The sequence below is a fragment of the Xanthomonas sp. NCPPB 1754 genome (assembly GCF_041475725.2).
Taxonomy (GTDB): domain Bacteria; phylum Pseudomonadota; class Gammaproteobacteria; order Xanthomonadales; family Xanthomonadaceae; genus Xanthomonas; species Xanthomonas euvesicatoria.
The window spans coordinates 2125860-2183530 of the sequence record NZ_CM192982.1 but is presented as its reverse complement, the minus strand read 5'-3'; the positions used below and the strand labels follow the sequence as shown (position 1 = coordinate 2183530).

Here is a 57671-nt window from a genome sequence, read left to right as displayed (position 1 = left end):
AATACTTCGTCGATGGCCGCGCCGGCCACTTCCGACAGCGTCTTCACGTCGTCCGGGTCGTTCGGGCAGGCCACGATCGGCTCATGGATATCGGCCAGGTCGATCTCGATGACCGCCGCGTATTCGGCGTCGGCATCGGGCTGCAGCAGCTGCGGGTCAGCCAGCCAGTCTTCCATCTTCTTGATGCGGCGGCCCAGGGTGCGCGCATCGGCATAGCCCTCGGCAATCATCCAGCGCAGCAGGGTGATGTTGCTGGTCAGGTATTCGATGATCGGCGCCTTATCCAGGTGCACGGTACAGCCGGCTGCCGAACGCTCGGCCGAGGCGTCGGAGAGTTCGAACGCCTGCTCCACCTTCAGGTTCGGCAAGCCTTCGATTTCCAGGATGCGACCGGAGAAAATGTTCTTCTTGCCCTGCTTGGCCACGGTCAGCAGGCCCTGCTTGATCGCGTACAGCGGGATCGCGTTGACCAGGTCACGCAAGGTCACGCCCGGCTGCATCTGCCCCTTGAAGCGCACCAGCACGCTCTCGGGCATGTCCAGCGGCATCACCCCGGTGGCGGCGGCGAAGGCCACCAGGCCGGAGCCGGCCGGGAACGAAATGCCGATCGGGAAGCGGGTGTGCGAGTCGCCGCCGGTGCCCACGGTGTCGGGCAGCAGCATGCGATTGAGCCAGCTGTGGATCACGCCGTCGCCCGGACGCAGCGAGACGCCGCCGCGGGTGGAGATGAACTCGGGCAAGGTGTGGTGGGTCTTGACGTCCACCGGCTTCGGATAGGCGGCGGTGTGGCAGAACGACTGCATCACCAGGTCGGCCGAGAAGCCCAGGCAGGCCAGGTCCTTCAGCTCGTCGCGGGTCATCGGGCCGGTGGTGTCCTGCGAACCCACCGAGGTCATCTTCGGCTCGCAATAGGTGCCCGGGCGCATGCCCTGGCCTTCCGGCAGCCCGCAGGCGCGGCCGACCATCTTCTGCGCCAGCGAGAAGCCCTTGCCGGTGTCCGGCGGGTCCATCGGCAGGCGGAACAGGTCCGACGCCGGCAGGCCCAGGAATTCGCGCGCCTTGGCGGTGAGGCCACGGCCGACGATCAGCGGAATGCGGCCGCCGGCGCGCACTTCGTCGAACAGCACGTCCGACTTCATTGCGAACTCGGCGATCACCTGCCCGTCCTTCAGCGCCTTGCCGTCGTACGGACGCAGCTCGACCACATCGCCGTGCTCCATCTGCGACACGTCCAGCTCGATCGGCAAGGCGCCGGCGTCTTCCATGGTGTTGTAGAAGATCGGGGCGATCTTGCTGCCCAGGCACACGCCGCCGAAGCGCTTGTTGGGGATGTACGGAATGTCCTCGCCGGTCCACCACAGCACCGAGTTGGTCGCCGACTTGCGCGAGGAACCGGTACCGACCACGTCGCCCACGTAGGCCACCAGATGGCCCTTGGCCTTGAGGTCGGCAATGGCCTGGATCGGGCCGCGCTTGCCGTCTTCTTCCGGCTCGAACGCCGCGCCGTCGCGCTTGTTCTTCAACATGGCCAGCGCATGCAGCGGGATGTCCGGACGGGTGGTCGCATCCGGCGCCGGCGACAGGTCGTCGGTATTGGTTTCGCCCGGCACCTTGAACACGGTCACGGTCAGGCTCTGCGGCACTTCCGGCTTGCTGGTGAACCACTCGGCATCGGCCCAGCTCTGCAGCACGGCCTTGGCGTGGGCGTTGCCGGCTTGCGCCTTTTCCTGCACGTCGTGGAACGCATCGAACACCAGCAAGGTGTGCTTGAGCGCCTCGGCAGCGGTGGCGCCCAGCTCGGCGTTGTCCAGCAGGTCGATCAGCGGCTGGATGTTGTAGCCGCCCAGCATGGTGCCGAGCAGCTCGGTGGCGCGGGTGGGGCTGATCAGCGCGGTGGTCTCGGTGCCGAAGGCAACCGCGGCCAGGTACGAGGCCTTGACCTTGGCAGCGTCGTCGACGCCGGCCGGCACGCGCTGGCTGAGCAGCTCGACCAGGAATTCTTCCTCGCCAGCCGGCGGAGCCTTCAACAGCTCGATGACCTCGGCGGTCTGCTGCGCGGTCAGCGGCAGCGGCGGGATACCGAGCGCGGCGCGCTCTGCAACGTGGTGGCGATAGGCTTCCAACATGCGGGTTCTCCAAAAAAGCAGCGGTGAAGGTGGTAAAGCGCGAACGTGGATCAGGGTGCGGGTTTGGGAACGATGATCTTCAAACCCTTGAAGTAATCGCGGAAGAAGCCCTCGTCGCGGGTGATCAACCCGTCGCACTGGAGCATGGCGTGGGCGCCGATCAGGAAGTCGGCCACCACCCGCTCACGCTTGCCGCCGCGCGCGCGAAAGCGCTTGTTCATATGGCCGGCGCGCACTGCCGCCGCTTCCTGGGTGGCCTCGTAGCGCACGCCGATCGAGGCCAGGGTTTCCATCAGGTCGACCTGGGTGTCGAGCATGGCCAGCACCTCGGCCACCACCGCGTCGCAGACCACCACTTCGTCGCGCGCCAGCGCGTCGCCGATGCAGACCTCCGACACTTCGCCATAGACCGGGTCGCCGATCAGGATGTCCAGCAGGACCGAGGAATCCAGGGCGATCATGGGTCGAACGGATCCCCGGGGGCGCGGCCACGGATCACGCGCATGGCCGCATCGGTGCTGGTCAGGCCGTCGACCAGCTTGAACTTGCCGCGCACCTTGCGCAGCGCCTCGCTGACGTCCTTGCGCAGGATGATGCGCCCGCCGTCGAGCTCGATCTTCAACGTGGTGCCCTTGGTCAGGCCCAGGGCATCGCGCACGGCCTTTGGCAGCGTGATCTGTCCGCGTTCGGCAACGGTGGCTTCCATGAGCATGCTCCAGAAAGTATGCACGCATGATACGTACTTGCACCGCCCTACTCAAGTTGGCAGATCGGTCTGGACACACCGTACGTACACACTAAATCGCTCAGAATGGGCACCTACCTAAAGCCTTCGATGCCATAGGAGTGATGCATGAGCGATTCCTTTTCCACTCGCACCTCACTTGAGGTCCACGGCAAGCGCTACGCGTACTACAGCCTGCCGAAGCTGGGCGAACGCTTCGATATCGGCCACCTGCCCTATTCGATGAAGATCCTGCTGGAGAACCTGCTACGCCATGAAGACGGCGGCGTGACCGTCGGCAAGGACCACATCGAAGCGGTTGCCAAGTGGGACCCCGCCGCCGAGCCCGATATCGAAATCGCCTTCATGCCGGCGCGCGTGGTACTGCAGGACTTCACCGGCGTGCCCTGCGTGGTGGACCTGGCCGCCATGCGCGATGCGGTGGTCAAGCTCGGCGGCAATGCCGACCAGATCAACCCGCAGATTCCCTCCGAACTGGTGATCGACCACTCCGTGCAGGTCGATGTATTCGGCAAGCCGGACGCGCTCGACCTCAACGGCAAGATCGAATTCCAGCGCAACCAGGAACGCTACGGCTTCCTGCGCTGGGGCCAGAAGGCGTTCGAGAACTTCAAGGTGGTGCCGCCCAACACCGGCATCGTGCACCAGGTGAACCTGGAAAACCTGGCGCGCGTGGTGATGAGCGCCGAGAAGGACGGCACGCTGGTCGCCTACCCCGACACCGTGTTCGGTACCGACAGCCACACCACCATGATCAACGGCATCGGCGTGCTGGGCTGGGGCGTGGGCGGCATCGAGGCGGAAGCGGCCATGCTGGGGCAGCCGTCGTCGATGCTGATCCCGCAGGTCGTGGGCTTCAAGCTCACCGGCAAGTTGCCCGAGGGCGCCACTGCCACCGACCTGGTGCTGACGGTCACCCAGATGCTGCGCAAGCTCGGGGTGGTGGGCAAGTTCGTCGAGTTCTATGGTGACGGCCTGCAGCACCTGCCGCTGGCCGACCGCGCCACCATCGGCAACATGGCGCCCGAATACGGCGCCACCTGCGGCATCTTCCCGGTCGATGAGGAGTCGCTGACCTACCTGCGCCTGTCCGGCCGTAGCGAGGAGCAGATTGCATTGGTCGAGGCCTATGCCAAGGCGCAGGGCCTGTGGCACGACGCCACTACCCCGCCCGCCCGGTACAGCGCCACGCTGGAACTGGACATGGGCCAGGTCAAGCCGTCGCTGGCCGGCCCCAAGCGCCCGCAGGACCGCGTGCTGCTGGAAGACATGCAGTCCAACTACCGCGAAAGCCTCAAGCCGTTCGCCGACGCGCGCAGCAAGAAGCTGGCCGATCTCAAGCAGGAAGACCGCCTCAAGAACGAAGGTGGCGGCGGCACCGCCGTCGGTGCGAAGGCGTCGCAGGCAGAAAGCGCCGGCGCCAGCGGTGCGGGTTGGCAGCTGCGCGATGGCTCGGTGGTCATCGCCGCGATCACCTCCTGCACCAACACCTCCAACCCCGCGGTGATGCTGGGCGCCGGCCTGCTCGCGCGTAACGCGGCGGCCAAGGGCCTGAAGGCGCAGCCGTGGGTCAAGACCTCGCTCGGGCCAGGTTCGCGCGTGGTCACCGACTATCTTGAAAAGGCCGGCGTGCTCACCGACCTGGAAAAGCTTGGCTTCTACGTGGTGGGCTACGGCTGCACCACCTGCATCGGCAACTCCGGCCCGCTGCCGGAAGACGTGTCTGCGGCCATTGCCAAGGACGATCTGGTGGTGACCTCGGTGCTGTCGGGCAACCGCAACTTCGAAGGCCGCGTACACCCCGAGGTCAAGATGAATTATCTGGCCTCGCCGCCGCTGGTGGTGGCCTATGCCATCGCCGGCACCACCGACATCGACCTCACCACCGAGCCGCTGGGCACCGGCAGCGATGGGCAGCCGGTGTATCTGCGCGACATCTGGCCGAGCAACAAGGAAATCGGCGACACCATCGCCGCCACCGTCGGCCCGGAGATGTTCAAGCAGAACTATGCCGACGTGTTCAAGGGCGACACGCGCTGGAACACCATCGCCTCGCCCGATGGCGCGCTCTACGCGTGGGACGAAGCCTCGACCTACATCAAGAACCCACCCTACTTCGACGGCATGACCATGCAGGTGGGCAACGTGGACGACGTGCACGGCGCACGCATCATGGGCCTGTTCGGCGATTCGATCACCACCGACCACATTTCGCCGGCCGGCAACATCAAGAAGGATTCGCCGGCAGGCCGCTTCCTGCAGGAACGCGGCGTGCAGCCGGCCGACTTCAACAGCTACGGCAGCCGCCGCGGCAACGACGATGTGATGGTACGCGGCACCTTCGCCAACATCCGCATCAAGAACCTGATGTTCGGCGGCGAAGAAGGCGGCAACACGCTGTATTACCCAGCCGGCGGCGGCCAGCCGGAAAAGCTGGCCATCTACGATGCCGCAATGAAGTACAAGGCCGACGGCGTGCCGCTGGTGGTGCTGGCCGGAAAGGAATACGGCACCGGCTCCTCGCGCGACTGGGCCGCCAAGGGCACCAACCTGCTCGGAGTCAAGGCCGTGATCGCCGAAAGCTTCGAGCGTATCCACCGCTCCAATCTGGTGGGCATGGGCGTGCTGCCCTTGCAGTTCCTGGAAAACGAAAATGCACAGACGCTCGGCCTGGATGGCTCGGAAGTGCTGGACATCACCGGCTTGCAGGATGGCGCCAGCCGTCGTGCCACCGTCAATGCGAAAAAGTCCGACGGCAGCGTCAAGCAGTTCCAGGTCAAGGTGCTGCTGCTGACACCCAAGGAAGTGGAGTACTTCAAGCACGGCGGCTTGCTGCAGTATGTGCTGCGGCAGCTGGCGGCACGCAAGGCAGCCTGACCACAGCGCGCATTGCGCTGCAACGATGCAACGCACTCCCGCCGCTCGGCGGGAGTGGCGTTTCCGGCCTCTCAAAAAAAACGGCGATCACGCGGTGGTGAGCAAAGGACGCGTGCATCCCGACGTCGAACTGAATTCCCTCCCCCGCCGTTGGTGGTGACCGATACCATCGCCGGCACACGGACATCGATCTCACCACCGAGATATTTGGCGCAGAAGAAGGCGGCAACAGGCTGCATTGCCCAGCCAACGGCAGCCAGCCGGAGGGCCACCTTCCACCTTGTCGCAACGCAACGGCGTCACCGGGCGATGCGCGCTTCGGCCAGATGCCTCACGCCCCCCATCCATGCCCTGGCGCCATGCGTCCGGCCGCACCAAGCGGCAGCCGCGCTCCACTGCATCTGCGCGGTCAACGCGCCGCCGGCACCCATTGCGCGTGGTACAGCTGCCAGTCGCTGCCCTGCAATCGCCAGCCGGTGGTGACCTGATAGGTCTGCGCCTGATCGGGCACCCAGCGCCCGTTGCCGCCGGTCAACAGCGCGGTGAAGCGCACCGTGGCGGTATCACCGCGCAGTGCCACATCGACCGGCCCCATGGTCACGCCGAGCTGTTGATTGCCCAGCATCTGCACTTGCATCAAGCGCCGTAACCCGGCGGCGTCCAGCCCATGTTCGCCAACAAAATCCTCGGCCACCGGCGCCATCGCATCGCCGATCTCGCGCGCCTCGATCGCCTGATGCATCTGCTCCAGCGTGGCGCGCAGACGTTGTTCCGGCGCAGCACGCGTGCACCCGAGCAAGACCAGCATGCAAAACCCCATCCACGCCAGGCGCCACGACACTTGAATGCTGCTCTGCATCACGCTTCGCCTTTTCCATCCATGACGGTATGCTGCCAGCTGTTGTAACGCCGTGGAACACACTGCGGCGCGTCGAGAACACCCTGGAGGGGGGCAGATGAATCAGGCACGTCCTTGGTTGCAAAGTTATCCGGCCGGCGTTGCCGCCGAAATCGATCTTGAGCAGTTCCGCACGGTGGCCGAGGTGTTTGCCACCTCCGTGAAACGCTTCGCCGACCGGCCTGCGTACCATAGCTTCGGCAAGACCATCACCTACCGCGAGGCGGACCAGCTGGTCGAGCAATTCGCCGCCTACCTGCTTGGCGAGCTGCAGTTGAAGAAAGGCGACCGCGTCGCCTTGATGATGCCCAACTGCCTGCAATACCCCATCGCGACCTTCGGCGTGCTGCGTGCCGGCCTGACCGTGGTCAACGTCAATCCGCTGTACACCCCGCGCGAACTCAAGCATCAGTTGATCGACTCCGGCGCCAGCGTGCTGGTGGTCATCGACAACTTCGGCACCACCGTGCAGCAGGTCATCGCCGACACGCCGGTCAGGCAAGTCATCACCACCGGCCTGGGCGACATGCTGGGCTTCCCGAAGGCGGCACTGCTCAACTTCGTGGTCAAGTACGTCAAGAAGCTGGTGCCCGATTACCGCATCAAAGGCGCGATTCGCTTCCGCGAGGCGCTGGCGCTGGGTCGCAAGCACCGCGTGCCGACGCTGCAGATCGAACCCGACGACATCGCTTTCCTGCAGTACACCGGCGGCACCACCGGCGTGGCCAAGGGCGCAATGCTGACCCACCGCAATCTGGTCGCCAACATGCAGCAGGCGCACCAGTGGCTGGCGGGTACCGGCAAGCTGGAAGAAGGCCACGAAGTGGTGATCACCGCGCTGCCGCTGTACCACATCTTCGCATTGACCGCGAACGGCCTGGTCTTCATGAAGATCGGCGGCTGCAACCACCTGATCAGCAACCCGCGCGACATGCCAGGCTTCGTCAAGGAGCTGAAAAAGACCCGCTTCACCGCGTTCACCGGCGTCAACACGCTGTTCAACGGGCTGCTCAATACGCCCGGATTCGATCAGGTGGATTTTTCCTCGCTCAAGATGACCCTTGGCGGCGGCATGGCCGTCCAGCGTTCGGTCGCCGAGCGCTGGAAGAAAGTCACCGGCCTGACCCTGGTCGAAGCCTACGGCCTGACCGAAACCTCGCCGGCCGCGTGCATCAACCCGATGGACCTGAAGGACTACAACGGTTCGATCGGCCTGCCGATTCCGTCCACCGATGCCTGCATCAAGGACGACGCCGGCGCGGAACTGCTCCTGGGCGAGATCGGCGAGCTGTGCATCAGGGGCCCGCAGGTCATGAAGGGCTACTGGAAGAAACCCGATGAAACCGCCAAGGTCATGGATGCCCAAGGCTGGCTGCATACCGGCGACATCGCGCGCATGGACGCACAGGGCTTCGTCTACATCGTCGATCGCAAGAAGGACATGATCCTGGTGTCCGGCTTCAACGTGTACCCCAACGAGATCGAGGACGTGATCGCCGAAATGCCCGGCGTGCTGGAAGTGGCCGCCGTGGGCGTGCCGGATGACAAGTCCGGTGAGATCGTCAAGGCGGTCATCGTGAAGAAGGACCCGGCCCTGACGGCCGACGATGTGAAGGCGCATTGCCGCGCCAACCTCACCGGCTACAAGCAGCCGCGGGTGATCGAATTCCGCAAGGAGTTGCCCAAGACCAACGTGGGCAAGATCCTGCGCCGCGAATTACGGGACGCGCCGAAGACGTAATACCGCTTATACCGCAGCCCGGAGGCGTTCAGCCTTCTTTGACGCCCGCATTGCCGCAAGGCCTTGCGGGCGTTCGCTTTTGCACGCATAGAATCCGATGTCGGCGCACGCTCACGCGTTCAACCTCATCTCCGTCCGAAAGGCTGCCGGCCGGACGGTCATCACGGAGAACCACCATGTCTGCAGTTCAACCCTTCATTCGCACCAACATCGGCTCGACCCTACGCATCATCGAAGAACCGCAGCGTGACGTGTACTGGATCCATATGCATGCCGACCTGGCCACAAACCCGGGGCGTGCCTGCTTTTCGACGCGCCTGGTCGACGACATTACCGGCTATCAGACCAACCTTGGTCAACGCCTGAACAACGCCGGCGTGCTGGCTCCGCACGTGGTGCTGGCATCGGACAGCGATGTGTTCAACCTGGGCGGCGATCTGGCGCTGTTCTGTCAACTCATTCGCGAAGGCGACCGTGCTCGACTGCTTGATTACGCCCAACGCTGTGTACGCGGTGTGCACGCGTTCCATGTCGGCCTGGGCGCACGCGCGCACAGCATCGCCCTGGTGCAGGGCAATGCCCTCGGCGGCGGATTCGAAGCGGCGTTGAGCTGCCACACCATCGTCGCCGAGGAAGGGGTGATGATGGGATTGCCCGAAGTGCTGTTCGACCTGTTCCCGGGGATGGGCGCCTACTCTTTCATGTGCCAGCGTGTCAGTGCGCAACTGGCGCAAAAAATCATGCTCGAAGGCAATCTGTATTCCGCCGAGGAGTTGCTCGGCATGGGCCTGGTCGATCGCGTCGTGCCGCGCGGTCAGGGCGTGGCGGCGGTCGAACAAGTGATCCGCGAAAGCAAGCGCACGCCGCATGCCTGGGCGGCAATGCAGCAAGTGCGCGAAATGACCACGGCGGTGCCGCTGCAGGAAATGATGCGCATCACCGAAATCTGGGTCGATACGGCGATGCAGTTGGGCGAAAAGTCATTGCGCACCATGGACCGTCTGGTTCGCGCGCAATCGCGCCGCTCAGGGCTTGACGCCGGCTGATGCGTCGGCGGGCTATTCACTACTCCGGGGGGAGCGCTCGTCGTCGTTGGCTCTTTGTACGCGCGCGGCGAGTGCATCCTTTCCGGTCTGCAATTGGTCGCGCAACGCCGACAGCCGCTGTCGCCATTCGGCCTGCAGCTGCCAATCGGCCATGCGCATCAGCTCACCGCCACTGCCGGCCAGTTGGGCCAGCCCCAGATTGCTGGCAACGCCGCGCAATGCGTGGGCGCTTTCGCGCAATTGCTCCCAATCCGAGCGCGTGCCATCGCGCTCGATCGCGCCCACGCAGTTGTGCGCATCATCCAGACACTGCCGGACGAACTGACGTTCGAATTCTTCGCCCATGCCCAACGCCGCCAGTTCGTCCAGCACGCTGGCATCGAGCACGCCTTCGAAACTGGTCGATGCCTGCACCACCGTCGCCGGCGTCGCCAGCGCACGGGTGCTGACGGCGAGTTCGGCCAGCGTATCGAGCAGCTTGGCAGCCACCACGGGCTTGGCCAGGAACGCGCGTGCGCCAGCTTGTTCGCAGGCGCGGATCGCTTCTGGCGTGACGTCGGCACTGAGCACCACCACCGGGGTGTAGCGCATGCCGCTGGCCTGCATCACGCGCAACTGCTTGAGCATGTCCAGGCCGCTCATGCCCGGCATATGCAGATCCACGATCACCGCATCGAAATCCTCCTCGGCCATCGCGTCCAGCACCTGCTCGGCGCCGTTGACGCACGCCACCTTATGCCCTGCCTTCTCCAGCAATCGCTGCAACACCATGCGATTGGCTTCATGGTCGTCGGCCACCAGCATGCGCATGCTGCGCACGCGCGCGCGGTGACGCAGGAACGGGTTGGAAAAGGCGATGACGTTGGAGGCTTCCAGCTCGTCGGGAGTCTCCAGCAACGCCCCGACCGGCGAGCGAGCCGGCGCCGCCGTCTCCAATACGCCGATCTCCAGCGGTAGCTCGAACCAGAACACGCTGCCGCCGGATGGATTGGGCGCAAAGCCAATCGCGCCGCCCATGGCCTCAACCAGGCCCTTGGCGATCGTGGTCCCCAGGCCGGTACCTTCATAGCGGCGCGACAAACCCACGTCCGCCTGCTCGAACGCCTCGAACAGGCGCGGACGCATGTCCATCGGCACGCCGATGCCGCTGTCTTCGACATCGAAACGCAGCCGCATCGTGTCGGCACCATTGCCAGAGACCCGCGCGACCCGCAGCAGCACATGCCCGTGCTCGGTGAACTTGACCGCATTACCCAACAGGTTGAGCAACACCTGGCGCAGATGGCCGGTGTCGCCCTTGAGCAGGTCCGGTACGTCGGTGGCAACCTCGGTAGCGTAATCCAGTCCGCGTGTCTTGGCCTGCGGCTGCAGGATCATGTTGACCGAGCCGATCATCTCGCGCAGCGAGAAATCGCGGCGATCGATGCGGATCTTGCCCGCCTCGATCGCAGAAATATCGAGCACTTCTTCCACCAGCGACAGCAGGCTGCGCGCCGAGGCCTGGATGGTATTCAGGCATTCCTTCTGCTCTGCATCCAGACGCGTGGTGGCCAGCACTTCGGTCATACCCGACAACCCATTCAACGGGGTGCGGAATTCGTGACTCATATTGGCCAGGAAACGGCTCTTGGCCTGGTTGGCATGCCGCGCCTCGCGTACCGCGCGCGTCATCGCACGCAACAACGAGTCGAAGTACAGCGGCACGGCGATCAAGCCCAGCAACAACCCCCAGCTCAGATAGGGATTGGCCTTCCAGTAAGGCGAAATCAGGATCGCGCTGAGAAAACTCAGGCTGGCCATCGCCGTGGCGGCACGCAGATAGGGACTGCCGTAGCGCAAGCCATTGCCGATGGTCACCCACATGCAGACCGCATACAGCGGCGAAGCCGGTTCGCCCTGGATTGCCATGATTGCGCCGGTGCAGGTGTAGTCGAGCACCATGCCGATCAGGCGACGCGTGTGCGACACGTGCGGCCGCAGCAGGATCGCCACCATCAGCCCCAGCGACACCACCAGCTCGCCGACCAGGATCAACCAGGTGGCCATCAGCGTATCGCCATGGGTGTGGTGGTAGCGCCACCCCAGGTAAGAAATGAACAGCGTGGTGATGATGATGCGGATCAGGTTCTGCGCGTGTTCCGAATCCGCCCGCCCCGAAAGACGCCGCTTCAACCATGGCAATGGAGACTTCATAGACGCCTCAGACCTGCGGTCGCTTCGATGGGGATGAAAGTGGGCCGCGCGGTCCTGCAGCATCGGCGCCATGGGCATACGCGGCGATACGCGCAGCGGCATCGGCACTGTCCTGCATCAGCCGCAACAACGACAGAGGAATGACCACCAGCGCCGCCAACAGGGCGATCCCGAGCTCGATCCGCTGTTGCCAATATGGGCTATTGGCAAGCGTCGCGCCAAAACTGAGCACGGCCATGGCCACCGCCGTGTGCAGTGCATGCCTGCCAAAGCGCAAGCCATTGCCGATCGTGACCCACATCACCACCACGTACAGGCAGGCCATCGGAGCGGCGAACCAGGTCATCGCCAGACTGAGCAGGCCATAGTCCGCCAGCATGCCGAGCGTCCGGCGCAGGTGCGAGGGCCGCGGCTTCGCAACGATCCACGCAAACAGCAGCAATGCCCCACCGTGCCCGATCGCGACCAGGCACAGCAATCGCTGCAGATGGCCATCGCTCAGTTGCCAATGCGGGGCGCAGATCAGCGTGTAGGCCAGGATCAGCCAGAGCATCACGATGCGCACCACCGCCTGACCGTGCTCGCTGTCGGGGCGCCGTGCGAGTCGCCGACGCAGCTGGGCAAGCGCCGCCCTCACCTCACACCCCGGGTCGCGCCGATGCGGTGGAGAACTCGCCACAGATCTGCTCCAACTGCGCGCGGCCGCGCAACAAGGCATCCACGCAGCGCGGGTCGAACAGGCGGCCACGTTGGGCATACAGATAGGCCAGCGCGGCGTCCATGGTCCAGGCCTCCTTGTACGGGCGCGGCGACAGCAAGGCGTCGAACACATCCGCCACTGCGACGATGCGCGCTTCCAGCGGAATCGCCTCACCGACCAGGCCATCCGGATAACCGGTGCCGTCATAACGTTCGTGGTGACGCAGCGCAATCAACGCGCCGACCTGGATGAAACGGTTCTGGCTGCCGCTGAGCAGCTCGTAGCCGATGCGCGGATGGCGCCGCATCACGCTCATTTCGTCATCGGTAAGCTTGCCGGGCTTGAGCAGCACCGAATCGGGAATGGCGATCTTGCCCATGTCGTGCAGCGGTGCGGCCATCTCGATGATGCGCACCTCCTCTTCCGACAGCCCCAGTTGCTCGGCGATCAGGCCGGCCACGTGCGACATGCGCTCCAGGAACGCGCTGGTGCCCGAATCGCGATACTCGATCGCGCGCGCAAGCCGCGACAGGGTTTCGCGCTCGCGCTCTTCGACCTCGTTCATGCTTGCCAGCAGGCGCTGCTCCAGCGACAACGCGCGTTGCTTGACGCTTTCGCTCTGCTGGCGCAGCTGCAGCAGGTTGGAGCAGCGCGCCCGCAACTCGCGCGGACGGATCGGCTTGACCAGGAAGTCGATCACGCCCGCTTCCAGCGCCGCCTGACGAATCGGCTCATCGCCCACGATGGTGATCAGGATGATCGGAATATCACGATGGCTGGGCAGCCGGCGCAGCCGACGCGCGAATTCCAGACCGTCCATGCCCGGCATGCGGTAGTCCAGCAGCAACAAGTCCACGCGCCCGGCTTCGCACCAGGCCAGGGCGTCGAGCGGATCGCCGAAGTCGTAGACCTTGAGCTCCGGCGCAATGTCCTCGATGACATGGCGCAGCATCGTTCGCGCGGACATCTGGTCATCGACAATGACGATGTTCAATCCCAGATCCGCCTTTTCCGCCCAGCTTCCCCATGTATCCGTCGACAATGCGCCGCCCGGACCCCCTAAAACATCCTGCATAGCCGTTGCTCCTCTATCTCGAGAACGGAAAAGCGATGACGCCGGCCCCTGTGCCGACTCCCCCGAACGATACGCTGTTCGAGGCTCCGCCCTAGCATATGCAGTATCTGTGCCGTCGGCACACCGCCGGCACAAAAAAATCAGGCTTCCGGACGCATATACGGGAACAGCAGGACATCGCGGATCGAGGTGCTGCCGGTCAGCAGCATCACCAGACGGTCGATCCCGATGCCCAGGCCGCCGGTCGGCGCCATGCCGTACTCCAACGCACGGATGTAATCGGCATCGAAATGCATCGCTTCGTCGTCGCCACCGTCCTTGGCCTGCACCTGCGCCTGGAAACGTGCGGCCTGGTCTTCGGGGTCATTGAGCTCGGAGAAGCCGTTAGCCAGCTCCTTGCCGTTGATGAACAGCTCGAAGCGGTCGGTGTACCCCGGCTCAGTGTCGCTGGAACGCGCCAGCGGCGACACTTCGACCGGGTGGTCGGTGATGAAGGTCGGCTGCACCAGGGTGTGCTCGACGGTGGCTTCGAAGATCTCCAGCAGCAGCTTGCCCCAGCCGTAGGACGGCTTGACCCGGATCTTCAGCCGCTCGCAATGGCGCAGCAGCGCCTCCCGGTCGGTGCAGTCGGCGGCGCTGATCTCCGGATTGTGGTGGCGAACGGCCTCATCCATGCGCCAGCGCCGGAAAGCCGGCGCCAGATCGATATCGGCGCCATCCCAGCTCACCTGGGCGGTCCCCAGCACCGTCTGTGCGGTGTCTCGGATCACCTGCTCGGTCAGGTCCATGATCTGGTGGTACGTGGCATAGGCCTCGTAGAGCTCGAGCATGGTGAACTCGGGGTTGTGCCGGGTCGACACGCCTTCGTTGCGGAAGTTGCGGTTGATCTCGTAGACACGCTCCAGCCCACCGACCACCAGACGCTTGAGATACAGCTCGGGGGCAACGCGCAGGTACAGATCCAGGTCCAGCGCATTGTGGTGGGTGGTGAACGGCTTGGCCGCGGCGCCGCCGGGGATGTAATGCATCATCGGCGTTTCCACTTCCAGGAAGCGGCGCGCGTCCAGCCAGGCGCGCATGGCGCGGATGATCTTGGAGCGCTTGATGAAGACCTCGCGCGCTTCGGGCGTCACGATCAGGTCGACATACCGCTGGCGGTAACGCTGCTCCACGTCCGACAGGCCATGCCACTTGTCCGGCAACGGGCGCAGCGACTTGGTCAGCAGGCGCAGCGCGCCGGCCTTGACCGACAGTTCGCCGGTCTTGGTGCGGGTGAGCCCACCCTCCACCGCCACGATGTCGCCCACATCCCAGCCCTTGAACGCGGTATAGGCATCGCCGAGCACATTGCCCTGCAGGAACAGCTGCACACGCCCGGATTCGTCCTGGATCTGCGCAAAGCTGGCCTTGCCCATCACCCGCTTGGCCATCAGGCGGCCAGCCATCCTGACCGTGCGCCCGCTGGCTTCCAGCGCTTCAGGGGTCCAGGTGTCGGCGTCGGCGAATTCTGCCTGCAGGTCGCCGGCGAAGTGTTCGCGCACGAAGTCGTTCGGGTAGGCGATGCCCTGCCCGCGCAACGCGCCCAGTTTCGCGCGACGCTCGGCGATGAGGCTGTTCTCGTCGGCGGGGATCTGCGGCGCGGGGGTCTGCTCGGTCATGGCGGGGATCGGTCTGCTTGGGTCGGGCGGGTGCCCGGGGGAATGAGGAACCGGCGGTGCCGGCACGCTTATTTACAACGATGACGTGACGAAGGCACGCGGTCACCGGGTTACCCGAAAGCCGCATCGCATTCGCAACGCTGCGTCACAGGCACTGCAGCGATGTGCCAGGATGCCGTCGCAACGGCGACCTGGCGCGGCGGTCAGGCGTCCAGGCGTTTGGAACCTGCTGCCAGACCGGCCTTCAGGCTGGCCTCGACGAATTCGTCCAGGTCACCGTCGAGCACCTTCTGCGTATCGCTGCGTTCGATGCCGGTGCGCAGGTCCTTGATGCGGCTCTGGTCGAGCACGTAATTGCGGATCTGGCTGCCCCAGCCGATGTCGGACTTGGTCGCTTCCAAGGCGTCCTTCTCGGCGTTGCGCTTCTGCACTTCCAGTTCGTACAACTTGGCGGCCAGCATCTTCATCGCGTTGTCGCGGTTCTGGTGCTGGCTGCGACCGGTCTGGCAAGCGACCACGGTATTGGTCGGGATGTGGGTGATACGCACCGCCGATTCGGTCTTGTTGACGTGCTGACCACCGGCACCGGAGGAGCGATACACGTCGGTACGCAGGTCGGCCGGGTTGATGTCGATCTCGATGTTGTCGTCCACTTCCGGCGACACGAACACCGAGGTGAAGCTGGTGTGCCGGCGGTTGTCCGAGTCGAACGGCGATTTGCGCACCAGCCGATGCACGCCGATCTCGGTCTTCAACCAGCCGTAGGCGTATTCGCCCTCGATGCGCACGGTGGCCGACTTGATGCCCGCCACTTCGCCACCGGAGACTTCCATCAGCTCGGTTTTCCAGCCGCGCGATTCGGCCCAGCGCAGATACATGCGCAGCAGGATTTCGGCCCAGTCCTGCGCCTCGGTGCCGCCGGCGCCAGCCTGGATGTCGACGAACGCGTTGGCGCTGTCCATCTGGCCGGAGAACATGCGCTGGAATTCCAGCTTTTCGACATGCGCCTGGTAGTTGTCCAGATCGGCGATCACCGCCAACGCAGTGTCTTCGTCCTGTTCGCTCTCGGCCAGCTCCAGCAGGTCGCCCGCATCGGCCAGGCCCGACAGCACATCGGCAATGCCGATCACGGTCTTTTCCAGCATCGACCGCTCGCGGCCCAGGGCCTGCGCGCGTTCGGCGTCGTTCCACACATCCGGGCTTTCGAGCTCCCGGCTGACTTCCTCTAGACGCTCTTTCTTGGCGTCGTAGTCAAAGATACCCCCTGAGCGAGAGCACGCGATCGTTGAGATCGGTGATGCGCTGGCGGATCGGATTGGTTTCGATCATGACGGACTTCCGGCAAACAAGCGGGATAGTTTAGCAAGCGGGCGGCGACGGCGGAACGCGGTGGAACCGTGGCCGCGCGCGCTGCAACACCCGCCACACCCCAGGCGCCTGGCTGCCACGCGCGAACGCAGGTTCCGTCGATGGCCACCGTCGCGCGTCGGTGTCGCAGCAGCTGCGACCTGGCGGCGCCTGGGCCAGGGACGAAGTTGGGACCAGACGCTGGTCACCCCGGGCGCGCAGCAGGGGTTAGACCACCAGTGCGTCAGGTCTCGGAGCAGCAGCGCCCTGCCCGGCATGGGTCCGCAGACCTGCCAGGTGACTGCGACTGCACGGCAGCACGCTGGCATCGCGCAGATGGACGCGCGCGTCGCCGGAATCGGACGGCTCGATCGCCTGCACCTGCCCCAGATTGACCAGATAGCTGCGGTGGATGCGCACGAACACGGCCGGGTCCAGCTTCGCCTCGATTGCCGCCATGGTGCTGCGCAACGGGTAATCGTGACCGCGCACATGCAGGTTGACGTAGTTGCCCGAGGCCTGGATCCACTCGATATCGGCGGTCGCGACCAGGAAATCGCGTCCCAGCTTGCGCACCAGAAAACGCTCCGGGCGATCCAGCGGCTCCACTGGCGGGCCTTCGTCAGGTGCGGCGAGCAGGTGCGCCTCGCCCTGACGCCGCCGTGCGTACCAGGCCAGTGTGTGCTGCACCGCCACCAGCAGCGCAAAGGTGCGCAGGTCCTTGGACAGCTCGTAGACCCACTGCAGCCAGCCGCCGAAATCGTAGTGTGCGCCGGCCAGGGCATAGACCAGCATGCGCAGCACCACCATGCCGGCGACATGCAGCAGCCACCAGCCCAATGCAGCCATCACATACGCCGGCAGGCGTCGCACCCAGACATCGGCATGCAACGGCCAGCGTGCGCACAGCCACACCACCGCCGGCAACAGCAGCAGCGCTGCGGTGGCGCTGCTCAGCTCCCAGCTCAGCACCTGCCACACCACGATGGGCTGGCCATCGCGGCGCGCGGCAAGCCAGGCGGTCCAGACGTTGCCCAGCGCGCTCAGATAGAACACCAGCGACCAGATCACCACCGCCCAGCGTGTGGCAGCGCGGCTGGCGCTGTCGTGGAGGATTGGCGGGCGCGTCCCGGTCGATTGCATTGCACACGTCCGCTGTTGGCAGCTGCCGATCATAGAGGCCTGCGCGGCAAGGCGAAACCGCCATCCCTGCCATCCCGATTCGTCCCCGGGTGGGCACGACTGGTCACTGTGGGCCCGGCTTTCCACCCCTGACACCACTGCTGGAGCGGGGCCGCGGGCAGGATGCATCCACTTCTTCACCAGCTACCGACCATGACCGAGCGCCGCCACGATATCGACGCCTTGCGCGTTTTCGCCTTCGCCCTGCTGATCCTCTACCACGTGGGCATGGCCTATGTGTCCGACTGGGGGTTCCACCTCAAGAGCGTGCACACGGCTGAGTGGCTGCAGTGGCCGATGATCGTGCTCAACCGGTGGCGCATGCCGTTGTTGTTCATGATCTCCGGCATTGCGATCGGGTTGTCGCAGCCGCAAGCCGCGCCGTGGCGCTTCGCGTTGCGTCGTTGCGGGCGGTTGCTGCCGCCCTTGCTGTTCGGCATGTTCGTGGTGGTGGCGGTGCAGGCCTACTGCCAGGGCGTGAGCAACGGCAAGGTCGCCACCGGCTTCGGCAGCTTCCTGCTGCGCTACTGGCAGGTGCGCCCATGGCCGGCCGGCAGTTTCGATGGCTGGGAACACGGCATTACCTGGAATCACTTGTGGTACCTGGCCTACCTGCTGCCCTACACGGTGGCCCTGATGGCGCTGGTGTCGCTGGCCAGGCTGGTGCGGCTGCCGGCCTTACCGCCGCTTCCCGCCGCAGTGGTGGTGCCCGCCCTGCTGGTGTTGCCGATCCTGTGGGAGGCGTTCTGCGTGATGTGGGTGATGCCGCGCCATCCGCCAACCCATGCGCTGGTCGGCGACTGGTTCGTGCATGCCGAATCGTTCCCACTGTTCCTCTTGGGCTATCTGTTGGCACGCAGCGAACGCTTCTGGCAGCTGGCCGTGCAACTGCGCTGGCTCACCCTGGTCACTGCGGTGCTGGCCATTACCACAGAGTTGGGCATTCGTTGTCTGGGCATGCACGTGCAGCCCGCGCAGCTGCCGCCGGCATTGGCCGCGCTGCCATGGGAAGGCCTGGAACGCGCCGCACGCGCGGCCTATACCTGGCTGGCGCTGCTGACCCTGCTGGGCTGGGCCAAGCAGCGTTTGAACCGGCCGTTCCGCTGGCTGCCTTATTGCACCGAAGCGGTGTTTCCCTGGTACATCCTGCATCAGAGCCTGATCATCGTGACGCTGTACTGGTTGATGCCGTTGCAGTTGAACGCCTGGCTGGAACCGGCGCTGGTGATCGCCGCCACGGTGATCGGCTTTCTGGCGCTGCATGAGTACGTGATCCGGCGGGTGCGTTGGTTGCGGCCGTTGTTCGGCTTGCGTGGGCGCACGCAGGCTGCGCCGCGCCAGCTTGGTGTTACGGCAGTCGCGTCGTAACACTCTCGCCAATCGCACGTTCGAGACGACGCCAAGCGACTGTCACAAACCTGGGCGGCGATCAGATCGCAGATCAGCCAGTGACGGTCACCGGCTCGCAATGCTCCACGATCAACTGCACCGCCGTGCCGCCGCGGTAGTCGTCGGCGACCAACCGATACGCCAGCCGCACCAAGCGCGCGGGGTCGCTGCCGCGCCAGCCGTTGAAGTGGATGGCATTGAGCGGCTCGGCGCGTCCGGGGCACCGCAGGGTCAACTTGAGGTGGCGGTCCTTGAGTACGCGGTGCTGCAGCACCTCGAACTGACCATCGAACAGCGGTTCTGGAAAGCCCTGCCCCCACGGACCGGCCACGCGCAGCGCTTCGGCATGCAGGTAATCGAGTTCGTGCGCGGCCAGTTCGCCGTCGCTGTGCAATTGGGCATGCAGCAGCGAGGCATCCACCATCGCCGTCACCTGCGCCAGGAAGGCCTGCTCGAACGTGGCCAATACCGCATGGTCGATACTCAACCCGGCCGCCATCGCATGGCCACCGAACTTCTGGATCAGCCCGGGATGCCGCGCGTCCACCGCCGCCAGCACATCGCGGATATGCAGGCCGGGAATCGAACGCGCCGAGCCACGCAACTGGCTGCTGCCCGGCTCGGCCGGTGCCAGCGCGATCACCGGGCGGTGCAGGCGGTCCTTGAGTTTGGAGGCCACCAGACCGATCACGCCCGGGTGCCAGTCGGCATCGAACAGGCACGCAGCCATCGGCAATGCACCATCGCCATCCAGCACCACCTTGGTGACGGCGTGCTCGGCATCGTCGGTCATCAACTGCTGCACCGCGCGGCGCTCGGCGTTGATCTCTTCCAGCGTGCCGGCGATCTCGCGGGCCTGGCTCCAGTCTTCACTGAGCAACAGTTCGATGCCCAGCGCCATGTCCTCGAGCCGACCGGCGGCATTGAGGCGCGGCCCGAGCGCAAACCCGATATCGCTGGCGCTCAGCCGCGCCACATCGCGGCCGCTGGCATCGATCAAGGCCCGCAACCCGATGCAGCCCTTGCCCTCACGCAGGCGACGCAATCCGGCCGACACCAGCGCACGGTTATTGGTGTCCAGCGGTACCAGATCGGCAACGGTACCGACTGCGACCAGATCCAGCAGCACCGACAAATCCGGCTCGGGGCGCCCGGCGAAGGCGCCGCGTTTGCGCAACACGCTGCGCAATGCGAGCAACACATAGAAGATCACCCCGACCCCGGCCAGGGTCTTGCTGGGGAAGGTGTCTTCGGCCAGGTTCGGGTCGACGATCGCATCGGCCGGCGGCAGCATCTCGCCCGGCAGGTGGTGGTCGGTGACCAGCACCGTCCAGCCGCGCGCCTTGGCTGCGGCCACGCCGGCGTGACAGGCGATGCCGTGATCGACGGTGACCAGCACATCCGGCTGCAACGCCGCCAGTTCGTCGACCAACGCAGGCGACAGGCCATAGCCGTGCACCATGCGATTGGGCACGGCGTGGTGCACATCCAGCGCACCGAGCATGCGCAGGCCGCGCACACCGACGGCGCAGGCGGTGGCGCCATCGCAGTCGAAATCGCCCACCACCAGAATGCGCCGTTGCTGCGCGATCGCATCGGCCAGTAGCTCGGCGGCCACGCCGCTGTTGTGCAGCAATTCCGGCGACAACAACTGGCCCAGTCGCGGCTGCGCGCCTTGCGCATCGGTGACGCCACGCGCTGCATAGATGCGACGCAGCAGCGGCAACATGGTATCGGGCCAGCTGCCGGCCTGCCCGGAGGGGCGCCGGACGATCCGCGGAGGCGACGTCATTGCGCCAGCTGCACCCGCGGCTTGCGCCAGAAACGCCAGCGCTGCGCATGCGTGAGCGCTACGCTTTCGCCGTCCTGGAAGTCCAGCACCAGCCGATCCAGTTCGCCGCGCGCCATCGCCGCCAGCAGCGGCGCCACCGCATCGTCGCTGAACTGCTGCAGCGAACGCAGATGACGCAGATCCACCAGCGCATCGACGCGTTGTTCGCCCTGCGCATCGGCACCTGCCGCCAGCGCCAGCGCGCGCAGCAGCGATTCGCGACTGCGCACCTGGCGATGCGGCGAACTCACCGCGTGCGGCAGGACGCCGCCACCCCAGAACCACAGCGAATTGATGGCCGGCTTGCCGCTGGCGACGCGACCTTCATTCCAGGGATGTTGATGCAGCAGCACCTGCGCTTCGGTCAGCAGGGCCCGCCAGCGGCGCCCGCTGTCGCCGGCCGGCAGGTGCTCGAACAAGTCGTCGCCAATGGCGACATCCGGCGGTGCGAAGTCCGGCAACTTCGCATCCGGCGACAGGCGCAGATACCAACGCGAGGGCGTGGGCGCATCCAGCAGAAAGCCAGCATCGCCGAACATCGGCTTGAGGATGGGCAAGAGCACCGCCAGATCGTCGGCGGTGGGGCCGAGCGCCTCGCCGTAGCCCATCAGCCGCGCACCCTGCATGTCCGGCACCACATAGGCCGGATCCGCGCGCACCCAGGTGGCGCCGGCGGCATCGCCGGCATCCAGCTGGCGCGTCAACGCCGCCACTGGCCAGTGCGCCGGGGTCAGGCTGAAATGGCGCTGCAATTGCGCCACTTCGCCGGCATCGGCGCTGTGTCCGTCGGCGCGCGCAAGCGCACGCGCCACTGCCGTGTCGCCCAGGGTTCCGGGCAGACGGCGTTTTTCCGGCAGCAGCAGCGTGGCGGTGGTCATCGCGCAGTGATGCCGGTCAGTCCAGGTAGGCGACGCTGACGACTTCGTACTCGCGCTGGCCGGCCGGCGCATCGATGGTCACCGAATCGCCTTCCAGCTTGCCGATCAGCGCGCGCGCCAGCGGCGAGGAGATCGCGATCAGGCCCATCTTGATGTCCGCCTCCAGATCACCAACGATCTGGTAGCGCTTCTCTTCGTCGGTTTCGGTATCGGCCAGCGTCACCGTGGCGCCAAACACGATTTTGGTGCCGGCCGACAACTTGGTGATATCGATGATTTCGGCATGCGAAAGCTCGCTTTCTAGCTGCTTGATGCGGCCTTCGATGAAGCTCTGCTGCTCGCGCGCGGCGTGGTATTCGGCATTTTCCTTCAGGTCGCCGTGCGCACGCGCTTCGGCGATCGCATTGATCACCTCCGGGCGCTTGACCGACTTCAAATGCTCCAGCTCTTCGCGCAGGCGCTGCGCGCCCTTCGATGTCATGGGTGCTCTCATGCTTCCAGCTCCTTGTGCAGTTCCTGCAGCGACCACACAGGGCCGGTGCCGCGGAATTCCAGCGATTGCACCAGCGCCTTGGCGCCGGCGACAGTGGTCGAATAGGTCACGCGATGCTGCAGCGCTTCGCGGCGGATCGAGAACGAATCCGAAATGGCGGCGCGACCTTCGGTGGTGTTGACGATGTAGACGATCTCGCCGTTCTTGATCGAATCGACGATGTGCGGGCGGCCTTCGGCCACCTTGTTGACGATTTCGCAGCTCAGCCCGTTCTGCTGCAGCCACGCACCGGTACCGCGCGTGGCCACCAGCGTGAAGCCACGCTCCACCAGCGCCTGCGCCACCGGCAGCACGCGCTGCTTGTCCGGGTCGCGCACCGAGACGAAGGCCTTGCCGACCGGCGGCGCCTTGATGCCACCGGCTTCCTGCGCGCGTGCGAACGCGGCGCTGAAGCTGCGGCCCACGCCCATCACCTCGCCGGTGGAGCGCATCTCCGGCCCGAGGATCGGGTCCACACCCTGGAACTTGGCGAACGGGAAGATCGCTTCCTTCACCGAGTAATAGTCCGGCACGATTTCCTTGGTGGCGCCCTGCTCGGCCAGCGTCTTGCCGGCCATGCAACGTGCAGCGATCTTGGCCAGCGGCATGCCGATCGCCTTGGACACGAACGGCACCGTGCGCGAGGCACGCGGGTTCACTTCCAGCAGGTACACGATGTCGTCGCCCGCTTCGTTGACCTGCACCGCGAACTGGGTGTTCATCAGGCCGACCACGTTCAAGCCTTCGGCCAGCATCACCACCTGGCGACGCAGCTCGGCCTGGGTCTGCGGCGAGAGTGAATATGGCGGCAGCGAGCACGACGAATCGCCCGAATGCACGCCGGCCTCCTCGATGTGTTCCATCACCCCGCCGATCAGCACGTTGCCGTCCTTGTCGGCAATGATGTCCACGTCCACTTCCACCGCATTGTCCAGGAAGCGGTCCAGAAGCACCGGCGAATCGTTGGAGACCTTGACCGCATCGCGCACGTAGCGCGCCAGGTCGGACTCGCCGTAGACGATTTCCATCGCACGGCCGCCCAGCACGTAGCTCGGGCGCACCACCAGCGGGTAGCCGATTTCGCGTGCCAGCACCAAGGCTTCTTCGGCATTGCGGGCGATGCGGTTCGGCGGCTGCTTCAGGCCGAGCTTGTCGACCAACTGCTGGAAACGCTCGCGGTCTTCGGCCAGGTCGATCGAGTCCGGCGAGGTGCCGATCACCGGCACGCCGTTGGCTTCCAGCGCACGCGCCAGCTTCAGCGGAGTCTGGCCGCCGTACTGCACGATCACGCCCTTGGGTTTTTCCAGCTCGACGATTTCCAGCACGTCTTCCAGCGTCAGCGGCTCGAAGTACAGGCGGTCGGAGGTGTCGTAATCGGTGGAGACAGTTTCCGGATTGCAGTTGACCATGATGGTTTCGAAACCATCATCGCGCAGCGCCAGTGCCGCGTGCACGCAGCAGTAATCGAACTCGATGCCCTGGCCGATGCGGTTGGGGCCACCGCCCAGGATCATGATCTTGTCGCGATCGGTCGGCAGCGCCTCGCATTCGTCCTCGTAGGTCGAGTACAGATAGGCTGTGCTGGTGCCGAATTCGGCAGCGCACGAATCCACGCGCTTGTAGACCGGCCGCACCTTCAGCGCGCGGCGCAACGTGCGCACCGATTCTTCGTTGCTGCCGATCAGCTGCGCCATGCGCGCATCGGAGAACCCGGCACGCTTGAGCATGCGCAGGCGCGGTGCATCCAGCGCCGCCATGCCGTCGTCGGCCAGCTGCTGTTCGTGGCTGATGATTTCTTCGATCTGGTCCAGGAACCAGGGGTCGATGAACGACAGCGCATACACATCGGCCACCGTCATGCCGGCACGGAAGGCATCGGCGACGTAGAACAAACGCTCCGGGCCCGGTGCCTTGAGCTCGCGCTTGAGCGTGGCGATGTCGTCTTCGCTGCTCAGGTCCAGGCCGGTCGGATCCAGGCCGATCTTGCCGGTTTCCAGGCCACGCAGCGCTTTCTGCAGCGATTCCTGGAAGGTGCGGCCCATCGCCATCACCTCGCCCACCGACTTCATCTGCGTGGTCAGGCGCGCATCGGCCTGCGGGAATTTTTCGAACGCAAAGCGCGGAATCTTGGTGACCACGTAGTCGATCGACGGCTCGAACGAGGCCGGGGTCAGACCACCAGTGATCTCGTTCTTCAATTCGTCCAGCGTGTAGCCCACTGCCAGCTTGGCGGCGACCTTGGCGATCGGAAAACCAGTGGCCTTGGAGGCCAGCGCCGAGGAACGCGACACACGCGGGTTCATTTCGATGACGACCACGCGGCCGGTGGTCGGGCTGATGCCGAACTGCACGTTCGAGCCGCCGGTATCCACGCCGATCTTGCGCAGCACCGCGATCGAGGCATCGCGCAGGCGCTGGTATTCCTTGTCGGTGAGCGTCTGCGCCGGCGCCACGGTGATCGAGTCGCCGGTGTGCACGCCCATCGGGTCGAGGTTTTCGATGGCGCACACGATGATGCAGTTGTCGGCGGTGTCGCGCACCACTTCCATCTCGAATTCTTTCCAACCCAGCACCGATTCTTCCACCAGCACTTCGGTGGTCGGCGACAGTTCCAGGCCGCGGCCAACGATCTCGATCAGCTCTTCGCGGTTGTAGGCGATGCCGCCGCCGCTACCGCCCAGGGTGAAGCTGGGGCGGATGATGGTCGGGTAACCGACGCGGGTCTGGATCTCCAGCGCTTCTTCCAGCGTGTGGGCAACCGCCGCCGTCGGGCAATCCAGCCCGATCTCGCCCATCGCCACGCGGAACAGCTCGCGGTCTTCGGCCATGCGGATCGCTTCGCGCTTGGCGCCGATCAGCTCGACGTTGTACTTCTCCAGCACGCCGTGGTCGGCCAGGTCCAGCGCGCAGTTCAGCGCGGTCTGCCCGCCCATGGTCGGCAGCAGGGCATCGGGCTTTTCCTTGGCGATGATCTTTTCGACCGTCTGCCAGTTGATCGGCTCGATGTACACGGCGTCTGCCATGTTCGGGTCGGTCATGATGGTGGCCGGATTGCTGTTGACCAGCACCACGCGGTAACCCTCGTCGCGCAGCGCCTTGCACGCCTGCGCGCCGGAGTAGTCGAACTCGCAGGCCTGGCCGATGACGATCGGGCCGGCGCCGATGATGAGGATGGTTTTAAGGTCGGTGCGCTTTGGCATGGGGGTCCTCAGTAAAGTCGGTCCTGCCACGCCGTAGCGGCGAGCCAGGTAATTTGGTCGGGCGATCGGGCATCGATCGCGCCATGGTCGACCGCGGCGCGAACCTCTCGCTGCATCGCGGCCCAGCTGGGAGCGGCGGCGCCGATGCGCGCGCCAATCCCGTTGTTATGCGCATCCATCGCGCGGCTCGGCGTGCCAACGCCACCGCGTTCCATCACGGCAGTCACCCAATCCACGCAACGCGGGGACAAGCTGTAGGCGACGATGGCGCTCGCAAGGCTGTGTCGGTAGGCATCGGCCGGGCCGTTGCGCCCGCCGGGGAGGCCCGAACCCAGCCACTGCGAATACACCGCAATCAACACGAAGGCCGGATACGCGGACAGCGCCAGCATCGCCAACGCAAACACCCGCCAATGGCGTGTGCGCGGCAGCGAGGCCAGCCCCGTTTTCATCAGGCGCGTGCCGCCATCAGATCCACGAACCGATCGAACAACGGCCCCACATCGCGCGGTCCCGGCGAGGCTTCCGGGTGGCCCTGGAACGAGAACGCCGGTGCGTCGGTGAGCGCGATGCCCTGGTTGGTGCCGTCGAACAACGACCGATGGGTCACCCGCACATTGGCCGGCAAGGTGCTTTCATCCACCGCAAAACCGTGGTTCTGCGAGGTGATCATCACCCGGCCGCCGTCCAGATCCTGCACCGGGTGGTTGGCGCCGTGATGGCCGGTGGTCATCTTCAGCGTCTTGGCGCCGGCGGCCAGCGCCAGCAACTGATGGCCCAGGCAGATGCCGAAGGTCGGCACCTTCTGCGCGATCAATTCCTTGATCGCATCGATCGCGTAGTCGCACGGCTCCGGGTCGCCCGGGCCATTGGACAGGAACACGCCATCGGGTTGCAGCGCCAGTACCTCGGCCACCGGCGTGCGCGCCGGCACCACCGTAACGTCGCAGCCGCGCTCGGCCAGCATGCGCAGGATGTTGAGCTTCACGCCGTAGTCGTAGGCCACGACCTTGTACTTGGCCGGCACGCTGACGAAGGCGTTGGCATCAAGATCCAGCTGGCCCTCGGTCCACAGGTAGGTCTTCTCGGTCGAGACCACCTTGGCCAGATCCATGCCTTTCAGGCCGGGGAACTTGCGCGCGGCTTCCAGCGCTTTTTCGACGTCGATCTCGCCCGCCATCAGCGCACCGTTCTGGGCGCCCTTCTGCCGCAGCAGGCGGGTCAGCTTGCGGGTGTCGATGCCGGAGATGGCGACTACACCGCGGGCCTGCAGCCATTCCGGCAAGGCCACCTGGCTGCGCCAGTTGCTGGGGCGGCGCGGCACATCGCGCACGATCAGGCCGGCCGCCCAGATCTTGCGGGCTTCGTCGTCCTGATCGGTGAAGCCCGTGTTGCCGATATGCGGATAGGTCAGCGTGACCATCTGGCGGGCGTAGGAGGGATCGGTCAGGACTTCCTGGTAGCCGGTCATGGCGGTGTTGAACACCACTTCACCGACGGAAAGCCCGTTGGCGCCTACGGATTCGCCCTCGAACACGGTGCCGTCTTCGAGGACAAGGATTGCGGGTTGGGTCACGTGGGGGTCTCGCTCTGGCTGCCTGGGACTCCGATGCGCTCCCGGTCAAATTCCGGTTGCAGCAAAGCGCGGACGCGGTGCTGGGGACCGGTCCGACGCTGGTTCGGGCAAGCGAGAATTGTAAAGGCAACTGCCCCGCCATGCCAGTCTGAAGAGCACCGGATGCAGTCGCGGCAGCAATGCCGAGGCATGAATAGGCCGCCGCGTGCGGCTACCGTTCATGCATGGCTGCAGGCGTGCTCACAGCACCAGATCGCGCACGCGGTAGCTGCCTGCCGGCTTGCCGATCAGCCGCTTGGCCGCATGCAAGGCACCGCGCGCGAAGATGTCGCGGTTGGTTGCGCGATGTACCAGCTCGACCCGCTCGCCCAGCCCGGTGAACTGCACGGCGTGTTCGCCGACGATGTCGCCGGCACGCAAGCTGACATAGCGCGGCTGGGCGCCGCTGCCGGTCGCCGCTTCGCCCAGCGTCAACGCGGTGCCGGAGGGCGCGTCCTGCTTGTGCACGTGATGCGCTTCGAGGATGTCGCAGTCCCAACCCGGCAAGGTGCCGGCCGCGCGCTCCACCAGCTCTGTCAGCACCGCAACGCCGAGACTGAAGTTAGACGCCCACACCAGCGCGATCTGCTGGGCGGCATCGCGCAAGGCCGCACGCTGCGCCTCGTCGAGCCCGGTAGTACCGGACACTAACGGCTTGCCGCGCTGTGCGCACAACGCCAGGATCGGTGCGAAGCCCTGCGGCAGACTGAAATCGATGGCCACATCGAACGCAGGCGCGCCGCCGAGTTCGCTGGCAGCGAAGAACGGCACCCCATCGACCACGCGCTGGGAGGGCGAGCGGCCCACCACGGCGCCAACCACCTGCAAGCTCTGGTCTTCGGCAGCCAATCGCAGCAACGCCTTGCCCATCCGCCCGGAGGCCCCGTGGATCAGAACTTTCACAGCAGAGGTTGTCATGGCGGCGGCTGGCTTGGCGATGTGGGTGGTACACGATAGCCGGGATTGGGGATTTGCGATTAGCGAGTCGTCACCGCGGCGCCGCATTGCGCACGATGCGGCATTGCGTGGTGAGGCGACCGGTCGCCTTCGGGGTGGGCGACGAGGCCTGGCGAACGGCTCCTGGATGGGTGCTGAGAAGTAGAGAACCGCGGGAATGCAACCGGACTTTGCCCACTCCGCACCCGGCATGCACCCAACCATGTAGGCGGTGATGTCGGCCGCTCTACGCGTGGCTATCGCAACGTAGCGCGCCATCGTCACCCAGGCCTGGAATGCGCGGCGCAAGCGCATAACGGTGCTGTACTAGCCAAGGACGCAGCGACCACATCCGCCTGGCACTGCGCAGCAGCTTTGTCAGCCGCGCTTAGAGCGTGTTATGCGCTTTGCGGTGAGCGCGAAACGTCCCGTGGCGCGTTAAGAAGGCGTGCGCTGCGACCCCAGGCTGGGTGCCTGGGCAAGGGGCGCAACGCGGCATCGGCGCGTCACAGGGCGCTTCCCGGAGGGTTGGCCGTCGGCGCACGGAGCGCGCGCCGGCTTGGCTTGCGTTGGCGCCAGACAAGCCGGCGCCGCTCCGCATTTGCTCCGTGCCGCTGGCGGCCAACGCATCCCATCCCAACGTGCATAACACGCTCTAATCGCCGACACCGTCCAGCCGCTTGCTCCAGCTTTCCACTTCGCTACGCTGCAGGCGGCGTTCGAAAAGCGTGCGCCAGGACGGCACGAGCGGCAGCTGCAATACCGCGGTGACAGCTGCAACATCGACCTGACGGGCGTACAGCACCTGCTGAAGACGCGACAGCGGCCAATCCGGATGCGGCCGCGCCTGCAGGGTCAGCAGGTCGCCGGCCGCGACGCTGCCCGGCTGCAGTACGCGGTAATACCAACCGGTTCGGCCGGTTTCCTGTACACGGCGCGCCAGCTCGCGCACACCAAAACGGTCCGACAGCTTCCAGCACGGCTGTCGCAACTGCGACACCTCCACCACCGCCGTGCCCAAGGTGAAGCGATCGCCAAGACAGACATCGGCTTCGGTCACGCCCACACTGCTGAGGTTTTCGCCGAAGGCACCTACCGTCTCCAGCAGCACGTGCGGACCAAGTTCGTCGCGCCAGGCGGCGTAGTGATCGCGCGGATAATGATGGATGGCCTTGTCCGGCCCGCCATGCACGCGCCGGTCGCCCTGCTCGTCGCCCTCCAGGCCTTCGAGGCCGACCTGCACCGCTCCCTGAAGCGGACGTTTGTCGATCGCACTGCGGCTGCCAGGTCGAGTGAAGTCGCGCGCGCTGCCGATGGCGACGTGGTCGATCCTGATCGCGATCGGCGCACCCTGCTCTGCGGTCGCCATCGTCACGCACCCAGCCCTGGCAATTCGGCCAGCGCCTCGCGCAGCAACTCGCCCAGCACCTGGATGCCGGCATCGATCTTCTCGCCGGGCACGGTGACGAACGACAGACGCAGCGTATTGGTCTGCGGCAAGGTGGCGAAGAACGGCGCGCCGGGTACGAACGCGACATTGCGTGCGATGGCCCGCGCCAGCAACGCGGTCCCATCCAACCCCGGCGGCAAGGTCACCCACAAGAACATGCCGCCTTCCGGGCGATTCCATTGCACCTGCGACGGGAAGTGCCGGTCCAGTGCCTCAAGCATCAGGCTGCACTGGCGCGCGTACAGCGCACGGATCTGCGGAATATGGGTCTGGAGAAAATCGTCCTGCAGCGTCTGGTACACCACGCGCTGGGTAAACGATGGGGTATGCAGATCGGCCGCCTGCTTGGCCTGGATCAGCTTGCCCAACACCGCTTCGGGCGCCACCACGTAACCCAGTCGCAAACCCGGCGCGAGCACCTTGGAGAACGAGCCCATGTAGATGACGCCTTCGGGGTTCATCGCCAACAGACTCGGCAACGGCTGCCCGCTGTAGTACAGCTCGCCGTACGGGTCGTCTTCGACAATCGGCACGCCTGCCTCGGCAGCACGCGCCACCAAGGCCTGGCGACGCGCCAACGGCAAGCGCCGGCCGGTGGGATTCTGAAAATTCGGCAGGCAGTACAGAAAGCGCGCATCGGCCAGCAGCGCCGGATCCAGCGCATCCACCACCACACCGTCCTCGTCCGAGGGCATGCCGACGAAGGCGGGCTGGAACAAAGAAAACGCCTGCAACGCGCCCAGGTAGCTCGGCGTTTCCACCAACACCTTGCTGCCTTCGTCGATGAAGACCTTGCCGAGCAGGTCCAGGCCTTGTTGCGAGCCGGTGGTGATCAGCACCTGGCTGGGCCGGATGCTGGCGCCATCGCGACTCAGCCGCGCGGCCACCCATTCGCGCAGCGGCGCATAACCTTCGGTTGGGCCGTATTGCAAGGCCGCCTGCGGGGCGTCGCGCAGCACCTGGTCGCTGGCAGCGCGCATGCGCTCCACCGGAAAGGTGGCCGGCGACGGCAGGCCGCCAGCGAAGGAAATGACCTCCGGCCGTTCGGTCACCTTGAGGATTTCGCGAATCGCCGAACTGGTCAGCGCCTGCGCACGTCGGGAGATCTGGAAGGAAGTCGTCATGGCGCAAGCATAGCGAACGCCAGTGGTTGCGGCGCTGTGCAGTGCAGCGACGGAGCGCTGGCCGCTCGCCTGACCCGGCACGGAGCCGGGAGACCGGCAGCACGTCGCCGGCAATCGCCAGCCAACCGTGGAGCGCGCATTGCAACTGCCCTGTCTGCATCGCACAGGCCGCATCCAGCGACGACCGCGCCGCTGGGGCAAGCGCAGTCACTTGGTCAGCTGCGCTTATTGATACGCCGGGCCGACCCAGGCGGTGCCTTCGCTGTGGGCGATGAGCGTCTTCCAGCGCTTGCAGATCACCTTGTCGCGTGTGCGAAAGGTCATGCGCACGCCCGGCAGACCGAGCGTGGCACGCGTTTCGACCATCGCCGAATGTTCGTCTGCGGCGATATCGATCTTGGTGATGGACTGTTTGTAGTCGATCAGCTCTTCCGGATCGGCCACGTGACTCATCTGCCGCAGCACCTGCGCCCATTCGCCGTTGGATTTGCAATATTTCTCGCGGTTGGCGGTCTGCCGCTGCTGATGGGAATCCATGCGGTACAGCACCACCATTTCGAATTCCGGCGCGGTCATTGCGCAGAGCGCCTCGCCGTCCTGGCTCAACATCGCCTTGTCGTGCGCGGCATAGAAATCGCGCACCTGCTTCTCGTCGAGCGCGTTGCCGCCATAGTTATAGAGACCCGCAACGGCGGCCAGCACCGCCAACAACACCAGCAAACGCATCACCGCCCCCTTGTCTGGCCGCGTCCTGCGGCCGCGCAAGTGTAGACCAGACGACGGGGGTCAATGGCTGCGGGGCGGTGTCGGGCCGCAGCTGTCGCAACCACCGCAGGCGGAGACGTTTTGGGCGGCAGGCGGTGCTACGCGACGCCCCAGTGCCTGCACCCATGCCGGCCGCCCGCTGCGCAGCAGCCCAAGCGCGAGCGCGCCACGCAGGCGACGCAGCACACCGGGAAACTGTTTCTTCATCACCACCCACAGGCTGACCAGCACTGCGATGGCGATCACCAGGTATTGCAGCGTAAGCGAAAGCGTCATCTCAGCCGGCCCCCAGCAGCACGGCCAGCTGGTAGGTCACCAGCGACGCCAGGTAGGCCAGCGCGAACAGGTACACCGCGCTGATGGTCATCTGCTTCCACGAGTTGGTTTCGCGCTTGATCGTGGCCAGCGTGGAGATGCACATCGGTGCGTAGATGTACCAGACCAGCAGCGACAACGCGGTGGCCAGCGACCACCCGTCGCTGATCAACGGCGACAACGCCTGCGCTGCCGCGTCGTCGTCGGCAGCAGACAACGCGTACACCGTGGCCAGCGAGGCCACCGCCACTTCGCGTGCGGCCAGGCCGGGAATCAATGCGATGCAGATCTGCCAGTTGAAGCCCAGCGGTGCGAAGAACACTGCCATTGCGTGGCCGATACGACCGGCGAAGCTGTAGTCGATTGCCGGCAAGGTGGCATTGGCCGGCGCCTCGGGAAACGACAGCAGGAACCACAGCAGGATGGTCAGCGCCAGGATGATGCCGCCCACGCGCTTGAGGAAGATCCAGGCGCGCTCCCACAGCCCCAGCGCCAAGTCGCGTACCTGCGGCACGCGGTAGGACGGCAGCTCCAGCATCAACGGGTGCTCGCTCTTGTCGCGCCGCCATTTCTTCATCGTCCACGAGACCAGCAGCGCACTGACGATGGCCGCAGCATACAGCCCGAACAGCACCAGTCCCTGCTGGTTGAAGATGCCCCACACGGTCTTCTGCGGAATGAAGGCGCCGATCAACAACGCATACACCGGCAACCGCGCCGAACACGTCATCAGCGGCGCGACCATGATGGTGGCGAGCCGGTCGCGCGGGTCCTGGATGCTGCGTGTGGACATGATGCCCGGCACCGCACAGGCAAAACTCGACAACAGCGGAATGAACGAGCGCCCCGACAAACCGGCCACCGACATCATGCGATCGAGCAGAAACGCCGCACGCGGCAGGTAGCCGGATTCTTCCAAGGCCAGGATGAAGGCGAACAGGATCAGGATCTGCGGCAGGAACACGATCACCCCGCCCAGCCCGGCGATGACGCCATCCTTGAGCAAGCTGTTGAGCGGACCTTCCGGCAACGTCGCGCCGACCCACTCGCCCAAGGCGGCGGTGCCGCCGTCGATCAGGTCCATGACCGGCGCAGCCCAGGCATAGACCGCCTGGAAGATCATGAACATCACCACCGCCAGCGTGACCAGGCCCCAGATCGGATGCAGCAGCCAGCGGTCCAGCGCATCGTCCACGCGCGAGGTGCGGGTGGGCATGGTCAACGCTGCGCCCAGGATCTGCCGCACCAGCGCGTGATAATTACCGTCGGCCGGCGGATTGGCGGCGGGCGCCGTCAGGCGTGCCGCCTGCGCGTCGAGCCGCTCGACCAGCACCTTGGCACCACCGCGCCGCACCGCCACCGTTTCGACCACCGGCACGCCGAGCGCCTGCTCCAGCGCCGGCAGGTCGATGACAATGCCGCGTCGCTGTGCGGCATCCATCATGTTCAGCGCCACGATCATCGGCCGGCCGAGCTCGCGCAGTTCCAACGCAAAGCGCAGATGCAGGCGCAGATTGGTCGCATCCATCACATAGACCAGCACGTCCGGCGCCGGCTCGCCCGGATAAAAGCCACGGCACAGGTCGCGGGTGATCGCCTCGTCCAGGCTCGCCGGTTGCAGGCTGTAGGCGCCGGGCAGATCCAGCACCGCAAAGTCGCGCCCGGACGGTGCGCGGAAGTGGCCTTCCTTACGCTCGACGGTGACGCCGGTGTAATTGGCCACTTTCTGCCGGCTGCCGGTCAGCTGGTTGAACAGTGCGGTCTTGCCGCTGTTGGGGTTGCCAACCAGCGCCAGACGCAGCGGAACGGTGGCCGCGCTCATGCCGATCCTCCCGCATGGCGCACCTGCACGCGCGCAGCCTCGCTGCGCCGCAGGGCAAAACGCGTATAGCCCACCTGCACCAACAACGGTTCGCGGCCGACCGGCCCGGTGGCCAGCACCGTAACTTCCTCGCCTGCGACAAACCCCAACTCCCGCAAGCGCCGGGCGATCGTGTCGTTGGGGAGACGATCCTCCACGGAGTCCACGATGGCGGCGCGATGCAAAGGCATGTCGGACAGCGTCACAAAGACGGCCTGATTGTTAGGAATGGTTCTCAATTCTAGCATCGACGCACCGCGTCATGGCTCCGGCGACCCGGCCCGCTATCATGGTTCGCATCCCATTCATGGACGTACGCAATGCAGGACACCGGCTTGATCGTCGAAGACCACGGAGCGGTCCGCACCGTGCGATTGCATCGGCCCGCAGTACATAACGCCTTCGATGCGACGCTGATCGCGGCGTTGACCGATGCATTACGCGAGGCGGGCCGGGCGTCGCAGGTCCGCGTCGTCGTGCTGACCGGTGATGGCGCGGCCTTTTCGGCCGGCGCAGACCTGAACTGGATGCGCGGCATGGCCAGCGCCAGCGAAGCCGAGAACGCCGCCGACGCACTGGCGCTGGCGCAGCTGATGCGCACCCTGGATGAACTACCCAAGCCCACCATCGCGCGCGTCAACGGCGCTGCTTTCGGCGGCGGTGTCGGCCTGGTGGCGTGTTGCGATATCGCCATCGGTTGTACCGAGGCGCGCTTCGGCCTGACCGAAAGCAAGCTCGGCCTGCTGCCGGCGGTCATTTCGCCCTATGTGGTTGCAGCGATCGGCGCGCGCCAGGCGCGGCGCTGGTTCGCAACCGCCGAGATCTTCGATGCCGGCACCGCGCAGTTGCTGGGTCTGCTGCACCAGCTGGTGGCCGCCGACCAGCTGGATATCGCAGTGGAACGCCAGGTTCGCCTGTTGCTGGCAGCGGCGCCGCTGGCCACCAGCAGCGCCAAGGCGCTGGTGCGCTCGGTGCTGCCAACTGCCGACCGCGATGCCATCGATGCCGCCAATGCGGCCTTGATTGCCCGTCTGCGCGTGTCGCCCGAAGGCCAGGAAGGCCTGGGTGCGTTTCTGGACAAGCGCAGCGCCGCGTGGATGCCGGAGAGCATGGCGTGAGCGCGATCGACCATATCGGCCTGGCCTGCAGCGACCTGCAAACCAGCACCGCGTTCTACCGGGCCGCGCTGGCGCCCCTGGGCATCACGCTGCTGGTGGAACTGACGGCCGCGCAAACCGGCGGCCGCGCGCATGCCGGCTTCGGCACCGAGCGCCCGTTTCTCTGGCTGGGCTCCCACGCGCAGGCGCCGGGCACCACCCATGTCGCGCTGACGGCGAGCGACCGCCACAGCGTGGATGCGTTTCATCGTGCTGCGCTGGCCGCCGGTGGCCGCGATCACGGCGCGCCCGGGCTGCGCCCGCATTACCACCCACACTATTACAGCGCCTTCGTGCTCGATCCCGATGGCCACAATTGCGAAGCGGTCTGCCACCTCCCCGCATGAGTCTCTTTCCGATGTCCCTGGTTTCCTTGTCCACGCATTCGGCCGCCACCACGCACGCGGTTGCGGCGATGCCTGCACGACGTCATGCGCGCTGCGATGTGAGCGCATGAGCGACTTCGTCCGCATTGTCGAAGTTGGCCCACGCGATGGCCTGCAAAACGAAGCGCAGCCGATCGCCACTGCCGACAAGATCGCGTTGATCGATCAACTCTCGGCCACCGGGCTGCGCACGATTGAAGCAACCAGCTTCGTCAGCCCGCGCTGGGTACCGCAGCTGGCCGACGCCGCCGAGGTGTTTGCCGGCATCGCGCAGGTGCCGGGCATCGCATATCCGGTGCTGGTGCCCAACCTGCAGGGCTACGAACGCGCACGCGCGGCCGGGGCGCAGGAAGTGGCGGTCTTCACCGCGGCGTCGGAGGCGTTCAATCGCACCAATACCAACGCCGGCATCGACGAATCGATCGAACGCTTTCGGCCGATCCTGCAGCAGGCCGCGCTCGATGGTGTGCGCGTGCGCGGCTACGTCTCCACCGTGCTGGGCTGCCCGTACCAGGGCGAAGTGCCGGTGGCCGATGTGGTCGATGTGGCGCAACGTCTGCACGCACTCGGCTGCTATGAAATCTCGCTGGGCGACACCATTGGCGTAGGCACGCCGGTCAAGGCGCGTCAGATGCTGGCCGCGGTGGCGCAGGCGGTGCCGATGCAGGCGTTGGCGGTGCATTTCCACGATACCTATGGGCAGGCGCTGGCCAATATCGCCGCATGCCTGGAGCAAGGCGTACGCGTGATCGATGCGGCCGTGTCCGGTGCGGGCGGCTGCCCGTATGCCAGGGGCGCCAGCGGCAACGTCGCCAGCGAAGACGTGGTGTACCTGTTGCAGGGGCTGGGCATGCCCACCGGCATCGACCTGCCTGCCCTGGCCCGCACCGGCCGCTGGCTGGCGCAGCTGCTCGGTCGCGACACCGGCAGCAAGGTCGGCAAGGCGTTGGCTGCCGCCGGCTGAGGTTTTCCTGCCCGCGCAATCGTGCATCACCGACCACCGCGATCACGCAGGGGCTTGGGCTAGAATTGCAGACCGCTCCGCCGATCGTTCGTTTGCCGCCAACACCGGCCACCAACGCTATTTTAGGGAACCACCGCATGCAGCCCTCTTCTGTTCTTGCCATCGTCACCGGCGGCGTTTCCGGCCTCGGCCTGGCGGTCGCACAGCGTCTGGTGGCCGACGGCGGCAAGGTCGCGTTGTTCGATGTCAACGCCGACAAGGCCGAGTCGGCGCTGGCGCTGCTCGGTGCCGGCAACGCGCATTACTTCGCCACCGATGTCACCGACGAAGCGCAGGTGGCCGCCAATGTGGCGCAGGCTGCACAGGCGCTGGGCGGGCTCAACCTGGTGGTGAATTGCGCCGGCATCCTGGGCGCCGGTCGCGTGCTGGGCAAGGAAGCGCCGATGCCGTTGGCCACCTTCCGCAACACCGTGCTGGTGAATCTGGTCGGCAGCTTCAACGTGGCCAAGGCCGCTGCCGATGTCATGCAACACAACACCGCCGGCGATGACGGCGAGCGCGGCGTGATCGTCAATACCGCCTCGGTGGCGGCATTCGAGGGCCAGATCGGCCAGGCAGCGTATTCGGCAAGCAAAGGCGGCGTGGTCGGCATGACCTTGCCGATGGCACGCGAACTGGCGCGCTTCGGTATCCGCGTGATGACGATCGCGCCGGGCGTGTTCTGGACCCCGATGGTCGACGGCATGCCCGAGGCCGTGCAGCAATCGCTGGCCGCCTCCATCCCGTTCCCCTCGCGTCTGGGCCAGCCCGACGAATACGCCGACACCGTCGCCTTCATCCTGCGCAACCGCTACCTCAACGGCGAAGTGATTCGCCTGGACGGCGGCGTGCGGTTGGTACCCAAGTAGCGGGGATTGGGGAATCGGGAATGGGGAATCGTAACGGCGCCCTGCTCTCAGCACCCCGGCCCCGGCTTTTTCGATTTCCCATTCCCTACTCCCGATTCCCATGAAAGCCAACGACATCAAGAAAGGCAACGTCGTCGAATACAACGGCGGCATTTACCAGATCCGCGACATCGAACGCAGCTCGCCGCAGGGCCGCGGCGGCAATGTGCGCTTTCGTTTCATCATGTACAGCGTGCCGGGCGGGGTGAAAACCGACGCCAGCTTCGATGCCGACGACAACCTGCCGGAAGTGGAGCTGCTGCGCCGGCAGTCCACGTTCTCGTACAAGGATGGCGAAGCGTTCGTGTTCATGGACGACGAAGACTTCACCCCGTACACGCTGGATGCGGACGTGATCGGCACCGACGCCGGCTACATCACCGATGGTCTGACCGGCATCTACGTGCAAGTGATCGACGACCAGCCGGTGGCCGTACAACTGCCGCAGACGGTGACGCTGGAAGTGGTGGAGACTCCGCCGGAATTGAAGGGCGGCACCGCCACCAAGCGGCCCAAGCCGGCCAAGCTCAACACCGGCATGGAAATCATGGTGCCCGAGTACATCACCATTGGCGAACGCGTGCTGGTCAACACCACCACGGGCGAATTTGCCGGTCGCGCCGACTGATGCGTCGCGTTGCTGTTGTCGTGGCCGTGGGTGTGCTGGCGGCCTGCAGCGTGCAACAAACACCGACGCAGACCGCAACGCCTGCGCCGGTGGCCTGCACCGATCCCAAGGTGGAAGACGAATGGCTGCAGCATCCGGCAGGCCTGTGCGGCATGCCGGAGGATGTGCGCAAACTGGTCGACGACTACGACACCTGCGAGCACTTCGCCGGCGAAGAGCCGTATGACGCCGACCGCCGGCACGAAATCGAAGTCGCCGTGGCACAGTTCTGCACGCCGGCACCGGAACGCCTGGCCAAGTTGATGCGGCAGTACCGCAAGGATGCGCATGTCAGCCAATGGCTGCGCCAGTATTCCAAGCAAGCGGATCTGCAACCGGCCGGCTGAGATGCATCGGCTGATCTGACAGCTGCGTGCCAGTGAGGTGGATTACTCCTGCTAGTGGCAGCGTCGCCACAACTCACGGCTGAAGACTGCAGCCGTTCCGTTCTCGCCAAGAGAGGGTGGCGCGCCGCCCGCTCGATGAGGGCGAGGCAATTCGGAGAATCCGGGCTGCCCCTGCCCTCACCCCAACCCTCTCCCAGCGGGAGAGGGGCCGGCACGCGTGCTATTGCACCTGCATAGGGATGCGCACCTCCGAGTGCGCTTTGTCGGCGGCGGCATCACCGCGCGCAAGCACGCGCAGGCGCGCGCGCAAACGCTCCACATTCGCTTCGCCCTGCTGCAGTCCATTGCGCACGTTGGCTGGCAATTGCTGGCGTCCAGCCAGCTGCAGCTGTTTCCAGCCATCGACCAACACCGCGCTTTCCTGCGCCACGCGCGCGCTCAGCTGTTGCTGCTCGTCCGCTTGTGGCAAGCCATACCCCGCGCTGCCCAACAGCACCGCCGGATGACTGAGTTGCGCCTGGCGCGCGAACAGCGCTTGCAGCTGTCCCTGCACCGCGTCGCGCGCGCCCATGCCCGGTTGCAACAGGCGCTTGAGCGCATCGCGCGCCAGCAATTCCTCTCGACGCAGGGCCGCCTGCTCCAGCAACAATGCCGCTGCAGTTTCGCGCAGACCGCCGCGATCGAACCATTGCGCCCGCACCTCGGGCGCGGCCTCCAGCCACTGCGCGACGGTTGTTTGCGGCACTGCGATGCCATGCCGAAGGACGTCGAACATGGCCTGGTAATGCGCTGCCGCCGATTCGAAGTAATAGCCCTGGCGGATGGCTTGTGCAGGGTCGTCCAGCACCTGCAGATCGGCGATGCCGGCACGCTGCAATCGTTGCCGCAGACCGCGCGGCGTGATCGAGGACAAGTTCGCTGCAGCCAGACGCGGCACCCCGTCATGCAGCAACTTGTAGGTTTCCACCGCGCAGTTGTTGCCGATGAAGTAATAGCGCCCGTCGTAACTCCAATGCACCTGCGCGGCGCGCTCGAGCAGGGCCGCGACCTCGTCGGGCGTCAGGGCCAGCGGCACCGACGACAGGGCGCGCAATTCCACCTTGGTGTATTCGTCCACGACCTGGTTCAACGGCAGCACGAACAGCCGCGACGGGTACGAACCCGTGAGCCCGCGCCAGCTGGAAATCTGCACATCGCCCACGAACGCGCGGAACGACAGCACGCGGTGGTATTGCAGATCCAACCGGCATGCGGGGCCCGGCGCACGGCCGGGTGCGCAGATCACCAGGCGCAACATGCTATGGCCCCAGCGGCTCATCGGCTGCTCGTTACCCTCGGCAAGCAGATAGTCCACCGCATACACGCGTGCCGGATCCAGCGTCAGCAACGACATCGCACCGGCGTCGTTATCGGCCTGCAGGTACGGCAGCGCGGCCCCGCAGGGCGTGACACCCTGCGGCGGACCGATGCGTTGCGCAAACCAGGCCGCCAGCGCAGGGCGCCGGCAGGCGTAGTCGGCGTCCAGCACGTAATGCTCGAGATTGACCGCAACGAACTCGGCCGGGCTGCGGCGTTCGTATTCGTCTGGGCTGCGGTCGCTGAACCGATTGTCGCTGCGCCCCACCCGCCACGGCCGCACCTGCCAGCCGGCAAGGTCGCGCAGGCGCCGATCGCGCGACCACGCGCTGCGTGCGCCGCGATCGAACACATGCGCCAGTTCGTGTATGAGCGCTGCCATCGCCGCGCGCGTGGCAGTTGCGTTTTGTTCGGAACGTGCGTCGTCGGATTGCGCGCTCCACGCCTGCAGCAGCGCGCGATCGAGCAGGATGCGATTGCCGATTGCACGGCCGTGTACCTGCGCCGGCAGATCGGTGCGCCATTGCAGCTGGATCGGGGCGGCCATCCGCTGCGTCCAGCCCTGCGGCAATCGCCGTGCGACCAACTGCACCAGCGCGTTGCTTGCTTCGATCTCCGCCGCAGGCAAGTCCGAGCGAACCACCTCGACCAACAATTCGGCCTGCGCCTGCGGTGCGACCAAGGCGGCCAGCAGCAGCCAGCCGCACCGCCGGCGCAGACTCACCGGGCCAGAATGGACTGCGCCAGCTCCAGGTCGCTGGCCAGCCGCGCAGCGTCGCTACGGCTACGCAACTGCAGCAACGCCGCTTCCAGACGCGCACCACGGATGACGCCATCGCTGGCAACAAAACCGGCCGCATCTTCGCGGGCGTCGGCCACCACCTTGTCGTCGCCGGAGCTGCTGCCGGACGAATTGGACGAGCCAGCCGACGAGGCACCTGCCGAAGTACCGGCCAGGCTGGATGCGAACGCTGCCAGCGGCAGCAGCGTCAAAGCGCAGAACACGAGGGAGCGCATCATGGGCTGATCGATTCCGTGTGAAGGTGCGGGAAGACTAACCGGCAGGCGTGTTGGCAGGTGCGTCATGCATCTCGAACAGCTTGCCGGGATTCAGCAAAAGATGAGGATCGAGCACATGTTTGATGCCGCGCATCAAGGCGATTTCCTCGGCAGAGCGCGTGCTCCACAGATAGGCCTTCTTGACCAGGCCGATGCCGTGTTCGGCGGAAATGCTGCCGTCGAAACGCTGCAGGGCCTGCGCCAGCAACTTGGTGACCTGATCGCAGGCCGCAACGAAATCGACCTGGCTGGTGCCATCGGGCTTGAGCACGTTGATGTGCAGGTTGCCATCGCCGATATGGCCGAACCAAACCACATCGAAATGCGGATACGCATCGTGCAGCAACGCCTGGGTTTCGGCCAGGAACGCCGGCATCGCCGAGATGCGCACCGACACGTCGTTCTTGTACGGCGTGTAGCGCGCCAGCGCTTCGGTGATGCCTTCGCGCAGGCGCCACAGTTGCGCCGCCTGCGCATCGCTCTGGCTGATCACGCCGTCGCTGACCCAGCCCTGCTCCATGCAGGTCTCGAAGGCCGCCATCGCAGCCGCCTCCTGCGCCTCGTCGCCTGCGGCGAATTCGGTAACCACGTAGTACGGGTAAACCTGCGCAAACGGCGCCTGCGCGCCATGCGCAAGCACGTGTTCCAGCGCGCGATCGGTGAAAAATTCGAACGCCTCCAGGCGCAACTGCGCGCGAAACGCGGCGAACACCTGCATCAGCACTTCGAACGAGGGCAACGCCAGCAACATCACGTTACTGGGCGGCGGCGGGTCGGTCAGCCGCAGCGTGGCTTCGACCACGATGCCGAGCGTGCCTTCGGAGCCGATCATCAGATGGCGGAAGTCGTAGCCGCTGGAATTTTTGACCAGCGCGTTGTTGAGTTCCAGCAACTCGCCGCCACCGGTGACCACCTTCAACCCGGCCACCCATTCGCGCGTATTGCCGTAGCGGATCACCCGGATGCCGCCGGCATTGGTGGCGATATTGCCGCCGATCGAACACGAACCGCGCGCCGCAAAATCCACGGGGTACACCAGCCCATGCTCGCGCGCGGCGTTGTGCACCGCTTCCAGCGGCATGCCGGCCTGCACGGTGAGCGTGCGATCCACTGCATTGAAATCCAGCGGTTTGTTCAAACGCTCCAGGCTCAACACCAATTCGCCGTTGGCCGCCACTGCGCCGCCGGACAAGCCCGTGCGCCCGCCCGACGGTACCACCGCCACGCCTTGCGCATTTGCCCAACGCACGACCGCCTGCACTTCCTCCACCGAGCCCGGCAAGGCGATCGCGAGTGGGTTCGGCGTCCAGCGGCGTGTCCAGTCGCGCCCGTAATGCTCCAGGTCGGCCGGGTTGGTCTTCACACGCAACGCAGGCACGGCCTGTTGCAACGAAAGGAGGCGGGGATCGGTCATGGCACGCGGCGCTGCAGTAGGAACCGCACAGCGTGCCAGCGCCGGCCTGCCCCGTCCAGCCGGCGCACTCCCGGCCGACGCAGCGTTGGATTCAGCTGAAACCGTTGCGCCGCAAGGGCTTCGCCGGTGCGAACACCGCATCGCGGCCACCCAATCGCGCACCCCATCTGGCATAGTTGCCGGCCCGATTGCTGCATTGCGTTCCCCCATGTCGCTGAAGAAAACCTCGTTTCCCAAGCAGGACATCCGCGTGCTGTTGCTGGAAGGCATCAGCCCGACCGCCGTGGACGTGTTCCGCGCCGCCGGCTACTCGCAGATCGAACTGCACGCCAAATCGCTGCCGGAAGACGAGTTGATCGCCCGCATCGCCGACGCACACATTGTGGGCATCCGCTCACGCACCCAGCTGAGCGCCGAGGTGCTGGCGCATGCCAAGCGCCTGATCGCAGTCGGCTGCTTCTGCATCGGTACCAACCAGGTGGACCTGGACGCGGCCGAGCTGGCCGGCATCCCGGTGTTCAACGCGCCCTACTCCAATACCCGCAGCGTGGCCGAACTGGTCATCGCCGAAGCGATCCTGTTGCTGCGTGGCATTCCGCAGAAGAACGCGCAATGCCATCGCGGCGGCTGGTCCAAGTCGGCCGCCGGCAGCCACGAAACGCGCGGCAAGGTGCTGGGCATCGTCGGCTACGGGCATATCGGCACCCAGGTCGGCGTGCTGGCCGAAGCGTTGGGCATGCAGGTGATCTTCCACGATATCGAAACCAAGCTGTCGTTGGGCAACGCACGCGCGGCCATCGACCTGGACGACCTGCTGGCGCGCTCGGACGTGGTCACCTTGCACGTGCCGGAGACCCCGTCGACCAAGGACATGATCGGCGCGGCGGAAATCGCCCGCATGAAACCCGGGGCGCATCTCATCAACGCCTCGCGTGGCACCGTCATCGACATCGACGCGCTGGATGCGGCGCTCACCTCCGGCCACATCGGCGGCGCGGCGGTGGATGTCTTTCCGATCGAGCCCAAGGGCAATGGCGATGCGTTCGAATCGCCGCTCACCGCGCACGACAATGTGATCCTGACCCCGCACGTGGGCGGCAGCACGCTGGAGGCGCAGGACAACATCGGGATCGAGGTCGCCGCCAAACTGGTGCGCTATAGCGACAATGGCAGCACCTTGTCGGCAGTGAACTTTCCGGAGGTCACCCTGCCCGAGCACGCTGAAAGCCTGCGGTTGTTGCATATCCATCGCAATGTGCCGGGCGTGCTGTCGCAGATCAACGAATTGTTCTCGCGCCATAACGTCAACATCGACGGCCAGTTCCTGCGCACCGACCCCAAGGTGGGCTATGTGGTCATCGATGTCAGCGCCAGCGAGGAGCTTGCCGGCGTGCTGAAGGACGAGCTGGGACAGATCACCGGCACCTTGCGGACGCGGGTCCTGTATTGAGCGGGATTTGGGAATCGGGATTCGGGATTGGTAACAGCGGTTCGCCGCAGCCGGTGGGTTCATCGGTCCAACCACGCTGTGGGAGCAGACATGGCCCGCTAGGTGGATCGGCGCCGGCCCACTGCTTCTGCCAATCCCGAATCCCGAATCACCACGCCCGGCTCGCCAGCCACTTTTCCGCCATCCGCCGCAGCGATGGATCGAGCTCGGGATCGGCAAGCAGCTCGGCGATCGGGCGCCAGGCCAGCGCCAGCGATTCTTCGCTGACCTTGAACGCCTCGTCCGCACCGGCCAGCACCACGTAGCGCGCATCGAAGTGCCAATGCCCGGCCACGTCGCCGCGCGCCGGAATCCAGTGACGGTCCAGATCGAACAACTCTCCGTCGGCCAGCCGCAAGCCGACGAGTCCGGATTCCTCCTCCGCTTCACGTAATGCCACCTGCGCCAGATCGCGGTCGCCATCGGCATGCCCGCCCAGCTGCAGCCAGCGCTGCAGCTTGCGGTGATGGGTCAGCAAGGTGCGAGTGCCGTCGGCGCTGACCACCCACGCCGAGCCGGTGAAATGACCTTCGACACGCTCGCGCACGAACGGATCGGTGGCATCGTCCAGCAATTGCGCGAACTGCTCGGCCAGCGCGGCCTCCTCCGGCCAACGCAGGCGGTACGCCGCCAATTGCTGCTGCAGGGTTGCATCCACTATCTGTCGTTCTCGGTCGCCCGGTGCGGGCCAGGCGGCCATTATCGCCATTCATGCTGCGTACGCGCTTGTCGTGAGCGTGTAGCTTTGGCAAGGTAGGCCGCTTGCCTGTCCCACCGGGATGCGGCGCACCAATTCGTCCGGGCGCCCGCGCCTTCAAGCTTTGCCACTTAGGGATGTACCGAATGCTGAAGTCTCTGTTGAGGGTCAAACCGATCGAGCCCGCTGGCCACGTCGATGCAGGCGAATCGGTCGAAGGCAGCCTGCAAGGCGAAGCGACGCTGCAGCGGACCCTCACAGCCAAGCACCTGATCATGCTCGGTATCGGCGCGGTGATCGGCGCCGGCATCTTCGTGCTGACCGGCCAGGCCGCGGCCAATCACGCCGGCCCGGCGGTGATGCTGTCGTTCGTGTTCGCCGGTATCGCCTGCGCCTTCGCCGGCCTGTGCTACGCCGAATTCGCCGCGATGATGCCGGTCTCCGGCAGCGCCTATTCGTATTCATACGCCACGCTCGGCGAAGGCATCGCCTGGTTCATCGGCTGGTGTCTGGTGCTGGAATACCTGTTCGCCGGGTCCAGCGTTGCCGTCGGCTGGTCTGCCTACCTGATCAGCTTCATCACCGGCACCCTGGGGTTGCCGTTCCCCGCAGAGTTGGCGGGTGCGCCGCTGGCCTGGGACGGCCACGGCTTTGTCAGCTCCGGGAATCTGGTCAACCTGCCGGCCGTGCTGATCGTCGCGGCGGTGAGCATCCTGTGCTACGTCGGCGTCACCCAGTCGGCGTTCGCCAACGCGATCGTGGTGGCGATCAAGGTCGTGGTGATCTGCCTGTTCGTGGGCTTTGGCATTTCCTATATCGACCCGGCGAACTGGCACCCCTTCATCCCGGAAAACACCGGCCCTGGCCAGTTCGGCTGGGACGGGGTATTTCGCGCCGCGTCCATCGTGTTCTTCTCCTACATCGGCTTCGACGCGGTTTCCACCTCGGCCGGCGAAACCAAGGATCCGCAGAAGAACATGCCGATCGGCATCCTGGTGTCGTTGGCCATCTGCACCGTCATCTACATCATCGTCTGCGCGGTGCTGACCGGCCTGCTGCCCTATACCCAGCTCGGCACCGCCAAGCCGGTGGCCACCGCGCTGGAAGCCCACCCGCAACTGACCTGGCTCAAGACCGCGGTGGAAATCGGTGCCATTGCCGGCTTGTCGTCGGTGGTGCTGGTGATGCTGATGGCGCAGCCGCGCATCTTCTACACCATGGCCAAGGATGGGCTGATGCCCAAGCTGTTCGGCAAGGTGCACCCGAAATTCCGCACGCCTTACGTCGGCACGCTGTTCGTGGGCGTGGTCGCCGCGCTGCTGGCCGGGGTGATCCCGTTGAACGTGCTGGGCGAACTCGTCTCGATGGGTACCCTGCTCGCCTTCGCCACGGTCTGCGCCGGCGTGCTGGTGCTGCGCTTCACCAAGCCCGACCTGCCGCGCCCGTTCCGGGTGCCGCTGGCGATGGTGATCTGTCCCCTGGGCGCGTTGGCCTGTCTGTTCCTGTTCTTCCAGGCCTTCCAGGAACACTGGAAGGTGTTCGTGGGCTGGACCGTGATTGGCCTGGCGATCTACTTCGGCTACGGCATCCACCACAGTCGCCTCGCGAAACGGGCCTAAGTTTCTCTCAAGACCGGCGCGCGACGCCGGTCTTCTTGTTCAATGACCGCGCGTAGCGCCAAGCCGGAACCGCTTCATGTTCAAACAACTTTGGGCCACCAAACACCCGCACGCCAGCCATGAGGCGGCCGACGGGCTGGGCCTGCAACGCGCGCTTGGCCCCTGGGGGCTGACCGCCCTGGGAATCGGCGCGGTGATCGGCGGCGGCATCTTCGTCATCACCGGCCAGGCGGCGGCCGACCATGCCGGCCCGGCGATCATGCTCTCGTTCGTGCTCGCAGCGGTGTGCTGTGCGTTCTGTGCGATGGCCTACGCCGAATTCGCTGCGATGGTGCCGGTCTCCGGCAGCGCTTACACCTACACCTATGCCACCTTCGGCGAGCTGGCCGCGTGGTTCATCGGTTGGATGCTGGTGCTGGAATACGGCGTGTCCGCCTCGGCAGTGGCGGTCAGCTGGACCGGCTACTTCTTGAGCCTGCTCGAGCATTTCGACATCCACCTGCCGGCCGCATTCGTCAGCGCGCCGCTGGACGGCAAATTGCAACCCACCGGGGCGATCGCCAACCTGCCGGCCGCCGGGATCGTGCTGCTGCTGACCTGGCTGTGCTATGTCGGCATCCGCAAGTCGTCGGCAATGAACATGGCCATGGTGATCCTCAAGACGGGCTTGATCCTGCTGGTGATCGCGGTGGGCTGGAAATACGTGGACACCTCCAACTGGCACCCGTTCATCCCGGCCAACGAAGGCCCGGGCAAGTACGGCATGGAAGGCGTGCTGCGCGGCGCAGCGATGGTGTTCTTCGCCTATATCGGCTTCGAAGCGGTGTCGGTGGCGGCGCAGGAATCGCATCGCCCGCAACGCGACCTGCCGATCGGCATGATCCTGTCGCTGGTGATCTGCACCGTGCTCTACATCGCGATGGCGGCGGTCATGACCGGCTTGGTGCCGTACACCCTGCTCGGCACCGACGAGCCGGTGGTGACCGCGGTGGCGGCGCATCCGCAGCTGGCCTGGTTGCGCGTGGTCGTGGAAGTGGGCGCGTTGATCGGGCTGTCGTCGGTGGTGCTGGTGATGATCATCGGGCAGCCGCGCATCTTCATGATCATTGCGCGCGATGGCCTGCTGCCGTCGATCTTCACCCGCATCCACCCCAAGTACCGCACCCCGCATGTCAATACCGTCATCACTGGTGTCGGCATCGCGCTGCTGGCAGCGGTGTTCCCGCTGGATGTGCTGGGCGAATTGACGTCGATGGGCACGCTGATCGCTTTCGCGGCGGTCTGCGCCGGCGTGCTGATCCTGCGTCGCACGCACCCGGAACTGCCGCGTCCGTTCCGCATGCCGGCCGCCTGGCTGATCTGCAGCGCCGGCGTGTTGAGCTGCCTTGCGCTGCTGTCGGCGATGACGCTGCACAACTGGATGCTGATGGGCCTGTGGACGCTGGTTGGGCTGGTGATCTACTTCGGCTACGGGTATCGCCACAGCCGTCTGCGCGACGGCCGCTGAGCCCACGCATGATCGGGCGTCTGGCGCGGCAGGACGATGCCTGCTGCGCTGCACCTGCCCATGCACCGGGGGCGCAGTAGAATAGGTCCATGAATGCGACCACTGCCCCCCTGCCCTACAGCACCACGCGTCTGCACGAGCTGGCGCACCTGCTGATCGCCAATATCCGCGAGCTGGCCCATGCCGGCTGGACGCCTGCGACCAGCAGCAATTTCTCCCACCGTCTGGACGAACAGCACGCGGCCATCACAGTCTCCGGCCGCGACAAGGGTCGCCTGGTCGAAGAAGACATCATGGTGGTGGACTTCGATGGCCTGGCCGTCGGGCGCCCGTTGCGCCCGTCTGCCGAAACCCTGCTGCACACCCAGCTGTATCGCCGGTTCCCGGAGATCGGTTGCGTGCTGCATACGCACTCGCCGGTGCAGACGATTGCCTCCCGCCTGTATGCAGGCAGCGGTGTGATTCGGCTCGAAGGCTACGAATTGCTCAAGGCCTTCGATGGCAACACCACCCACGAAACCGCAGTGGAAGTGCCGGTGTTCGCCAATACCCAGGACATGCAGGTGCTGGCCGCGCAGGTCGATGCCTTGCTGGACAAACAGAGCATGTGGGGGTATCTCATCGAAGGACACGGCCTGTATGCCTGGGGCCGCAACATGGCCGAGGCACGTCGTCACCTGGAAGCGTTCGAATTCCTGCTGCATTGCGAACTCGAACTGCTGAAACTGCGCGGCACGCGCTGAGTACTGTCCGTCCCCCATTCGTGAGCCAGACCGCCATGAGCCGACTGCGTATCTTTGCCGACACCAATCCCGCCACTCCCGAGTTTGATAGCCGCGACGGCGATGCGATCGCCGCTCAGTTGCAGAAGATTGGCGTGACCTTCGAACGCTGGCATGCCAGCGTGCCGGTCGAACCGGGCGCCACGCCCGAGCAGGTGATGGACGCCTACCGTGCCGATATCGATCGCATCAGCGCCGAGCGCGGCTTCAAGACCGTGGACGTGGTCAGCATCGCGCCGGACAACCCCAAGCGCGAAGAAATGCGCGCCAAGTTTCTGGACGAGCACTTCCACAAGGAAGACGAGGTACGGTTCTTCGTCGCCGGCTCAGGCCTGTTCACGCTGCACGTCGATGCCAAGGTTTATGAGATCGAATGCGTCAAGGACGACCTGATTGCCGTGCCTGACGGCACCCTGCACTGGTTCGACATGGGGCCGGAACCGCACTTTGTGGCGATCCGCTTCTTCACCGAGCCGGACGGCTGGGTCGGACATTTCACCGGCACCGAAATCGCCAAACAATTCCCCCGCTACGCCCCCGAGAAACCTCACAAGGCCAGCTGACGATGACACGACCGCAAGCGATCCTCACCGATATCGAAGGTACGACCAGCAGCATTTCGTTCGTCAAGGACGTCTTGTTCCCGTATGCGCGCCGCGCCATGCCGGCCTACGTGCGCGAACACGGCAATCATCCGCAGGTGCGCCACTGGCTCAACCAGGTGGCCGATGAAATCGGCGAGGACGTGCCGGACGAGGTGCTGATCACCACGCTGCAGACCTGGATCGACGAGGACCGCAAGCACACCGCGCTCAAGGCCTTGCAGGGCCTGATCTGGGGCGACGGCTACAAGACGGCCGACTTCACTGCGCATATCTACGCCGATGCGGCGATCCAGTTGAAAGCCTGGCACGCAGCAGGCATTCCGCTGTATGTGTATTCGTCCGGCTCGGTGCCGGCGCAGAAACTGTTCTTTGCGCACAGCGACGCGGGCGACCTGAGCGGACTGATCACCGACTGGTTCGACACCGAAGTCGGCCCCAAGCGCGAAAGCGCCAGCTACCGCCGCATCGCCGAGCGCATTGGCGTGCCGGGACCGGAGATCCTGTTCCTGTCGGATGTGATCGAAGAGCTCGATGCCGCCAAGCGTGCCGGCATGCGCACCGCGCTTCTGGACCGCCGGGAGGACTATCCCACGCCGCGTTCGGCCGACGATGTCGGCAGTCACCAGCGCGTGGAGAGTTTTAGCCAGTTAGTGCTGTAGGCACGATCTGCAAGCCGATTGCGCTCGTTGCCGTTTGAGCGCAATCGGTGGTTGGCGCCGCGCAGGCCGCTGATATGCTCCGGCTGCGACGCGCCGCATGCAGCTATCTGACGGGATAATGGCCTGCACTGCGGGCACCGCGCTCGGCCACCCCACCCGTCTTTCCTGGACTTCTGCGCGCGCCATGTCGCTGCCTTCCCCTTTCGCACCACATGCAGTATGGCGACGACTTTCCACGCTGATCGTCGTGGTGGCGTTGATGGCCGGCTGCCATCCGGACGCTGGTGCTGCGCTGCAGGCCCAGCCTGCCGAGAGCCACGATGCAGGCGATCCGGTCGATCAGGCCGCTCTGGCGCACGCATTGAAAGCGTTGCAACCGCAGCGCCCCGGCGTCACCGATCTGTACGTAGTCGGTTTTGCCGGCGATGCCAGCGACGATGTCTTCCGCAACGAGACGCTCTACCTCAAACAGCTGTTCGAGCAACGCTTCGATGCGCGCGGGCGCGTGGTCACGCTGGTCAACAACCCGGACAATCTGGGCGAGCATCCATACGCTCCGCTGGCAACCTACGACAATCTCTACGACACGCTGGCCGCGATCGGCAAGCGCATGGATCGCAAGGAAGACGCGCTGTTGCTGTTCGTCACCACCCACGGTACCGAAGATCACAGCCTGTACGTGCAGGTCGACGACAAGGAAGAGGATTTCATCAGCCCGCAGGATCTGCGCCAGGCGCTGGACGATGCCGGCATCGACAATCGCATCATCGTGCTGTCGGCCTGCTATTCGGGAGGTTTCATTCCCGCACTGCGTTCGCCGCAAACGCTGATCCTCACCGCTGCGCGTGCCGACCGGCCCTCGTTCGGCTGCGGCAATACCTCCAACGCCACCTATTTCGGGCAGGCATGGTTGATCGATGCGATGAACCAGAGCGACGACCCGCTGGCCGCATTCGACATTGCCAAGGCCGCCCTCACCGCACGCGAGAAGCAGGAAGGCGAGCTCCCCTCGTTGCCGCAGCAATCGCTGGGCAAGCGCATCGCGCCAGTGCTGGCGCGTTGGCGTGCGGGCGTGCATCTGGGGCCGGCGGTGGCGTATCCGTATCCGCCGGTGGAGATGGATGCCGCGTCGGACCAAGGCGTGGATTCAACCGACTCAGCGGACGCTGCGCCGGTGAGCGACGTGCCGCGTTCGAATACCCCGGCAACCGCAAAGCCCTCAAGCACGCTCCCAGCTGCACCTGCAGCATCCAATCGATAACCCAGAGCGGGTGCTGAGACTAATTCTCATTTCGTCAGCACCAACCGGGCCTCGCTACACTCGCCCGGCCAGCCAGCAACCGCCAGCCAGCACGATCTTCGCCAGCGCGCCAACGCCTGCCAGCCCGGATCCCAAAACGCCTCCCTTGTGGAGGCGTTTGTGTTTGTGGCGATCAGGAGACTGCGGCGCAGCTGACACATGCTTGAACGTCGCGCTATCGCAGCCGCGCTTCTGTCCGTGCCGAGATCACGACGACATGGTTCCGTATCGTTGCTCAAGAGCCGCTACACAACGTCACCAGCAATCGCTTGGTGCGATCTAGATTTTCTTGGCGCGAGATACCCCAACCCCAGTATTGGGCGATGTCAGGCACTGTGTGCACCCTCATCCATCCCTTTGAGCACCTTCTCCCGGTGCGAGAAGGCCGGCGTCAGACGACCGACATCGTTAACCGCCTCAGGGCTCAGCAGTTTGCAGGCGGTACACGGTGCTGGCGTTGTACTGCCCGGTGGGTAGGTTTGCGCGCACCTGGACGGTGTGTTCGCCCACCGCCAGGGTGGTCGGCAATGCACCGCGCCAGAGATGCGTGGACGGCGTGGCCTCCGGCGAGCGGTCGTAACCGCGCAACGCGTCGGCCGCATCATCACGCACATTCTCTGCCAGCACACGCGGATCGCCACGCTCTACCCGCTTCATCGGCTGCCATGGGCCGTTATCGATGCGCATCTCGACCACGGTGTCGTCCTGGCCCATGAAAACATTGGCGTAGACGCCCCACGCCGCATACGCGCCCTTGCGCAGTACCTTGGGCGCGTGCAGCAGCAATTGCGCATCGTCGGCCGCGCGCGCAGCGTGATAAGCCAGCGTGTAGCTGCCGCTGGGCGCAACCTGCAGCACCGCATAGCCATTGGGAGTGCCATCGCTCATCGTCGCATCGGGAATGCCGTCGGCATCCTTGGCACCCGACCAGAACGCACCGCAGGCCGCACCCACGTTGTATTCGTGCAGCGGTCGTGCACCCTGCCAGCCCTCGTCGGCACCGTGATCCACCTGGCGCTGGGTGTGGCTATGACCACTGAGCACCAACACGTGCGGAAACTCTTTCAGCAATGCGAACAGGCGGCGGCGATCGGCATGCCGGAAGGTTTCCTGCCCCGGCACTGCATCGAACAGGTGGATATGCATGCCCAGCACCAATAGCCGGTCGCGTGGCAGCTGCGCCAGGTAATTCTGCAGGAACGCGAATTGATCGTCGCGCAGGCCACCGATGTAGGCCTGCCTGCCGCCGGGCGTATAGATCACATCGTCCAGGAACACGAAGCTGGCATTGGCTTCTTCCACCGCATAGGTGTCCGGGCCGTAGACTGCGTGCCAGCTGTCGAGCGACTGCGCATCGTCGTGCGCGTCCAGGTTGAGATCGTGGTTGCCCGGCACATGGAACCACGGCACGCCCAGCTGCGTGGTGACCTTGTTCAAGGCCGGATACAAGCTCAGATCGTCGCTGACGATGTCCCCCAGTGTGGTGCCCAGCCTGGCGGTGGTCTTGCCGATGATCGGTTCCACGATGTCGCGCTGGTAGTAGCCAACGTCGGCAAGGCTGGCGGTCTGGCTGTCGGCAAACACCAGCATCTGGAAGCCATCGGCCGCGGTGTCTGCGCGTGGCGTCAGCGCGAAATCCCAGTTGTGCGTGTTGCGGCCGGTCGCGGCGACACCGCCGTATTGATGCTTGGCCGAGCCACGCGGTGCGTAGTGGCGCCAGAATGCAGGCAGGCCATCGGCGGCGGGCAAAAAGCGGCGGTCGCCGGGCTTGATCACGAATACCGTCTGCCCGTCGCGTACCGGCAGGCGGTAGCGGCCCCGCGCATCGGTACGCACGATCTGCTCGCCATTGGAAACCGCCACATCGGCCACCCCCGGCTCATCGGCGCTGCGGCCGGCGCGCCCGTCGCGTTCTTCGTAGACGATGCCATCGACCGCGGTGTCGCGCGCGTATGCGCTTCCCGCGAGCAAGCCCAGTGCCAACAAAGCGAAACGACGATGCATGCGTTTTCCCGCGCGAAGATCCGCGGAAATTGTACATGCCATCGCGAGGCGCACAGCGCGAGTACGCGGGTTGGAAGGCATGACCGCATATCCGTAGGAGCGCACCGGGGCGCGTCGGGGCGTTACCAAGGACGCCAATCGCGCCCGGGTGCGCTGCTACGCGGCTACGTTATTGATGCCGCGACTCCAGCAACGCCACTGCATCGCCAAGGCCCAGCCCACGTGCGCGCAGCAGCACGATCAGGTGGTAGAGCAGATCGGCCGATTCGCCGAGCAACGCGTCATCGTCCTGCACCACGCCGGCCAGCGCGGTTTCCACGCCCTCCTCGCCCACCTTCTGCGCGATGCGGCGGATGCCTTGTTCGAACAGCTTGGTGGTGTAGCTACCGTGCGGCCGCTCGCGCTCGCGCTCGGCCACCAGGGCATCCAGGCTACCCAGGAACTGCCCGGGCGCAGACGGGAAACAGCTGGTGCGGCCCAGGTGACAGGTCGGACCATGCGGGCGCGCCTGCACCAGCAATGTGTCGGCGTCGCAGTCGGTCTGGATCGACACCACGCGCAACACATTTCCCGAACTTTCGCCCTTGGTCCACAAGCGCTGCTTGCTGCGGCTGAAGAACGTGACGTCACCGCGCTGCCGGGTGACGGCCAAGGCTTCGGCATTCATGTAGCCCAGCATCAGCACGCGCAGGGTGTCGGCGTCCTGCACGATCACCGGCAACAGGCCATCGCCCTTGCTCCAATCCAGCGTTGCGAGCGCGTCGCCCGTCGCCACTTCGTTACTGCCCATCGCGTACCTCGATCTGTTGCGCGCGCAAGAATCGCTTGAGTTCCGGGATCGGAATCGCGCCGCTGTGAAACACGCTGGCGGCCAGTGCGCCATCCACATCGGCCTGGTCGAAGACGTCGGCAAAGTGCTGCATCTCGCCTGCACCGCCGGAAGCGATCAGAGGCACCCGGCACAACGCACGCACCTGGCGCAGTTGGGCGATATCATACCCGCGGCGCACGCCGTCGTTATCCATGCAATTGAGCACGATCTCGCCCGCGCCGAGCCGCTGCGCTTCGGCCACCCAGTCCAGCGTACGCATCGGCAACGCCTGGGTCTTGCTCGGGTCGCCGGTGTAGCGGCGCACGCGCCATTGACCATCTTCCTCACGAATCGAATCGATGCCGACCACGACACATTGCACGCCAAAGGCATCGGCCAGTTCGGAAATCAATTGCGGGCGGCCTAACGCGGGCGAGTTGATGGAAATCTTGTCGGCGCCGGCATGCAATACCGCTCGGGCCGTTTCTACATCGCCGATACCTCCGGCCACGCAGAATGGAATATCGATCAGCCGTGCCACCCGCTCGACCCAGGTGTAGTCGACCGAACGCCCTTCCGGGCTGGCACCGATGTCGTAGAACACCAGTTCGTCGGCGCCCTGCGCACGGTAGCGCAAGGCCAGCTCGACAATGTCGCCCATGTCGATGTGGTCGCGGAACTTGACGCCCTTGACCACGCGGCCATCGCGCACGTCCAGGCACGGAATGATGCGACGGCTCAGCATGCCAGTGCCTCTTCGAGATCCAGATGCCCTTCGAGCAGCGCCTTGCCGAGCACGATGCCGGCACAGCCTGCGGCCTTGGCCGCGGCGACATCGGCAAGATTGCGCGCGCCACCGGAGACCTGCACCTGCAACTGCGGCGTCAGCGCGCGTAGATGCGCATACAGCGCCATGTTGGGGCCGGACAGCATGCCGTCGCGCGCGATGTCGGTGCACAGCAGATGCTGCAGCCCGGCCTGCGCGTAGCGCACGGCCAATTGATCCAGCGTAGCGTCTGCAGTTTCGGTCCAGCCGTGCACCGGCAACTGCCAGATGCCACTGGCATCCTGGCGCGTGTCCAGTGCAATGGTCAGGCGGTCGGCACCGAATTCCTGCAGCCAGCCAACCACCATCTCGCTGTTGCGCACTGCCAACGAGCCGATCACCACGCGTGCGGCGCCGGCATCGAGAATGCGCGCCACATCCTCGCGCGAGCGCACACCGCCGCCGGTCTGCACGCGCAAGCCGGTGGCACGCGCGATCTCGCCGAGCGTGCCGGCCAAGGTGTAGCCGCCCGCCTTGGCCGCATCCAGATCGACCAGATGCATCCACTGCGCACCGGCATCGGCGAACGCCTGCGCACGCGGCAGCACGTCGTCGCCGTACTGCGTCTCGCGCGCGTAATCGCCTTGCAGCAGGCGCACCACGCGGCCGTTGCGGATATCCAGCGCCGGGTAAACGGTGAAACTCATGGGAAGCTCATCTCAAGAAAATTGCGCAGGATGCGTGCACCGGTGTCGGCCGAACGCTCAGGGTGAAATTGCGCGCCGCAGCGCAGCCCGTTCTGCACGACGGCAGTGAACAACCCGCCGTGATCGCAGGCGGCCACGGTGTCGGCGGTCACCGGCGCAGCGTAACCATGCACGAAATACGCACTTGCGCGCTCGGGCAGACCGGCCAGCAACTCGGATTCGCGCATCGGCACCAGCTGGTTCCACCCCATGTGCGGCACACGGATACCGAGTGCCGGCGTCATATGCCGTACGATGCCCGGCAGCAGGCCCAGGCACTCGACATCGCCTTCTTCGGAATGTTCGAACAGCAGTTGCATCCCCAGGCAGATACCGATCAACGGCACCTGCAGCGCGCGCAACGGCTCGACCAAGCCCTGCGTGCGCAGACGCGACATCGCTTCTGGCGCCGCACCGACGCCGGGCAGGATCACGCGCTGTGCGCCGTGCAGACCTGCCGCATCGCGCACCACGCGTGCGTCCACGCCCAAGCGCTCCAATGCATAGCGCACCGAGCCCAGGTTGGCGCCACCGGCATCGATCAACGCAACATCGGTCATAGCGCACCCTTGGTGGTCGGCAACGCGGTGCCTTCGCGGCGGATCGCCTGGCGTAATGCACGCGCCAGGGCCTTGAAGCAGGCTTCCACCTTGTGGTGATCGTTCTCACCGCGCACGGTCAGATGCAGATTCAGGCCGGACGCATCGCAGATCGAGCGGAAAAAATGCGGCACCAGCTCGGTCGGCATGTCGCCGACGCGCTCGCGCTTGAACTCGCCGTCGAAGACGAAATACGGCCGGCCGCTGAAATCCAGCGCCGCGCTTGCGATGGTTTCGTCCATCGGCAACGTGAAGCCATGCTGCGCCTTGTCGCCGGCGACGCGCCAGGGGCTGCTTTCCGGATCGAAGCCATAGCGGCCGATGCCACGCTTGTCGCCCAGCGCTTCACGCAGCGCCTGACCCAGCGCAAGGCCGGTGTCTTCGATGGTGTGGTGCTCATCGATATGCAGATCGCCTTCGGCCCGGATCTCCAGCGCAAAGCCGCCGTGCTTGCCGATTTGTTCCAGCATGTGGTCGAAGAACGGCAGACCGGTGGCGGTCTTCGGTTCGGCCACGCGATCCAGATCCAGTTCGACGCGAATCCTGGTTTCCTTGGTGTTGCGCTGGACCACCGCGCGACGCGGTGCGTCGGCCAGTTCATGGGCGATGCCGGGCCAGTCCCACTCGCCGCCGAACTCGTCGGTGCGCAGCTGAAACCCGCGAATGTTGAGGTTGTGCGCGAACTGGATGTCGGTGATGCGGTCGCCCACCATCGCCGAGCGCGCCCAATCGATGCTGCGGTCCTGCAGATACGGCACCATCAGGCCGATACCGGGCTTGCGCGTGGGCGCATTGTCGGCAGGCCAGCTGCAATCGATCAGCACGTCGCGGAATTCGATGCCCTGGCTGGCGAAGATCTGCAGCATCAGGTTGTTCGGGCCGTCGAAGGACGCGCGTGGGTAGCTCTCGCTGCCCAGCCCATCCTGGTTGCTGACAATGACGAACTGATAGCCGGCATCGCGCAGCTTGAGCATCGCCGGAATCACGTGATCGACAAAGCGCAGTTTCTCGTACGCGTCGATCTGGTAGTCGGCCGGCTCGGTGATCAGCGTGCCGTCGCGGTCGACAAAAAGAATCGGGGTCATGCGACGGCCTCCTGCGTGCGTTGCAGCGCGCTCAGCACGCGTTGGTTCTGTTCGTGCGTGCCCAGCGTGATGCGCAGCGCGTCGGCCAGGCGCGGCACTGCGCGTTGATCGCGCACCACCACACCGGCATCGAGCAACGCCTGGAACGCCGCCTCGGCATCATCGAAACGCACCAACAAGAAGTTGCCTTGCGAGGGATAGACCTGCCGCACACCGGCCAGCTGCGCGAGCGCCTCGTGCACGCGCTCGCGCTCACTGCGCACCTCGGCGATACGCCGGCGGGTCACCTCCAGCGCCGGCGCAGACAAGGCCTGCTCGGCCATGGCCGCACAGGGTGTGGGCACCGGGTACGGCGCTTGGCAGCGGCGCAGCAGGGCAATCAACTCGGCATTGGCGATCAGCGTGCCGATACGCGCCGCCGCCAGCGCATGCGCCTTGGAAAGCGTACGCAACACCGCGAGATTGTCGTAACGCCCGAGCAGACCGACCGCCGAAGGCACATCGGAAAATTCGCCATATGCCTCGTCCACCACCACCAGCGCCTTGCCTTGCAAGGCCTGCAGCGCTTGTTCGATCTGGTCTAGCGCAATGGCCGAACCAGCGGGATTGGATGGCGAACACAGAAACACCAGCTTGGCGTTCGAGGCCAATGCCCTCGCCACTATTGCAGGGATATCTGCACGGAAACCATCTGGCCCATCGACCAGCGGCACGTCCACCAAGGGTGCGTTCTGCAACCGCGCGCACACCGCGTACATGCCGAATACCGGCGGCGTCACCAGCACTGCATCGCGCCCTGGCACGCACAGGCCGCGTACCAGCAGATCGATCGCCTCGTCGCTGCCGCGGCCGATCAACAGCTGCTCCGGCGCGCAACCGTACAGCGCCGCAAGCGCGCTGCGCAGGCCCTGGGGTTGCGGGTCGGGATAGCGCCGCGTGCTGGCGTCGGCATCGGCGGGATTCGCCCACGCGGACTCGTTGGCGTTGAGCCACACATCGCCCTGCAACGCACTGGTGCGCGCCGACGAATAGCCCGCAAATGCACGCAGATCTTCGCGTACCAGATCCAGAATCGACGACGCGCTCATGCCGCCACTCCCATGCGCAGCGCCACCGCGTTGGCATGCGCATCCAGCCCCTCGGCGCGGGCGAGGATCAATGCGCATTGACCGATGCCGTCGATGCCGGCCTTGCTGGCTGCCTGCACGCTGACCATGTTCT

Annotated in this window: 52 protein-coding genes and 1 pseudogene (2 of these 53 cut by a window edge); 18 read left to right on the top strand and 35 right to left on the bottom strand. The window is 65.5% G+C overall.

From position 1 onward, the window contains the following. The 3 genes in view from acnB to ACCQ15_RS09670 are tightly spaced (at most 50 nt apart) and all read right to left on the bottom strand, a layout consistent with a single transcriptional unit that may run on beyond the window. A protein-coding gene (acnB, locus tag ACCQ15_RS09680) for a bifunctional aconitate hydratase 2/2-methylisocitrate dehydratase (RefSeq protein ID WP_029819309.1) crosses the window boundary here: on the bottom strand, positions 1-2126 show its 5' portion. 466 nt of this gene lie to the left of the window's left edge; only the first 2126 of its 2592 coding nucleotides appear in the window; its start codon is at positions 2124-2126; its stop codon lies beyond the left edge, outside the window. A 50-nt stretch (positions 2127-2176) separates the two neighbouring features. Beyond that, a complete protein-coding gene (locus tag ACCQ15_RS09675; protein ID WP_008571495.1) occupies positions 2177-2587 on the bottom strand; it encodes a type II toxin-antitoxin system VapC family toxin in 411 nt (136 codons plus the stop codon). After that, positions 2584-2832: an AbrB/MazE/SpoVT family DNA-binding domain-containing protein gene (locus tag ACCQ15_RS09670; RefSeq protein WP_003486316.1), complete on the bottom strand. Its 249-nt coding sequence runs from the start codon at positions 2830-2832 to the stop codon at positions 2584-2586. The genes ACCQ15_RS09675 and ACCQ15_RS09670 overlap by 4 nt, the downstream gene beginning before the upstream one ends. Positions 2833-2979: 147 nt before the next feature. Between ACCQ15_RS09670 and acnA the strand changes: the two genes are divergently transcribed. Both acnA and ACCQ15_RS09660 read left to right on the top strand, forming a co-directional pair. Further along, complete coding sequence (gene acnA / locus ACCQ15_RS09665; protein ID WP_011347219.1) at positions 2980-5748, top strand: aconitate hydratase AcnA; 2769 nt, start codon at positions 2980-2982, stop codon at positions 5746-5748. Between the two features lie 134 nt (positions 5749-5882). After that, a pseudogene (locus ACCQ15_RS09660) lies at positions 5883-6120 on the top strand (hypothetical protein); the annotation flags it as partial. A gap of 37 nt (positions 6121-6157) precedes the next feature. Here ACCQ15_RS09660 and ACCQ15_RS09655 read toward each other — a convergent pair. Next, entirely contained in the window at positions 6158-6607 is a 450-nt protein-coding gene (locus ACCQ15_RS09655; RefSeq protein WP_031422452.1) for a hypothetical protein, read from the bottom strand. 97 nt (positions 6608-6704) lie between these two features. Between ACCQ15_RS09655 and rpfB the strand changes: the two genes are divergently transcribed. Beyond that, positions 6705-8387 carry a fatty acyl-CoA ligase RpfB gene (rpfB, locus tag ACCQ15_RS09650; protein WP_071118597.1) on the top strand — a complete coding sequence of 561 codons (1683 nt, stop codon included), beginning with the start codon at positions 6705-6707 and terminating at the stop codon, positions 8385-8387. Positions 8388-8563: 176 nt separating this feature from the next. Beyond that, positions 8564-9433 (top strand): diffusible signal factor synthase RpfF, encoded by an 870-nt coding sequence (gene rpfF / locus ACCQ15_RS09645; protein ID WP_008571490.1) that lies wholly within the window; start codon positions 8564-8566, stop codon positions 9431-9433. A 12-nt stretch (positions 9434-9445) separates the two neighbouring features. On the opposite strand, the gene rpfC is transcribed toward rpfF, so the two are convergent. The 6 genes from rpfC to ACCQ15_RS09615 form a co-directional block, all read right to left on the bottom strand. Continuing rightward, positions 9446-11626, bottom strand: coding sequence for a sensor histidine kinase RpfC (rpfC, locus tag ACCQ15_RS09640; protein WP_372165822.1), 2181 nt, complete (start codon positions 11624-11626; stop codon positions 9446-9448). Positions 11627-11633: 7 nt separating this feature from the next. Beyond that, positions 11634-12263: a hypothetical protein gene (locus ACCQ15_RS09635; RefSeq protein WP_014090068.1), complete on the bottom strand. Its 630-nt coding sequence runs from the start codon at positions 12261-12263 to the stop codon at positions 11634-11636. Position 12264: 1 nt separating this feature from the next. Next, positions 12265-13401 (bottom strand): cyclic di-GMP phosphodiesterase response regulator RpfG, encoded by a 1137-nt coding sequence (gene rpfG, locus ACCQ15_RS09630; RefSeq protein ID WP_007963604.1) that lies wholly within the window; start codon positions 13399-13401, stop codon positions 12265-12267. 140 nt (positions 13402-13541) lie between these two features. Continuing rightward, a complete protein-coding gene (gene lysS, locus ACCQ15_RS09625; RefSeq protein WP_029819299.1) occupies positions 13542-15059 on the bottom strand; it encodes a lysine--tRNA ligase in 1518 nt (505 codons plus the stop codon). A gap of 203 nt (positions 15060-15262) precedes the next feature. Further along, a protein-coding gene (gene prfB, locus ACCQ15_RS09620; protein ID WP_104613799.1) for a peptide chain release factor 2 occupies positions 15263-16388 on the bottom strand; the annotation gives its coding sequence in 2 pieces (ribosomal slippage) (positions 15263-16312 and positions 16314-16388; 1125 coding nt in all). A gap of 246 nt (positions 16389-16634) precedes the next feature. Next, a complete protein-coding gene (locus ACCQ15_RS09615) occupies positions 16635-17582 on the bottom strand; it encodes a LytTR family DNA-binding domain-containing protein (RefSeq protein WP_033478479.1) in 948 nt (315 codons plus the stop codon). Positions 17583-17741: 159 nt separating this feature from the next. Between ACCQ15_RS09615 and ACCQ15_RS09610 the strand changes: the two genes are divergently transcribed. Next, entirely contained in the window at positions 17742-18956 is a 1215-nt protein-coding gene (locus tag ACCQ15_RS09610; protein WP_372381451.1) for an acyltransferase family protein, read from the top strand. Positions 18957-19029: 73 nt separating this feature from the next. Here the strand turns inward: ACCQ15_RS09610 and recJ are convergent, their stop codons facing one another. From recJ to ACCQ15_RS09545, 13 genes are all read right to left on the bottom strand, one after another. Continuing rightward, a complete protein-coding gene (gene recJ, locus ACCQ15_RS09605) occupies positions 19030-20769 on the bottom strand; it encodes a single-stranded-DNA-specific exonuclease RecJ (protein ID WP_372381450.1) in 1740 nt (579 codons plus the stop codon). Then, positions 20766-21686, bottom strand: coding sequence for a hypothetical protein (locus ACCQ15_RS09600; RefSeq protein ID WP_008571480.1), 921 nt, complete (start codon positions 21684-21686; stop codon positions 20766-20768). The genes recJ and ACCQ15_RS09600 overlap by 4 nt, the downstream gene beginning before the upstream one ends. Positions 21687-21702: 16 nt before the next feature. Then, entirely contained in the window at positions 21703-22167 is a 465-nt protein-coding gene (gene greA, locus ACCQ15_RS09595) for a transcription elongation factor GreA (RefSeq protein ID WP_003486289.1), read from the bottom strand. 8 nt (positions 22168-22175) lie between these two features. Then, positions 22176-25418, bottom strand: coding sequence for a carbamoyl-phosphate synthase large subunit (gene carB, locus ACCQ15_RS09590; RefSeq protein ID WP_029819293.1), 3243 nt, complete (start codon positions 25416-25418; stop codon positions 22176-22178). A gap of 8 nt (positions 25419-25426) precedes the next feature. Beyond that, positions 25427-25870, bottom strand: a complete 444-nt coding sequence (locus tag ACCQ15_RS09585; RefSeq protein WP_008571477.1) for a hypothetical protein — start codon at positions 25868-25870, stop codon at positions 25427-25429. Beyond that, entirely contained in the window at positions 25870-26994 is a 1125-nt protein-coding gene (gene carA, locus ACCQ15_RS09580; RefSeq protein WP_029819292.1) for a glutamine-hydrolyzing carbamoyl-phosphate synthase small subunit, read from the bottom strand. Before carA ends, ACCQ15_RS09585 begins: the two co-directional genes overlap by 1 nt. 240 nt (positions 26995-27234) lie before the next feature. After that, entirely contained in the window at positions 27235-27951 is a 717-nt protein-coding gene (gene dapB / locus ACCQ15_RS09575) for a 4-hydroxy-tetrahydrodipicolinate reductase (RefSeq protein ID WP_372172553.1), read from the bottom strand. A 673-nt stretch (positions 27952-28624) separates the two neighbouring features. After that, positions 28625-29344, bottom strand: coding sequence for an MOSC domain-containing protein (locus tag ACCQ15_RS09570; RefSeq protein WP_029819290.1), 720 nt, complete (start codon positions 29342-29344; stop codon positions 28625-28627). Further along, on the bottom strand, positions 29341-30543 hold the full coding sequence (locus ACCQ15_RS09565) for an aminotransferase-like domain-containing protein (RefSeq protein ID WP_218495453.1): 1203 nt from the start codon (positions 30541-30543) through the stop codon (positions 29341-29343). The genes ACCQ15_RS09570 and ACCQ15_RS09565 overlap by 4 nt, the downstream gene beginning before the upstream one ends. Before the next feature lie 225 nt (positions 30544-30768). Continuing rightward, positions 30769-31269 carry a nuclear transport factor 2 family protein gene (locus tag ACCQ15_RS09560; protein WP_372381449.1) on the bottom strand — a complete coding sequence of 167 codons (501 nt, stop codon included), beginning with the start codon at positions 31267-31269 and terminating at the stop codon, positions 30769-30771. A gap of 60 nt (positions 31270-31329) precedes the next feature. Continuing rightward, positions 31330-31584, bottom strand: a complete 255-nt coding sequence (locus ACCQ15_RS09555; protein WP_008571471.1) for a DUF6587 family protein — start codon at positions 31582-31584, stop codon at positions 31330-31332. A 1-nt stretch (position 31585) separates the two neighbouring features. After that, a complete protein-coding gene (feoB, locus tag ACCQ15_RS09550) occupies positions 31586-33445 on the bottom strand; it encodes a ferrous iron transporter B (protein ID WP_372381448.1) in 1860 nt (619 codons plus the stop codon). Next, positions 33442-33690 carry a FeoA family protein gene (locus tag ACCQ15_RS09545; protein ID WP_003486267.1) on the bottom strand — a complete coding sequence of 83 codons (249 nt, stop codon included), beginning with the start codon at positions 33688-33690 and terminating at the stop codon, positions 33442-33444. The genes feoB and ACCQ15_RS09545 overlap by 4 nt, the downstream gene beginning before the upstream one ends. A gap of 114 nt (positions 33691-33804) precedes the next feature. Here ACCQ15_RS09545 and ACCQ15_RS09540 point away from each other — a divergent pair, with 114 nt between their 5' ends. From ACCQ15_RS09540 to ACCQ15_RS09515, 6 genes are all read left to right on the top strand, one after another. After that, entirely contained in the window at positions 33805-34602 is a 798-nt protein-coding gene (locus ACCQ15_RS09540) for an enoyl-CoA hydratase-related protein (RefSeq protein WP_372358944.1), read from the top strand. Then, positions 34599-34988: a VOC family protein gene (locus ACCQ15_RS09535; protein ID WP_008571467.1), complete on the top strand. Its 390-nt coding sequence runs from the start codon at positions 34599-34601 to the stop codon at positions 34986-34988. The genes ACCQ15_RS09540 and ACCQ15_RS09535 overlap by 4 nt, the downstream gene beginning before the upstream one ends. A gap of 106 nt (positions 34989-35094) precedes the next feature. Further along, the gene (locus tag ACCQ15_RS09530; RefSeq protein WP_008571466.1) at positions 35095-35991 is read left to right on the top strand and encodes a hydroxymethylglutaryl-CoA lyase; all 897 of its coding nucleotides are present in this window, start codon (positions 35095-35097) and stop codon (positions 35989-35991) included. A 137-nt stretch (positions 35992-36128) separates the two neighbouring features. Continuing rightward, the gene (locus tag ACCQ15_RS09525) at positions 36129-36899 is read left to right on the top strand and encodes an SDR family NAD(P)-dependent oxidoreductase (protein ID WP_372381447.1); all 771 of its coding nucleotides are present in this window, start codon (positions 36129-36131) and stop codon (positions 36897-36899) included. A 100-nt stretch (positions 36900-36999) separates the two neighbouring features. Continuing rightward, complete coding sequence (gene yeiP, locus ACCQ15_RS09520) at positions 37000-37566, top strand: elongation factor P-like protein YeiP (RefSeq protein WP_372381446.1); 567 nt, start codon at positions 37000-37002, stop codon at positions 37564-37566. Next, complete coding sequence (locus tag ACCQ15_RS09515) at positions 37566-37952, top strand: hypothetical protein (RefSeq protein ID WP_014090056.1); 387 nt, start codon at positions 37566-37568, stop codon at positions 37950-37952. The genes yeiP and ACCQ15_RS09515 overlap by 1 nt, the downstream gene beginning before the upstream one ends. A 220-nt stretch (positions 37953-38172) precedes the next feature. Here the strand turns inward: ACCQ15_RS09515 and ACCQ15_RS09510 are convergent, their stop codons facing one another. Genes ACCQ15_RS09510 through ACCQ15_RS09500 form a run of 3 tightly spaced genes read right to left on the bottom strand, consistent with a single transcriptional unit; the run spans position 38173 to position 41781 of the window. Further along, the gene (locus ACCQ15_RS09510) at positions 38173-40032 is read right to left on the bottom strand and encodes a DUF7844 domain-containing protein (protein WP_372381445.1); all 1860 of its coding nucleotides are present in this window, start codon (positions 40030-40032) and stop codon (positions 38173-38175) included. Next, positions 40029-40328 carry a DUF2388 domain-containing protein gene (locus tag ACCQ15_RS09505; RefSeq protein WP_008571460.1) on the bottom strand — a complete coding sequence of 100 codons (300 nt, stop codon included), beginning with the start codon at positions 40326-40328 and terminating at the stop codon, positions 40029-40031. The genes ACCQ15_RS09510 and ACCQ15_RS09505 overlap by 4 nt, the downstream gene beginning before the upstream one ends. Positions 40329-40362: 34 nt before the next feature. Next, on the bottom strand, positions 40363-41781 hold the full coding sequence (locus ACCQ15_RS09500) for a D-2-hydroxyglutarate dehydrogenase (RefSeq protein WP_372381444.1): 1419 nt from the start codon (positions 41779-41781) through the stop codon (positions 40363-40365). 208 nt (positions 41782-41989) lie between these two features. Here ACCQ15_RS09500 and serA point away from each other — a divergent pair, with 208 nt between their 5' ends. After that, positions 41990-43231 carry a phosphoglycerate dehydrogenase gene (gene serA, locus ACCQ15_RS09495; protein ID WP_057680755.1) on the top strand — a complete coding sequence of 414 codons (1242 nt, stop codon included), beginning with the start codon at positions 41990-41992 and terminating at the stop codon, positions 43229-43231. A gap of 148 nt (positions 43232-43379) precedes the next feature. Here the strand turns inward: serA and ACCQ15_RS09490 are convergent, their stop codons facing one another. Beyond that, positions 43380-43970 carry an NUDIX hydrolase gene (locus ACCQ15_RS09490; protein WP_372167399.1) on the bottom strand — a complete coding sequence of 197 codons (591 nt, stop codon included), beginning with the start codon at positions 43968-43970 and terminating at the stop codon, positions 43380-43382. A gap of 143 nt (positions 43971-44113) precedes the next feature. On the opposite strand from ACCQ15_RS09490, the gene ACCQ15_RS09485 reads away from it, so the two are divergent. From ACCQ15_RS09485 to ACCQ15_RS09460, 6 genes are all read left to right on the top strand, one after another. Then, on the top strand, positions 44114-45586 hold the full coding sequence (locus ACCQ15_RS09485) for an amino acid permease (protein WP_029819276.1): 1473 nt from the start codon (positions 44114-44116) through the stop codon (positions 45584-45586). Positions 45587-45662: 76 nt separating this feature from the next. Next, complete coding sequence (locus tag ACCQ15_RS09480; RefSeq protein ID WP_029819275.1) at positions 45663-47093, top strand: amino acid permease; 1431 nt, start codon at positions 45663-45665, stop codon at positions 47091-47093. An 89-nt stretch (positions 47094-47182) separates the two neighbouring features. After that, complete coding sequence (locus ACCQ15_RS09475; protein WP_029819274.1) at positions 47183-47836, top strand: methylthioribulose 1-phosphate dehydratase; 654 nt, start codon at positions 47183-47185, stop codon at positions 47834-47836. Between the two features lie 35 nt (positions 47837-47871). Then, on the top strand, positions 47872-48438 hold the full coding sequence (locus ACCQ15_RS09470; RefSeq protein ID WP_057680758.1) for a 1,2-dihydroxy-3-keto-5-methylthiopentene dioxygenase: 567 nt from the start codon (positions 47872-47874) through the stop codon (positions 48436-48438). Between the two features lie 2 nt (positions 48439-48440). Then, positions 48441-49139, top strand: coding sequence for an acireductone synthase (mtnC, locus tag ACCQ15_RS09465; RefSeq protein WP_008571450.1), 699 nt, complete (start codon positions 48441-48443; stop codon positions 49137-49139). A gap of 184 nt (positions 49140-49323) precedes the next feature. Further along, positions 49324-50400 (top strand): C13 family peptidase, encoded by a 1077-nt coding sequence (locus ACCQ15_RS09460; protein WP_218532372.1) that lies wholly within the window; start codon positions 49324-49326, stop codon positions 50398-50400. A gap of 456 nt (positions 50401-50856) precedes the next feature. Here the strand turns inward: ACCQ15_RS09460 and ACCQ15_RS09455 are convergent, their stop codons facing one another. From ACCQ15_RS09455 to hisD, 8 genes are all read right to left on the bottom strand, one after another. Further along, positions 50857-52443, bottom strand: a complete 1587-nt coding sequence (locus ACCQ15_RS09455) for a calcineurin-like phosphoesterase C-terminal domain-containing protein (protein WP_057680760.1) — start codon at positions 52441-52443, stop codon at positions 50857-50859. A gap of 169 nt (positions 52444-52612) precedes the next feature. Further along, positions 52613-53233 (bottom strand): bifunctional phosphoribosyl-AMP cyclohydrolase/phosphoribosyl-ATP diphosphatase HisIE, encoded by a 621-nt coding sequence (gene hisIE, locus ACCQ15_RS09450; RefSeq protein WP_057680761.1) that lies wholly within the window; start codon positions 53231-53233, stop codon positions 52613-52615. Beyond that, a complete protein-coding gene (gene hisF / locus ACCQ15_RS09445; RefSeq protein ID WP_008571446.1) occupies positions 53223-53999 on the bottom strand; it encodes an imidazole glycerol phosphate synthase subunit HisF in 777 nt (258 codons plus the stop codon). The genes hisIE and hisF overlap by 11 nt, the downstream gene beginning before the upstream one ends. Beyond that, positions 53993-54727 (bottom strand): 1-(5-phosphoribosyl)-5-[(5-phosphoribosylamino)methylideneamino]imidazole-4-carboxamide isomerase, encoded by a 735-nt coding sequence (hisA, locus tag ACCQ15_RS09440; RefSeq protein WP_014090048.1) that lies wholly within the window; start codon positions 54725-54727, stop codon positions 53993-53995. The genes hisF and hisA overlap by 7 nt, the downstream gene beginning before the upstream one ends. Next, positions 54724-55326, bottom strand: a complete 603-nt coding sequence (gene hisH, locus ACCQ15_RS09435) for an imidazole glycerol phosphate synthase subunit HisH (protein ID WP_029819270.1) — start codon at positions 55324-55326, stop codon at positions 54724-54726. The genes hisA and hisH overlap by 4 nt, the downstream gene beginning before the upstream one ends. Beyond that, positions 55323-56450, bottom strand: a complete 1128-nt coding sequence (hisB, locus tag ACCQ15_RS09430) for a bifunctional histidinol-phosphatase/imidazoleglycerol-phosphate dehydratase HisB (RefSeq protein WP_031422401.1) — start codon at positions 56448-56450, stop codon at positions 55323-55325. The genes hisH and hisB overlap by 4 nt, the downstream gene beginning before the upstream one ends. Continuing rightward, positions 56447-57538: a histidinol-phosphate transaminase gene (gene hisC, locus ACCQ15_RS09425; protein WP_209260805.1), complete on the bottom strand. Its 1092-nt coding sequence runs from the start codon at positions 57536-57538 to the stop codon at positions 56447-56449. Before hisC ends, hisB begins: the two co-directional genes overlap by 4 nt. Then, positions 57535-57671, bottom strand: the final stretch of a protein-coding gene (gene hisD, locus ACCQ15_RS09420; RefSeq protein WP_218499478.1) for a histidinol dehydrogenase. The gene runs 1159 nt beyond the window's last position; 137 of the gene's 1296 nt are visible here — the last part of the coding sequence; its start codon lies off the right edge, out of view; the stop codon is at positions 57535-57537. Before hisD ends, hisC begins: the two co-directional genes overlap by 4 nt.

Bases quoted from the DNA above. Each gene is read 5' to 3' on its own strand.
- hisC (WP_209260805.1), bottom strand. From the start codon at position 57,538: ATGAGCGCGTCGTCGATTCTGGATCTGGTACGCGAAGATCTGCGTGCA.
- hisIE (WP_057680761.1), bottom strand. From the start codon at position 53,233: ATGGGCAGTAACGAAGTGGCGACGGGCGACGCGCTCGCAACGCTGGAT.
- ACCQ15_RS09585 (WP_008571477.1), bottom strand. From the start codon at position 25,870: ATGAAAACGGGGCTGGCCTCGCTGCCGCGCACACGCCATTGGCGGGTG.
- ACCQ15_RS09615 (WP_033478479.1), bottom strand. From the start codon at position 17,582: ATGATCGGCAGCTGCCAACAGCGGACGTGTGCAATGCAATCGACCGGG.
- recJ (WP_372381450.1), bottom strand. From the start codon at position 20,769: ATGACGTCGCCTCCGCGGATCGTCCGGCGCCCCTCCGGGCAGGCCGGC.
- dapB (WP_372172553.1), bottom strand. From the start codon at position 27,951: ATGACAACCTCTGCTGTGAAAGTTCTGATCCACGGGGCCTCCGGGCGG.
- ACCQ15_RS09505 (WP_008571460.1), bottom strand. From the start codon at position 40,328: ATGATGCGCTCCCTCGTGTTCTGCGCTTTGACGCTGCTGCCGCTGGCA.
- ACCQ15_RS09600 (WP_008571480.1), bottom strand. From the start codon at position 21,686: ATGACCACCGCCACGCTGCTGCTGCCGGAAAAACGCCGTCTGCCCGGA.
- hisB (WP_031422401.1), bottom strand. From the start codon at position 56,450: ATGACCCCGATTCTTTTTGTCGACCGCGACGGCACGCTGATCACCGAG.
- lysS (WP_029819299.1), bottom strand. From the start codon at position 15,059: ATGACCGAGCAGACCCCCGCGCCGCAGATCCCCGCCGACGAGAACAGC.
- rpfG (WP_007963604.1), bottom strand. From the start codon at position 13,401: ATGCAGGATGTTTTAGGGGGTCCGGGCGGCGCATTGTCGACGGATACA.
- ACCQ15_RS09515 (WP_014090056.1), top strand. From the start codon at position 37,566: ATGCGTCGCGTTGCTGTTGTCGTGGCCGTGGGTGTGCTGGCGGCCTGC.
- ACCQ15_RS09655 (WP_031422452.1), bottom strand. From the start codon at position 6,607: ATGCAGAGCAGCATTCAAGTGTCGTGGCGCCTGGCGTGGATGGGGTTT.
- ACCQ15_RS09610 (WP_372381451.1), top strand. From the start codon at position 17,742: ATGACCGAGCGCCGCCACGATATCGACGCCTTGCGCGTTTTCGCCTTC.
- ACCQ15_RS09480 (WP_029819275.1), top strand. From the start codon at position 45,663: ATGTTCAAACAACTTTGGGCCACCAAACACCCGCACGCCAGCCATGAG.
- acnA (WP_011347219.1), top strand. From the start codon at position 2,980: ATGAGCGATTCCTTTTCCACTCGCACCTCACTTGAGGTCCACGGCAAG.
- hisH (WP_029819270.1), bottom strand. From the start codon at position 55,326: ATGACCGATGTTGCGTTGATCGATGCCGGTGGCGCCAACCTGGGCTCG.
- serA (WP_057680755.1), top strand. From the start codon at position 41,990: ATGTCGCTGAAGAAAACCTCGTTTCCCAAGCAGGACATCCGCGTGCTG.
- ACCQ15_RS09565 (WP_218495453.1), bottom strand. From the start codon at position 30,543: ATGACGACTTCCTTCCAGATCTCCCGACGTGCGCAGGCGCTGACCAGT.
- carB (WP_029819293.1), bottom strand. From the start codon at position 25,418: ATGCCAAAGCGCACCGACCTTAAAACCATCCTCATCATCGGCGCCGGC.
- ACCQ15_RS09470 (WP_057680758.1), top strand. From the start codon at position 47,872: ATGAGCCGACTGCGTATCTTTGCCGACACCAATCCCGCCACTCCCGAG.
- feoB (WP_372381448.1), bottom strand. From the start codon at position 33,445: ATGAGCGCGGCCACCGTTCCGCTGCGTCTGGCGCTGGTTGGCAACCCC.
- yeiP (WP_372381446.1), top strand. From the start codon at position 37,000: ATGAAAGCCAACGACATCAAGAAAGGCAACGTCGTCGAATACAACGGC.
- mtnC (WP_008571450.1), top strand. From the start codon at position 48,441: ATGACACGACCGCAAGCGATCCTCACCGATATCGAAGGTACGACCAGC.
- greA (WP_003486289.1), bottom strand. From the start codon at position 22,167: ATGACATCGAAGGGCGCGCAGCGCCTGCGCGAAGAGCTGGAGCATTTG.
- ACCQ15_RS09540 (WP_372358944.1), top strand. From the start codon at position 33,805: ATGCAGGACACCGGCTTGATCGTCGAAGACCACGGAGCGGTCCGCACC.
- hisF (WP_008571446.1), bottom strand. From the start codon at position 53,999: ATGCTGAGCCGTCGCATCATTCCGTGCCTGGACGTGCGCGATGGCCGC.
- rpfC (WP_372165822.1), bottom strand. From the start codon at position 11,626: ATGAAGTCTCCATTGCCATGGTTGAAGCGGCGTCTTTCGGGGCGGGCG.
- ACCQ15_RS09490 (WP_372167399.1), bottom strand. From the start codon at position 43,970: ATGGCCGCCTGGCCCGCACCGGGCGACCGAGAACGACAGATAGTGGAT.
- ACCQ15_RS09475 (WP_029819274.1), top strand. From the start codon at position 47,183: ATGAATGCGACCACTGCCCCCCTGCCCTACAGCACCACGCGTCTGCAC.
- ACCQ15_RS09530 (WP_008571466.1), top strand. From the start codon at position 35,095: ATGAGCGACTTCGTCCGCATTGTCGAAGTTGGCCCACGCGATGGCCTG.
- ACCQ15_RS09455 (WP_057680760.1), bottom strand. From the start codon at position 52,443: ATGCATCGTCGTTTCGCTTTGTTGGCACTGGGCTTGCTCGCGGGAAGC.
- ACCQ15_RS09670 (WP_003486316.1), bottom strand. From the start codon at position 2,832: ATGGAAGCCACCGTTGCCGAACGCGGACAGATCACGCTGCCAAAGGCC.
- ACCQ15_RS09555 (WP_008571471.1), bottom strand. From the start codon at position 31,584: ATGACGCTTTCGCTTACGCTGCAATACCTGGTGATCGCCATCGCAGTG.
- ACCQ15_RS09485 (WP_029819276.1), top strand. From the start codon at position 44,114: ATGCTGAAGTCTCTGTTGAGGGTCAAACCGATCGAGCCCGCTGGCCAC.
- rpfB (WP_071118597.1), top strand. From the start codon at position 6,705: ATGAATCAGGCACGTCCTTGGTTGCAAAGTTATCCGGCCGGCGTTGCC.
- ACCQ15_RS09500 (WP_372381444.1), bottom strand. From the start codon at position 41,781: ATGACCGATCCCCGCCTCCTTTCGTTGCAACAGGCCGTGCCTGCGTTG.
- rpfF (WP_008571490.1), top strand. From the start codon at position 8,564: ATGTCTGCAGTTCAACCCTTCATTCGCACCAACATCGGCTCGACCCTA.
- ACCQ15_RS09525 (WP_372381447.1), top strand. From the start codon at position 36,129: ATGCAGCCCTCTTCTGTTCTTGCCATCGTCACCGGCGGCGTTTCCGGC.
- ACCQ15_RS09560 (WP_372381449.1), bottom strand. From the start codon at position 31,269: ATGCGTTTGCTGGTGTTGTTGGCGGTGCTGGCCGCCGTTGCGGGTCTC.
- ACCQ15_RS09675 (WP_008571495.1), bottom strand. From the start codon at position 2,587: ATGATCGCCCTGGATTCCTCGGTCCTGCTGGACATCCTGATCGGCGAC.
- hisA (WP_014090048.1), bottom strand. From the start codon at position 54,727: ATGAGTTTCACCGTTTACCCGGCGCTGGATATCCGCAACGGCCGCGTG.
- ACCQ15_RS09460 (WP_218532372.1), top strand. From the start codon at position 49,324: ATGTCGCTGCCTTCCCCTTTCGCACCACATGCAGTATGGCGACGACTT.